Origin of the sequence: Donghicola mangrovi (assembly GCF_013377535.1) — a bacterium.
In the GTDB taxonomy this organism is placed as follows: domain Bacteria; phylum Pseudomonadota; class Alphaproteobacteria; order Rhodobacterales; family Rhodobacteraceae; genus Donghicola; species Donghicola mangrovi.
Genome location: NZ_JABCJE010000006.1, coordinates 56,966 through 114,636 on the forward strand (window position 1 = coordinate 56,966; position 57,671 = coordinate 114,636).

Annotated in this window: 45 protein-coding genes and 1 pseudogene (2 of these 46 running past the window's edge); 15 read left to right on the forward strand and 31 right to left on the reverse strand. The window is 60.2% G+C overall.

Annotation, left to right across the window (positions count from 1 at the left end; all coding sequences use genetic code 11):
• Window positions 1-28: the 5' portion of a DUF4087 domain-containing protein gene (locus tag HJ536_RS13360; RefSeq protein ID WP_177158091.1), read on the reverse strand. The gene continues 1,109 nt to the left of window position 1, outside the view; only the first 28 of its 1,137 coding nucleotides appear in the window; it begins with the start codon at window positions 26-28; the stop codon falls past the left edge of the window.
• A 662-nt stretch (window positions 29-690) separates the two neighbouring features.
• Here HJ536_RS13360 and HJ536_RS13365 point away from each other — a divergent pair.
• Entirely contained in the window at window positions 691-1,221 is a 531-nt protein-coding gene (locus HJ536_RS13365; RefSeq protein ID WP_177158092.1) for an RICIN domain-containing protein, read from the forward strand.
• 54 nt (window positions 1,222-1,275) lie between these two features.
• Here the strand turns inward: HJ536_RS13365 and HJ536_RS13370 are convergent, their stop codons facing one another.
• Window positions 1,276-2,205 (reverse strand): DMT family transporter, encoded by a 930-nt coding sequence (locus HJ536_RS13370; RefSeq protein WP_177158093.1) that lies wholly within the window; start codon window positions 2,203-2,205, stop codon window positions 1,276-1,278.
• A gap of 94 nt (window positions 2,206-2,299) precedes the next feature.
• Between HJ536_RS13370 and HJ536_RS13375 the strand changes: the two genes are divergently transcribed.
• A complete protein-coding gene (locus HJ536_RS13375; RefSeq protein WP_177158094.1) occupies window positions 2,300-3,070 on the forward strand; it encodes an AraC family transcriptional regulator in 771 nt (256 codons plus the stop codon).
• A 51-nt stretch (window positions 3,071-3,121) separates the two neighbouring features.
• On the opposite strand, the gene HJ536_RS13380 is transcribed toward HJ536_RS13375, so the two are convergent.
• The 8 genes from HJ536_RS13380 to HJ536_RS13415 form a co-directional block, all read right to left on the reverse strand.
• A complete protein-coding gene (locus HJ536_RS13380) occupies window positions 3,122-3,598 on the reverse strand; it encodes a hypothetical protein (protein WP_177158095.1) in 477 nt (158 codons plus the stop codon).
• A gap of 112 nt (window positions 3,599-3,710) precedes the next feature.
• A complete protein-coding gene (locus HJ536_RS13385) occupies window positions 3,711-5,057 on the reverse strand; it encodes an FGGY-family carbohydrate kinase (RefSeq protein ID WP_177158096.1) in 1,347 nt (448 codons plus the stop codon).
• Window positions 5,054-5,368, reverse strand: coding sequence for an L-rhamnose mutarotase (gene rhaM / locus HJ536_RS13390; RefSeq protein WP_177158097.1), 315 nt, complete (start codon window positions 5,366-5,368; stop codon window positions 5,054-5,056). Before rhaM ends, HJ536_RS13385 begins: the two co-directional genes overlap by 4 nt.
• Window positions 5,368-6,363, reverse strand: a complete 996-nt coding sequence (locus tag HJ536_RS13395; protein ID WP_177158181.1) for an ABC transporter permease — start codon at window positions 6,361-6,363, stop codon at window positions 5,368-5,370. The genes rhaM and HJ536_RS13395 overlap by 1 nt, the downstream gene beginning before the upstream one ends.
• 2 nt (window positions 6,364-6,365) lie before the next feature.
• Complete coding sequence (locus tag HJ536_RS13400; RefSeq protein WP_177158098.1) at window positions 6,366-7,346, reverse strand: ABC transporter permease; 981 nt, start codon at window positions 7,344-7,346, stop codon at window positions 6,366-6,368.
• Window positions 7,343-8,872 carry a sugar ABC transporter ATP-binding protein gene (locus HJ536_RS13405; RefSeq protein ID WP_177158099.1) on the reverse strand — a complete coding sequence of 510 codons (1,530 nt, stop codon included), beginning with the start codon at window positions 8,870-8,872 and terminating at the stop codon, window positions 7,343-7,345. Before HJ536_RS13405 ends, HJ536_RS13400 begins: the two co-directional genes overlap by 4 nt.
• Before the next feature lie 75 nt (window positions 8,873-8,947).
• The gene (rhaS, locus tag HJ536_RS13410) at window positions 8,948-9,940 is read right to left on the reverse strand and encodes a rhamnose ABC transporter substrate-binding protein (RefSeq protein ID WP_177158100.1); all 993 of its coding nucleotides are present in this window, start codon (window positions 9,938-9,940) and stop codon (window positions 8,948-8,950) included.
• 50 nt (window positions 9,941-9,990) lie between these two features.
• Window positions 9,991-10,794, reverse strand: a complete 804-nt coding sequence (locus HJ536_RS13415; RefSeq protein WP_177158101.1) for a DeoR/GlpR family DNA-binding transcription regulator — start codon at window positions 10,792-10,794, stop codon at window positions 9,991-9,993.
• Window positions 10,795-10,984: 190 nt separating this feature from the next.
• Here HJ536_RS13415 and HJ536_RS13420 point away from each other — a divergent pair, with 190 nt between their 5' ends.
• From HJ536_RS13420 to HJ536_RS13430, 3 genes are all read left to right on the forward strand, one after another.
• Window positions 10,985-13,081 carry a bifunctional rhamnulose-1-phosphate aldolase/short-chain dehydrogenase gene (locus HJ536_RS13420; RefSeq protein ID WP_177158102.1) on the forward strand — a complete coding sequence of 699 codons (2,097 nt, stop codon included), beginning with the start codon at window positions 10,985-10,987 and terminating at the stop codon, window positions 13,079-13,081.
• Between the two features lie 53 nt (window positions 13,082-13,134).
• Window positions 13,135-14,409, forward strand: a complete 1,275-nt coding sequence (gene rhaI, locus HJ536_RS13425) for an L-rhamnose catabolism isomerase (protein WP_177158103.1) — start codon at window positions 13,135-13,137, stop codon at window positions 14,407-14,409.
• Between the two features lie 102 nt (window positions 14,410-14,511).
• On the forward strand, window positions 14,512-16,425 hold the full coding sequence (locus HJ536_RS13430; protein WP_177158104.1) for a calcium-binding protein: 1,914 nt from the start codon (window positions 14,512-14,514) through the stop codon (window positions 16,423-16,425).
• Window positions 16,426-16,464: 39 nt separating this feature from the next.
• On the opposite strand, the gene HJ536_RS13435 is transcribed toward HJ536_RS13430, so the two are convergent.
• Window positions 16,465-16,899 carry a c-type cytochrome gene (locus HJ536_RS13435; protein WP_177158105.1) on the reverse strand — a complete coding sequence of 145 codons (435 nt, stop codon included), beginning with the start codon at window positions 16,897-16,899 and terminating at the stop codon, window positions 16,465-16,467.
• A gap of 275 nt (window positions 16,900-17,174) precedes the next feature.
• Here HJ536_RS13435 and HJ536_RS13440 point away from each other — a divergent pair, with 275 nt between their 5' ends.
• On the forward strand, window positions 17,175-17,654 hold the full coding sequence (locus HJ536_RS13440) for an acyl-CoA thioesterase (RefSeq protein WP_177158182.1): 480 nt from the start codon (window positions 17,175-17,177) through the stop codon (window positions 17,652-17,654).
• Window positions 17,655-17,708: 54 nt separating this feature from the next.
• Here the strand turns inward: HJ536_RS13440 and HJ536_RS13445 are convergent, their stop codons facing one another.
• From HJ536_RS13445 to HJ536_RS13465, 5 genes are all read right to left on the reverse strand, one after another.
• On the reverse strand, window positions 17,709-19,952 hold the full coding sequence (locus HJ536_RS13445; RefSeq protein WP_177158106.1) for a xanthine dehydrogenase family protein molybdopterin-binding subunit: 2,244 nt from the start codon (window positions 19,950-19,952) through the stop codon (window positions 17,709-17,711).
• Window positions 19,949-20,401 carry a (2Fe-2S)-binding protein gene (locus HJ536_RS13450; protein ID WP_177158107.1) on the reverse strand — a complete coding sequence of 151 codons (453 nt, stop codon included), beginning with the start codon at window positions 20,399-20,401 and terminating at the stop codon, window positions 19,949-19,951. Before HJ536_RS13450 ends, HJ536_RS13445 begins: the two co-directional genes overlap by 4 nt.
• Before the next feature lie 120 nt (window positions 20,402-20,521).
• A complete protein-coding gene (locus HJ536_RS13455) occupies window positions 20,522-21,895 on the reverse strand; it encodes an alpha/beta fold hydrolase (RefSeq protein ID WP_177158108.1) in 1,374 nt (457 codons plus the stop codon).
• 214 nt (window positions 21,896-22,109) lie between these two features.
• Window positions 22,110-22,907, reverse strand: a complete 798-nt coding sequence (locus HJ536_RS13460) for a hypothetical protein (protein WP_177158109.1) — start codon at window positions 22,905-22,907, stop codon at window positions 22,110-22,112.
• A 49-nt stretch (window positions 22,908-22,956) separates the two neighbouring features.
• The gene (locus tag HJ536_RS13465; RefSeq protein ID WP_177158110.1) at window positions 22,957-24,030 is read right to left on the reverse strand and encodes a hypothetical protein; all 1,074 of its coding nucleotides are present in this window, start codon (window positions 24,028-24,030) and stop codon (window positions 22,957-22,959) included.
• A 578-nt stretch (window positions 24,031-24,608) separates the two neighbouring features.
• Between HJ536_RS13465 and HJ536_RS13470 the strand changes: the two genes are divergently transcribed.
• Complete coding sequence (locus tag HJ536_RS13470) at window positions 24,609-27,398, forward strand: bifunctional aconitate hydratase 2/2-methylisocitrate dehydratase (RefSeq protein WP_177158111.1); 2,790 nt, start codon at window positions 24,609-24,611, stop codon at window positions 27,396-27,398.
• A gap of 876 nt (window positions 27,399-28,274) precedes the next feature.
• Window positions 28,275-29,305: pseudogene (locus HJ536_RS13475) on the forward strand (IS256 family transposase).
• A gap of 482 nt (window positions 29,306-29,787) precedes the next feature.
• Here the strand turns inward: HJ536_RS13475 and HJ536_RS13480 are convergent.
• From HJ536_RS13480 to HJ536_RS13505, 6 genes are all read right to left on the reverse strand, one after another.
• Entirely contained in the window at window positions 29,788-30,630 is an 843-nt protein-coding gene (locus tag HJ536_RS13480; protein ID WP_177158112.1) for a type 1 periplasmic-binding domain-containing protein, read from the reverse strand.
• Between the two features lie 232 nt (window positions 30,631-30,862).
• The gene (locus HJ536_RS13485; protein ID WP_177158113.1) at window positions 30,863-31,150 is read right to left on the reverse strand and encodes a beta-propeller fold lactonase family protein; all 288 of its coding nucleotides are present in this window, start codon (window positions 31,148-31,150) and stop codon (window positions 30,863-30,865) included.
• A 714-nt stretch (window positions 31,151-31,864) separates the two neighbouring features.
• Complete coding sequence (locus HJ536_RS13490) at window positions 31,865-33,226, reverse strand: calcium-binding protein (RefSeq protein WP_177158114.1); 1,362 nt, start codon at window positions 33,224-33,226, stop codon at window positions 31,865-31,867.
• Between the two features lie 25 nt (window positions 33,227-33,251).
• Window positions 33,252-33,899: a calcium-binding protein gene (locus HJ536_RS13495; RefSeq protein WP_177158115.1), complete on the reverse strand. Its 648-nt coding sequence runs from the start codon at window positions 33,897-33,899 to the stop codon at window positions 33,252-33,254.
• Window positions 33,871-34,392: a hypothetical protein gene (locus HJ536_RS13500; protein WP_177158116.1), complete on the reverse strand. Its 522-nt coding sequence runs from the start codon at window positions 34,390-34,392 to the stop codon at window positions 33,871-33,873. Before HJ536_RS13500 ends, HJ536_RS13495 begins: the two co-directional genes overlap by 29 nt.
• A gap of 54 nt (window positions 34,393-34,446) precedes the next feature.
• Entirely contained in the window at window positions 34,447-36,003 is a 1,557-nt protein-coding gene (locus tag HJ536_RS13505; RefSeq protein ID WP_177158117.1) for a calcium-binding protein, read from the reverse strand.
• A 374-nt stretch (window positions 36,004-36,377) separates the two neighbouring features.
• Here HJ536_RS13505 and HJ536_RS13510 point away from each other — a divergent pair, with 374 nt between their 5' ends.
• Entirely contained in the window at window positions 36,378-39,224 is a 2,847-nt protein-coding gene (locus HJ536_RS13510; protein ID WP_177158118.1) for a calcium-binding protein, read from the forward strand.
• 53 nt (window positions 39,225-39,277) lie between these two features.
• Here the strand turns inward: HJ536_RS13510 and HJ536_RS13515 are convergent, their stop codons facing one another.
• Window positions 39,278-40,306: a LacI family DNA-binding transcriptional regulator gene (locus HJ536_RS13515; RefSeq protein ID WP_177158119.1), complete on the reverse strand. Its 1,029-nt coding sequence runs from the start codon at window positions 40,304-40,306 to the stop codon at window positions 39,278-39,280.
• A gap of 102 nt (window positions 40,307-40,408) precedes the next feature.
• Complete coding sequence (locus HJ536_RS13520; RefSeq protein ID WP_177158120.1) at window positions 40,409-40,606, reverse strand: hypothetical protein; 198 nt, start codon at window positions 40,604-40,606, stop codon at window positions 40,409-40,411.
• An 87-nt stretch (window positions 40,607-40,693) separates the two neighbouring features.
• Between HJ536_RS13520 and HJ536_RS13525 the strand changes: the two genes are divergently transcribed.
• The 6 genes from HJ536_RS13525 to HJ536_RS13550 all read left to right on the forward strand — a co-directional run bounded on the left by HJ536_RS13525 (window position 40,694) and on the right by HJ536_RS13550 (window position 46,757).
• Window positions 40,694-41,662 (forward strand): substrate-binding domain-containing protein, encoded by a 969-nt coding sequence (locus HJ536_RS13525; RefSeq protein ID WP_177158121.1) that lies wholly within the window; start codon window positions 40,694-40,696, stop codon window positions 41,660-41,662.
• 103 nt (window positions 41,663-41,765) lie between these two features.
• A complete protein-coding gene (locus HJ536_RS13530) occupies window positions 41,766-42,794 on the forward strand; it encodes an ABC transporter permease (protein ID WP_177158122.1) in 1,029 nt (342 codons plus the stop codon).
• A gap of 8 nt (window positions 42,795-42,802) precedes the next feature.
• Window positions 42,803-43,621: an ATP-binding cassette domain-containing protein gene (locus HJ536_RS13535; RefSeq protein WP_177158123.1), complete on the forward strand. Its 819-nt coding sequence runs from the start codon at window positions 42,803-42,805 to the stop codon at window positions 43,619-43,621.
• Between the two features lie 101 nt (window positions 43,622-43,722).
• Window positions 43,723-44,727 carry a Gfo/Idh/MocA family protein gene (locus HJ536_RS13540; RefSeq protein WP_177158124.1) on the forward strand — a complete coding sequence of 335 codons (1,005 nt, stop codon included), beginning with the start codon at window positions 43,723-43,725 and terminating at the stop codon, window positions 44,725-44,727.
• Entirely contained in the window at window positions 44,724-45,683 is a 960-nt protein-coding gene (locus tag HJ536_RS13545) for a sugar phosphate isomerase/epimerase family protein (RefSeq protein ID WP_177158125.1), read from the forward strand. Before HJ536_RS13540 ends, HJ536_RS13545 begins: the two co-directional genes overlap by 4 nt.
• A gap of 39 nt (window positions 45,684-45,722) precedes the next feature.
• Window positions 45,723-46,757, forward strand: coding sequence for a Gfo/Idh/MocA family protein (locus HJ536_RS13550; protein ID WP_177158126.1), 1,035 nt, complete (start codon window positions 45,723-45,725; stop codon window positions 46,755-46,757).
• A gap of 44 nt (window positions 46,758-46,801) precedes the next feature.
• On the opposite strand, the gene HJ536_RS13555 is transcribed toward HJ536_RS13550, so the two are convergent.
• From HJ536_RS13555 to HJ536_RS13585, 7 genes are all read right to left on the reverse strand, one after another.
• Window positions 46,802-50,899, reverse strand: a complete 4,098-nt coding sequence (locus HJ536_RS13555; RefSeq protein ID WP_177158127.1) for a Pls/PosA family non-ribosomal peptide synthetase — start codon at window positions 50,897-50,899, stop codon at window positions 46,802-46,804.
• Window positions 50,900-50,937: 38 nt separating this feature from the next.
• A complete protein-coding gene (ectB, locus tag HJ536_RS13560; protein ID WP_177158128.1) occupies window positions 50,938-52,215 on the reverse strand; it encodes a diaminobutyrate--2-oxoglutarate transaminase in 1,278 nt (425 codons plus the stop codon).
• A gap of 625 nt (window positions 52,216-52,840) precedes the next feature.
• Window positions 52,841-53,263, reverse strand: a complete 423-nt coding sequence (locus HJ536_RS13565) for a 4'-phosphopantetheinyl transferase family protein (protein ID WP_228028721.1) — start codon at window positions 53,261-53,263, stop codon at window positions 52,841-52,843.
• Window positions 53,264-53,721: 458 nt separating this feature from the next.
• On the reverse strand, window positions 53,722-54,747 hold the full coding sequence (locus HJ536_RS13570) for a GlxA family transcriptional regulator (protein ID WP_177158130.1): 1,026 nt from the start codon (window positions 54,745-54,747) through the stop codon (window positions 53,722-53,724).
• Between the two features lie 366 nt (window positions 54,748-55,113).
• Window positions 55,114-56,061: a LysR substrate-binding domain-containing protein gene (locus HJ536_RS13575; protein WP_177158131.1), complete on the reverse strand. Its 948-nt coding sequence runs from the start codon at window positions 56,059-56,061 to the stop codon at window positions 55,114-55,116.
• Between the two features lie 4 nt (window positions 56,062-56,065).
• The gene (locus HJ536_RS13580) at window positions 56,066-57,412 is read right to left on the reverse strand and encodes an NAD(P)/FAD-dependent oxidoreductase (RefSeq protein ID WP_177158132.1); all 1,347 of its coding nucleotides are present in this window, start codon (window positions 57,410-57,412) and stop codon (window positions 56,066-56,068) included.
• Between the two features lie 15 nt (window positions 57,413-57,427).
• Window positions 57,428-57,671, reverse strand: partial view of an aldehyde dehydrogenase gene (locus HJ536_RS13585; protein WP_177158133.1) — the 3' end only. The gene runs 1,265 nt beyond the window's last position; 244 of the gene's 1,509 nt are visible here — the last part of the coding sequence; its start codon lies off the right edge, out of view — the gene reads right to left on this strand; its stop codon occupies window positions 57,428-57,430.

The window sequence follows — 57,671 nt, forward strand, 5'->3', positions numbered from 1 at the left end:
CGAACCTAGCAAATCCTCCGTTTTTCATCCTGAAAAACTCCTGTGAAATATCCTGTAAACTGCTTTGTGCGGAAGCTGCTGTTCCGATGGTGAGGGCTGATGAAATCAAAAGGAATTTTGCGAGTGGATGCATTTGGAATTTGCTCTGGAAAATGTGTGGTACTTTTTATTACGTGCTAAATTTGGTGAAGACGTTGTGGTTTGCCTTTGGAATTCGGTTCGATAGGTATGTTGTTTCGTGTTGGTGGAAATAGGTTTTGGCGTTTCACTCATCATGGTTGGGAATGTTTTGTTGCACAACACTCTTTCGACCATCTTTGGGGTGCGTAAGGTTGGTCTATCTGGATCTCTATGAATGGCTCAGAGATACACCTATATTTCTGTCGGTTATTTGCGTATTTTTGATTTATTGGCTTAGTCGATCTGTATTGTCTTCAGGGGTGCCCTCGGCTTTGTAGGGAGGCTCGGATTGGCCTTGGTTTTTTGTCCTGAGGGCTGGATTTAATTCAGGATTTTCGTTCCGAATTCATGAATTAAATGGGTAATTCATATATTCAAGATATGTCATCCTTTTGTCATGATTTCTGCAAAACATTTCCCCTTGTTAAAAAATAAAACTGGCATCTAAATGCATTAGCGAATCCAGAAAAGTTCGCATTTACCAAGGTGACATTTATTAGAGGGTCTATAATGTCTTTTGTTTTCAAAGTGACTGCTGCCGCTGTTTTGCTTTCTGCGGCCCTGCCCGTGTGCGCAATGGCCGAAGGTTTCCCCGAAGGCTATTTCAAAATGACCACGATGTTCCGCGAAGGGAACAACGAATGCTACGAGGGCAACCAGCGCGCAGGCTCGATGAATGGCGCGGCTTTCATGGACAGCTGCCAGAACGTCAGCGGCCAGATCTGGAAGGCTACCCCCACCGGTGACGGCTACTACAAACTGACCACCCAGTTCCGCGAGCCCATGAACGAGTGCCTCGAAGGCAACCAGCGCGCCGGTTCGATGAACGGCGTCGCCTTTATGGACAGCTGCCAGAACGTGACCGGCCAGAAATGGAAGGCTACTCCGGCGGGCAACGGCTATTACAAGCTGACCACCCAATTCCGTGAGGGCGAGAACGAGTGCCTCGAGGGGAACCAGCGCGCAGGTTCGATGAACGGCGGTTCGTTCATGGACAGCTGCCAGAATGTGTCCGGTCAGCTCTGGAAATTCGTCCAGTAAACAGCGGACGGCGCGGGCCCTGATGTCAGGGCCCGACCATGCTGCCTGATGGCGTTATGAACACGGGGCAGGGGCTGGTTTTCGCGACAAAAACCACTCCTGCGCCTGCACGATGGTCATACCGATCAAGACCATGACCCCTCCGAGCAGGAATTCGGGCGTGATGGGTTCCCCCAGCAGCAACGCCCCGAAGGCGACACCGAAGACGGGTGTCATAAAGCTGAGCACCCCAAGCCGGGACGAGCGATAGACCTGCAGCAGCCCGAACCAAACCAGAAAGCTGATGCTGCACACGATCAGGGTTTGGAACGACAGGCTGGCCAGAACCATCGGGGTCGGTGTGATCCCCGCGCGGCCGGTGACAAAGCATACCCCCAGCGCCATCATCGCGGCGACGGACAACTGGGCAATCAGGGTTTGCGTGGGCGGCGCATCAGCCACGCGGGTTGTGCGGATCACGACCGTTGTCAGGCCCCAGCACAGCCCCGCCGCCAGCCCCAAAAGGTCTCCGATCACCATGCCCCGCGTGACGGAGGAGGCGGCACCAAGCTCGGGCAGCAGAAAGATCGCCGCCACGCCGCCAAATGCAACGGTGACTCCGACCCACTGGACCACCGACAGACGTTCATCGGGCTGCGCGATATGCAGGCCGATCGCCGCAAAGATCGGCGCCGTATAGAGGAAGACCGAGATATGGGAGGCCGTGGTGAACCGCAGGCCCTCGGCCACCAGTAAGAACTCTGACGCGAACAGTAGGCCAGCCAACAGGCCGGGCCCCAGAAAGATGCCGCGGTGCCAATTGTCCCGCCGCCACAAACGGCTGAAGCCCCAGACCAGCACCGCTGCGATGCCCGAGCGCACCCCGATCTGCATCAGGGGATCCACCGAACCGGCCACCACTTTCATCGAGGTCTGCTGTAGCCCCCAAATCATGCAGAGAATGACCATCACGCCGATCACTCTGGAATCAATAGGCTTTTTCATGAATGCACCTGTCATTGGCAAATTGGCCCTCTATCTATTCTGGCAAAATGGGCGCATATAGCGCGTATCCGCCAATCGATATCTGCAGGCAGTCATGACATCGCCCCACCTGCGCCAACCGCCCTTTCGCGACCGCTTGCCCGCGCCGGTTTTCTTTCGGCTCGAGAGCATGCCCGCGAACGGCTCCTATCCCCAGATGCGCCACCCGTGGGGCGAGTTCGTCTATTCCTATTCCGGCGTGACCGAACTGCGGACCGAGGACAAGCACCTGCTGGCGCCGCCTCATATGGGGTTCTGGATTCCCGAGGGGGCCTTGCAGTTGGGGTTCAACCGGCGCGAAGTGGTGCACATTTCGGTCTATATCAGCGCGGATTTGTGCGGGGATATGCCGGATCACACCTGTTCTTTGGTCGTGACGCCCTTGTTGCGGGCGATGCTGGACACCCTTAAAGAGCAGGTTTTCGACGGGTCGGACCGGCAGAGCCGTTTCCTGCGGGTGCTGGTGGATGAGTTGGCAAATTGCACCGTGACCGACAGCTTTGTGCCTGACAGCAGTGACCGGCAACTGGCCCGCATTCTGGATGTCCTGCGCGATAACCCTGCCGATCCGCGCAGCAACGCGGACCTGGCCAAAGCCTTTGGCCTGAGTGAGCGCACCCTCTTGCGGCGCTGCGAGCGGGATTTAGGGATGTCGCTGACGGAATGGCGGCAGCGCGAACGGGTGGTTCACGCGATTTCCCTGCTGCAACAGGGGCAGACGGTCGAAAGCGTGGCGCTGGATTTGGGCTACGGGACGGCGTCGGCCTTTATCGCGATGTTCCGGCGGATCACCGGCATTACGCCTGCGCGGTTCGTGGGGCGGTAGGTCAGCACCCTTTGGGGGACAGGGCAGGCTCTGAAGCCTGCCCCGAAGAATTTACTGGCCGAACAGTCCGCCGACCGCGCCTGCGACGCCGTTCATCACCTGAGTGGTCGGATCGTATGCATCAAGAGTGTCGATGACCCACTCTGCGCCCTGATCCCGCAAACAGCCGCGTGCGTTGCCACGGGCGACTTGCTTGGCTGCTTTCAACAGGACAAAGGCGCCACCAGCTGCGCTGCCTGCGACCAGCAGGCCGACGTCATATTCGTCTGCGCGGTCGATCATGCATCCGCTGCCAACCGAAAGTGCATTTACGACTTCGCTCGGAAGTTGTCCTGCAGCTTGATCAATGGCCCATTTCGCATCATCGCGAACATCCGCAAAGGCAGCCGAAGAGAGCACGCTCGCGGCGATCGCGGCGCAAAAGACATTTTTAAGCATCTGATTTTCCAAAATAAAAATGCGTGCCTTCGATGGAATCAATATCGCAAAGCACGCGCCTCCTTTGCTGCAATCTGCAGAATGCTTCAACGCAATAACGATTCCGTGATCGATGTTTCAGAAAATATTTCACGTCTGAGGTGAAAAATTATGCAAAACAGGAGCGCAAATATTTTGGGTTCTACGGCTGTCGGTTCGCGGACTACTGGCGAACTGCTTTGCGCCATTCATCAGCGTAAGACCTGAGGGCGTCGCCCTGTAGAGGTTGGCTGTGCGAACTCAGCTTCGGTGGATGCGATTTGCCCGCCAGCATGGCCGCGCCGACAGACGTGCCGGTCAGACTGGTGGCCACCTGCACGCCATGGGGCGACAGGGCAGCCAGCATGTCCAGATAGTCGGCGTTGCGGGCAAAGGGGCCTTCGACGATCACAGGGCCTTGGGCACCGGCCAGATCAAGGCATTCGCGTGTCATCAAGGCCAGATACCATGACAGGGCGACCAGACGGGGACCGCCCGTGGGTTCGGGGCCAATCCACGCTATTTGGCGGTTCTGGAAGGGGCCCGAGGAGGGCTCGACCGAAGGCAGCAGCAAGATGCCGTCCAGAACGGTGGCGCGGTCGGCATCGGTGGGGGCCGCGTGGACGGGCCGGATCAACTCGTATTCCCGCCCGCCCATGAAGCGTGCTGACGGCACGGGCTGCCCCAGCGCATTGGTGTTCACCAGCACGTCCCGGGCAGGGTCCAGATCACGGGGTTCTGTCCCGATGGCCATCGCCACGACCCAAGTGCCGGTCGAAACGACAGCAAAGGGGGCTTCTTGCCCTAGATAGGGGTAAAGCGAGGCATTACTGTCGTGTATTCCACAGGTTACGGGGATGGGGCGGGTAAACCCGATCTCGGCCGCGAGTGCGGATGTGACATGTCCCAGCACCGCATCCGACCGCATCGCGGGGGCCATGACGGTGCTCAAACCCAATGCCCCAACCAGCGGTGAAAAAGTCTGCTCGAACGGGTTCCAGAGGTCCGTATGACAGCCCAAAGAAGTCACGTCGGTCGCCAACGTGCCGGTCAGCAAGTAGCCCCAATACTGGGGATAGGTCACGAAATGGGCCAACCGATCGCGCAGCCCGTCTTGGGTTTCCAGCAGCCAATGCAGCTGCGCCCCAAGGTTCAGGCCCATGGGCAGACGCGGTGAACCGGTCGCGGCGAAATCGGGGCGCAAGGCGTTGTAATCGATGCTCAGGTCATCGGGGCCGGTATGCTCGTAGTCCAGCATCGGGCAGGCGAGGCCACCGGTTTCGTCCAGCAGTACGCCTGATGCCCCGTGGGTGGTCACCGAAATCGCGTCGATCCCGTGGGTCTGGTGAAGCTCCCGAAGGGCGGCGCGAAAGAACGCCCAATGCCCCTCCAGATCGAAATGGGGATAGGGCGGGCCGGGCAGGACTTTGTTCGGGCGCGTGACCACGGCCACTTCGGACATCGTGGTGCTGTCGACCAAGGCCAGCTTGGCGTTGGTCTTGCCCACGTCGATGACGGCAATGTGGCTCATGGCAGGTGAAACACCGTTTCCAAGGGGATTGCGACCGGCTCATTATCGGGGTGGGTTTCCATGATGTCAGCCATGTGGGCCCACCATTTTTGCATCACCGGATGCGAGGGCAAGTCAGCCATCCCGTGATCTTCGCGCCGCCACAGGACCCCGAACAGGACCCGCGTTTCGGCGTCATAGTGGATGGAATAATCGGCAACGCCAGCATCCTTGAGCAGGGTCACCAGCTCTGGCCAGATCTCGTCATGGCGGCGGCGGTATTCGTCCAACTGCCCCTCATTCAGGGTCATGCGAAAGGCATACTTCTCCATCACTTGGCCCCTTTCAGCTTGGCGAACAGGCGCGGCAGGGCGATCACACCGATCAGCAGCGCGCCGATAAAGATCGACATTACGATCCCCGGCACGTTCAAAAGCCCCAGCCCGAACGTCACCAGCCCCATGACAAACGCCGCGATCACAACGCCCGGAATGGTGCCAGACCCGCCAAGGATATTGACCCCGCCAAGGACAACCATGGTCACCACCTCCAGTTCCATCCCCGAGGCGATAGAGGGCCGCGTGGACCCGAGACGCGAGGTCAGGCAGACGGCAGCGATCCCGCTCATCAATCCGGTCAGCATGAACAGGGTCAGCTTCACGCGGCCCACCCGGATGCCCGAGAACATCGCGGCGGTCGCATTATTCCCCACCGCATAGACGGCGCGGCCAAAGTTGGTTTTGTGCAGGATAACCCCGTAAACAACGGCCAATACGGCAAAGATCACCAGTTCGACCGAGATCACCCAGAACGCATAGCCTTGCCCGAATACCGCAAACCCCTCTGGGTAGCCGCGGAAGGCTCCGTCCCCCAGCACGATATAGCTGATGCCGCGAAACAGGCTCATGGTGCCGATGGTCACAACGATCGAAGGCAGGTTGAACCGCGTCACAAGCACGCCGTTGAACACTCCGCACAAAAGACCCGTCACCAGCCCCGCCAGCACGATCATCGGCGTGCCAAAGCCCGCCTGCATCACCATCCCCATAACTGTCGAGGCCAGCGCGATGATCGACGCGACCGACAGATCGATCTCTCCGGCGATGATCAGCAGGGCCATGGCAAAGGCAATCATGGCCTTTTCGGTAAAGTTGAAGGTCGCGTCGCTCAGGTTCCAGGCGTCCAGAAAATAGGGCGAGGCAAAGCTGTTCAGGATGAAAATCCCGACGGCAACCAGCAGCAGCAGGGCCTCCCAACTGCGCAGGATGCGCTGGGTCGGGGTGGTCAGGCGGTCGGGGATGACGCGTGTTTTGATGTGATCAACCATGGTCATTGTGCGTGCTCTGCGGATTTCAGGATGACGCGGCCTTTGGTGCGGTCCGCGCGGGCGTTAAAGACGACGGCGATGATGATGGCCGCGCCGCTGATCGCCAGTTGCCAGAAGGGCGAGATATCGACGACCGGCAGGGCATTCTTGATCACCCCAAGGAACAGCGCGCCAAGGACCGCGCCCCCTACGGTGCCAATGCCCCCCGCGATGCTGATCCCGCCGATGACGCAGGCGGCAACCACGTCCAGTTCGAACCCGCCGGCGATGTCCACGTATGCCACCGCATAGCGCGCGACCCACAGGTAACCGGCCAGACCGGCCAGAGTGCCGCTGATCACGAACGCGCGGAACTGCGCTTTGCCCACGTTGATGCCCGTGTAAACCGCCGCATGGGGGTTGCCGCCCACCGCATAGAAGCTGCGGCCAAGGGTGGTGCGCGACATGACCACGGCCATGACGGCGATCACGATGATGGCCATCCAGCTCAGGACCGGCAGACCCAGCAGCGACGCGCGGGGAAAGGCCGTGAAGGCGGGGCTCATCTCGTGGGCGTTGACCCATTTTCCGTCTGAAATCAGAAAGATAATACCGCGATAAATGGTCATCGTGCCAAGGGTCACCACGATCGGCGGGATGTCCAGTTTCCAGACCATGAGGCCGTTCAAAGTGCCCATCAGCGCCCCCATCGCCAGTGCGATCAGCAAGATCACGGGGATCGGCAAGCCGGGGACAGCGACGTTCAGCATAGCGCAGACCATGCCGGTCAGCGCCAGATTGGCCGCAACCGACAGGTCGATGCAGCGGGTCAAAATGACCACCATCTGCCCCAGCGCCAGAATAATCAGGGGACTGGTGTCGTTGAACACGGCGGCCAGATTGGCTGGGGTGACGAAACCGGCAAAACGGGTCGAGATCAGCACCAAAAGCGCAAGGATCGCGCCCACCAGAATGCTCTCGCGGGATTTCAGAAGGGCGTTCATGCGGCGGCCTCCGAGGTGATGCCTGCGGCGTGGCGGACAAGGGTTTCGGGGCTCAGGTCGTCGCCCTCGAGTTCGGCGACGATGCGGCCTTCGCGCATGACGATGACGCGGTCGGACATGCCAAGGATCTCGGGGATTTCCGAGCTAACCATGATCACCGACAGGCCTTGGGCCGCGAGTTCGGACATGAAGTCATGCACGGCGGCCTTGGAGCCGATGTCGATGCCTTTGGTCGGTTCGTCCAGAATGATGACCTTGGGCTGGGTCGCGAGCCATTTCGCGATCACAACCTTCTGCTGGTTTCCGCCGGAAAGGGACCCCACCGGCACGTCCAAGGACGCCGCCCGCAGGTCCAGCCGCTGGGTGTATTCGCGGGCCAGTTTGAATTCCTCGGCCATTTGCAGGAAGCCATTTTTCGAGGTTTTGCCCAAGGACGGAAGCGTTACGTTCTGGAAGATCGGCATGGCGGTGATGGCGCCCTGCTTGCCGCGATCCTCGGGGACATAGACGATGCCAGCCTCAATCGCCTCGGCGGGCGAGCGGATGATCTTGATGTCATCGCCCATCTTGCACACGCCCTTGGAGGGGCGGGTGATCCCGATCAGGGACTGCATGAATTCGGACCGGCCAGCGCCGACCAGACCGTAAAAGCCCAGAATTTCGCCGCGCCGCAGGGTGAACCCGATGCTGTCAAATTCCGTGGGGTGGCTGTAGCCGACGACTTGCAAGACGGGATTGCCGAGAACCGCCCTTCGTTTGGGGAAAATCTGATCAACCGAGCGGCCGACCATCATCTGCACCAGCTCGCCTTCGGTCACGTCGGCCATCAGGCCATCCCCAACGAACTGCCCATCGCGGAAGACGGTATAGCGGTCGGCGATGCGGAATATCTCGTCGAACTTGTGGCTGATGAAGAGGATCGCTTTGCCCTGCGCTTTCAGGGTGTCGACCAGCTCATACAGCTCTTCGATTTCCTTGTGGGACAGGGCGGCGGTGGGCTCGTCCATGATCACCACGCGGGCGTCGATGGAAAGCGCGCGGGAAATCGCAACCAGATGTTTGGACGCAATCCCCAGATCGCGCAGACGCACATCCGGGTCGATCTTGGCGTCGATGCTGTCCAGAATTTCGGTGGCACGGCGGCGCATCTCGGCCTTGTCGATCAGGCCGAAACGGGTGCGGGGGGCGTGCCCGATAAAGATATTCTCGGCCACGGACAATTCGTCAAACAGCACGGTTTCCTGATGGATCGCGGTAATGCCCGCGTCACCTGCGGCCTGCGCGGTGGGAAAGCGGACGGGCAGCCCATCCAGCAGAATTTGCCCTTCGTCGGGTTGATAAATGCCGGTCAGGGTTTTGACGATGGTGGATTTGCCCGCGCCATTTTCGCCAATCAGGGCGGTCACTTGCCCCGGATAGAGCGCAAGCTGCACCCCGTCCAGCGCACGCACGCCGGGAAACTGTTTTACAATGCCATCCAGCCGCAGCACGGGCTGCGTTGGATCGGCCAAGCCGGTTCGGGCCATGGTCCGCCCCATAACTATCTGGTTAAAATAAAGAAGGCGGCGCAGGGCAGTCCTACGCCGCCGCAATGCAGTCTATCAGAAGATCGACTTGAACTGCTCGATATTGCTGCTGTCGTAGACAAACGGGTCCGCCATCGCGCCCGAGTTCGTCTCGTCGAGGGTCAGGTCGCCCATGCGGCCCATGGGGATGGTCGCGCCGGGTTCGGCTTTGGCTTTGTCGGTGGCCAGATTGTAGGCGATCATCGCGGCCGAGTAACCCAGATCAATGGGGTTCCAGATGGCAAACGACTTCGACGCGCCGCTTTCGATCGCGCCCGCCATTTCCGAGGGCAGACCCAGACCGGTCACGTTGACCTGACCGATTTTCCCTGCGTCCGCAACGGCTTGGGCGGCGGCCACGATGCCAACGCTGGTCGGCGCAATGATCGCGTCCAGATCGGGGTAGGTCTGCATCAGGCCCTGCGCCTCGCGATAGGATTTGTCCGCAAGGTCATCGCCATACACTGTGCCGACCACGTTGATGCCGGGGTAGTTCGGCAGCACCTTGGTCATCTCTTCGATCCAGATATTCTGGTTGGTCGAGGTGGTGGTCGCCGACAGAACCGCTACGTCACCGCCGTCGGGCAGGTGGTCTGCGGCCAGTTTGACGATCATGTTGCCGATCAGCGCGTTCGAGCTGGGGTTCAGGTGCGCCTGACGGCCATCCTCTGCCACGCCCGAGTCCCAGCTGATCACGGTAATGCCGCGCTGCATGGCTTTCTTCAGGGTGGGGACCAGCGCGTCGGTGTCGTTCGCGGAGACCGCAATCGCATCCACGTTCTGCGCGATGAGCGAGTTGATCACCTCGATCTGGCCTTCAGCGGTGGTTTCGGTGGGGCCGGTGTAGATGATCTCTACGTCACCCAGTTCTTTGGCGGCCTCTTCGGCGCCCTTTGCGGCGGCCTCGAAAAAGCCGATCCCCAGTGCTTTGACCACCAGAGCGATCCGCACGTCCTCGGCGGCGGCTGCGTTGGCAAACAGGCCGGTCGCGATGGCGACGGTGGTCATCAATCCAGTCAGTTTCTTCATTCTATCCTCCCTGAAAGAAACCTATGGGCACCAGTGGATCTCCCCTCCGGTCAGGTGCCCGTACTCTCTTGCTTCGTGGCAGAGACACTGGCCACGATCAGTTTGACGTCGGCGGCCTCCAGCATGGCGGCGGCCTTGTCGCTGATCCCGTCATCGGTGATCAGCGTGTCGATCCGGTTCAGCCCGCACAGGACCAGACTGGAGCGGTTCTCGAATTTCGTGCTGTCGACCAGAACGACCAACTCGTCGGCCTGCCCAATAAGTTTCTGTTCCGCCTGAATAAGAAGCGGGTCCGCCTCCATCAGCCCCAAGGGACCCACGCCCTGAGCGCCCATGAACATCCGGCGGGCGTAGAAGTTGCGGGTCACATCGTTGTCAAAGGGCGACAGGATGATGTTCTGCTCGCGGTAGATGGTGCCGCCCGACAGCATGATCGTGCATTTGCTGTTCTTCAGCAGATGCTCGGCAATCGGAAAGCTGTTGGTAAACACCTGTAGCCGGCGGCTGGCCAGCGGGTGCACCATCTGAAATGTCGTCGTGCCGCCGTTGATGATGATGGGCTCTCCATCCTCGCACATGGCGACGGCTGCTCGGGCAATTGCTTGCTTTTGAGCGGTATTGATTGATTGGTTGACCGAGAACGGTCGCCCCGCCAGTCCGGGCAGTTGGTTCGGGGTCAGGCTTTCGGCCCCGCCCCGCACGCGGCGCAGCTTTTTCTGGACGTGAAGGGCAGCAATATCACGGCGAATGGTGGCCTCGGACGCACCCGTCAGGGCGCACAGATCGACCACCGTCACGACGGGGCGGTCCTGTACGGCCGACAAAATGATCCTATGGCGCTCTTTCTCGTGCATTCGTGTCCTCCCGATGCAAGGGAAACTGCGCGGGGAATCAATCAATGTCAATCATAAATTGTCAAAATAATCATTATGCAGGTGCAGAATGATCAATACTGATCGTTTGTGATTGACATTGTGACGCGCCCTGTGCAGCCTCACGATGAAAATTTTTGCGACACTACCCTATTTTCGGGAGGAAAAACCAATGAATACGCCCTCTTCGCGGCTTCAATCGCAATGGGACGATTCCAAAGCTGCGGATATGTCCGAGCCGGAAAAGCTTCTTTATCGCTCGAACTTGCTTGGTTCTGACAAAAGGATCACTAATTACGGGGGCGGCAACACCAGTGCCAAGGTCATCCAGCCCGATCCACTGACCGGCGAGGAGGCCGAAGTTCTGTGGGTCAAAGGCTCTGGCGGTGACGTTGGTTCGATCAAGATGGACGGGTTCGCGACCCTCTACATGGACAAGCTGCGGGCGCTGAAGGGCAAATATCGCGGGGTAGAGTTCGAGGACGAGATGGTCGGCTACCTGCCCCATTGCACCTTTAATCTTAACCCGCGGGCGGCTTCGATCGACACGCCGCTGCACGCCTATGTGCCGCGCAAGCACGTCGACCACATGCATCCTGATGCGATTATCGCGATTGCAGCCTCCAAGAATTCGCGCGAGCTGACCGCAGAGATTTTTGGCGACGATATCGGTTGGCTGCCGTGGAAAAAGCCCGGCTACGAGCTGGGTCTTTGGCTAGAGAAGTTCTGTCTGGAGAACCCTGATGCGAAGGGCGTTGTTCTGGAAAGCCACGGTCTGTTCACGTGGGCTGACGATGCGAAGGCTTGCTATGAGCTGACGCTGGAAATCATCAACAAAGCCATTGGTTTCTTTAAGGAAAAGACCGCCGGTATGCCCGCGTTCGGCGGTCCCGTGCATGAAAGCCTGCCTGCGGATGAACGCCGTGCAGTGGCTGCGCGCCTGATGCCCGCGATCCGCGGCATGGTCTCGGGCCAACAGCATATGGTGGGCAACTTTGACGACAGCGATGCGGTGCTGGAGTTCGTGAATGCCGCGAATATGCGCCCCTTGGCGGCGCTGGGAACGTCCTGCCCTGACCACTTCCTGCGCACCAAAATCTGTCCGCTGGTCGTGGATTTCGACCCCGCGCAGAACAACATCGACGCGGTTCTTGAGGGCCTGCCCGCGCAGGTGGCAGCCTATCGCGACGGGTATGCCGCCTACTATGTCCGCTGCAAGCATGACAACTCGCCCGCGCTGCGCGACCCCAACGCGGTGGTCTATTTGGTGCCCGGCGTCGGCATGATCACCTTTGCCAAAGACCGCGCCACGGCCCGCATTTCCGGCGAGTTCTACGTGAACGCGATCAACGTGATGCGCGGCGCGTCGGCGGTGTCGGAATACTGCGGCCTGCCCGAACAAGAGGCGTTCGACATCGAATACTGGCTCCTCGAAGAGGCCAAATTGCAGCGCATGCCCAAGCCGAAATCGCTGGCGGGCCGCGTGGCGCTGGTCACCGGCGGTGCGGGTGGCATCGGGGCGGCGACAGCAGCGCGCTACCTGTCCGAAGGCGCGTGCGTCATGCTCGCCGACATTGACGAAGCCGCGCTTGCCAGCACCTATGACAGCCTGACCGCGACCTTCGGCAAAGATGTCGTGCGCACCGTGCAGATGAACGTCACCGACGAGGCTGCGGTTCAGGCCGCCTATGCCTACACTTCGGTGGAGTTCGGCGGCGTGGATATTCTGGTGTCGAACGCGGGCATCGCATCGAGTGCGCCGGTGGAGGAAACCAGCCTCGACCTGTGGAACAAGAACATGTCGATCCTGTCTACGGGCTATTTCCTTGTCAGCCGAGAGGCATTCAAGGTTATGCGCACACAGGGGATTGGCGGCTCGGTGGTCTTTGTGGCCTCGAAAAACGGGCTGGCGGCGTCGCCCAATGCCAGCGCCTATTGCACCGCCAAGGCGTCGGAGATTCATCTGGCCCGCTGTCTGGCGTTGGAAGGCGCTGAGGTTGGTATCCGCGTCAACGTGGTAAACCCCGATGCGGTTCTGCGCGGCTCGAAAATCTGGGAAGGCGAGTGGCTGAACCAGCGCGCCAGCACCTACGGCACCGACAAAGAGGGGCTAGAGGAGATGTACCGCAATCGCAGCATGCTCAAGCGCAACGTGCTGCCCGAGGATATCGCCGAAGCGGCCTATTTCTTTGCCTCGGAACAGTCGGCAAAGTCGACCGGCAACATCATTAACGTGGATGCTGGCAACGTGCAGGCCTTCACCCGCTAAGCGCGCCCGCCGCGTGCCCATCCGGCGCGCGGCCACTTCTGGGAGGAATTTTCATGTTTAATTCATCTGTGATCGAGGCCGAGAACGCCAAACGCGAAGCGGACCTGCGCAGCGATTACGACGCGCTTGGCGATCATCTGGCCCGCCGCGGCATCGACATCGCCGCCATAAAGGATCGCGCCAAATCATTCGGCGTCGCGGTTCCCAGCTGGGGCACGGGCACGGGCGGCACGCGCTTTGCCCGCTTCCCCGGTTCGGGCGAGCCACGTCACATCTTTGACAAGCTGGACGACTGCGGCGTCATCCACGGCCTGACCCAAGCGACCCCCACCGTGTCCCTGCACATTCCGTGGGACAAAGCCGACCCTTCCGACATGCTGGCCAAAGCCGAGGAGAACGGGCTGGGGTTCGACGCCATGAACTCCAACACCTTTCAGGATCAGGAAGATCAGGCGCACAGCTATAAATACGGCTCGCTAAGCCACACCGATGCGGCTACGCGCAGCCAAGCGGTCGAGCATAACATCGAGTGCATCGAGATCGGTGATAAGCTGGGGTCCAAAGCGCTGACCGTCTGGATCGGAGACGGTTCGAACTTCCCCGGTCAGACCCATATGGGCCGCCAGTTCGACCGCTATATGGAGTCGATGAAGGCGATCTATGGCCATCTCCCTGACGATTGGCGCATCTTCTCGGAGCATAAAATCTACGAGCCTGCGTTCTATTCGACCGTCGTGCAGGATTGGGGCACAAGCTATATTATCGCTTCGGAACTGGGGGACAAGGCGCAGTGTCTCGTGGACCTTGGCCACCACGCGCCCAATGTGAACATCGAGATGATCGTCAGCCGCCTGATCCGTCAGGGCAAGCTGGGGGGCTTCCATTTTAACGACTCCAAGTACGGGGACGATGATCTGGATAGCGGGACGATTGATCCTTACCGCCTGTTCCTCGTGTTCAACGAGTTGGTGGACGCCGAAGGGACCGATGGCCTGAACCTGTCGCACATGATCGACCAGAGCCACAACGTGACCGACCCGATCGAGAGCCTGATGATCTCGGCTTGTGAAATCCAGCGGGCGTTTTTGCAGGCGTCACTGGTGGATCGCACGGCGTTGACCGGATATCAGGACGGCAACGATGCGCTGATGGCCAGCGCCACGTTGCGCCGCGCCTTCCGTACGGATGTGGAGCCCATTCTGGCGATGGCGCGTCTGGAAACAGGCGGCGCGATTGATCCCGTGGCGACCTTCCGTGCCAGTGGTTATCGTGCTCAAGTCGCCGAAATCCGTCCCAAAGTCAGCGGCGCGGGCGGCGGGATCGTCTGACATCTTATGCCCAATCGGCTGGCCCCTAAACGGGCCAGCCAGTCAGAAAGCCTGACTTGCAAATCAGTGGGAACCTGGCCCTAGGAGACCGATCAGACCTGAATGTCGTGGGCGTATGCGCCATCGCTGCCCCGTTCTGAAAGTATGATCATCTTGGTGCCATTTACGGTGACCCTGCCCGAAGAACGGGTGAATACCTATCTCCTCGGTTCCCAGAATTTTTCGTCAGTGACGGCCCTTGATAACGGGGGTTGGGTCGTGACGTGGTACGAGCAGCTCAGCAGTGACCCGAGGGTGACCAAGGGGCTGATTTCCCAAATACATGACAGCACAGGGACTCCGGCTGCGGCGGAGACCATTCTGGAGTATGCCGTCGATGTCGAAGTGACCGCAGGCCATGCGGTCGCGGCGTTGCCCAATGGCGGGTGGACCGCTGTTTACTATGATGGCGACGTGAAGCAGATGGTTTTTGCGAAGGGCTACCAGCTGTTTGGCGAGGTCCGGACGGTGAACACAGATCCGGCTTCTGTGTCCTTTGGGGTGCCATCCGTGACCGTGCTGGCTGACGGGGGCTGGGTGGTTGCATGGGGCGCGGATCGTGGCGGCGATCAGGGGCTTGATATCTATCAGCGCCAATTCGGGTCAGACGGCGTTCCGGTCGGCGATGCCGAGAAGGTTAACGCAAGTGCAAACTACTACGAGGTCGATCCGGTTTTGACGGCATTGCCGGATGGCGGGTGGATCATTGCGTGGGCCTCGGGTGGGGATGCGGCCTTCCAACGTTATGATGCCTCGGGCGCCCGTGTGGGGGATCAGGTTCAGGCAAACTCGGACGATTGGTTCAGCCATAGCGATCTGGATGTGACATCGCTGGTTTATGGCGGGTGGGTCGTTACTTGGACCTCGAACGGGTCGAAATCCTATATGGGGACGGACCAGATTTACCAGCAGCGCTATGATGCCGATGGTGAAGCGGTTGGCGGAACGCTCCGCGTGAACGGCGCCAAGAGCCTGTTTTCGCAGGATGATTCCACTGTCGTGGCGTTGCAGGATGGAGGGTGGCTGGTCCTTTGGACAGCCGAAACCGGGTCCAGCGTTCAGGGCGATCTGATGGCTCGCCGCTTTGCGATCGATGGGACTGCGCTGGGAGACAGCTTTGCTGTGAATACCCCGCGGTCCGAGAGCCTTGATCCTTGGGAAGGGGATTTCAGCTGGCTCGGGGACGCCGCACAGTTGGATGGCGGTGAGATCGTTCTGACCTTCACCCGAGAGACCGCCGATACATCGGGTCCCGAGGTTTACCAAACCATTCTGCGCCCCACTCCCGTGACCTATGGCGAGGAAACTGCCGAGTCCCGCGTTGGCGGCGAAGGCAACGAGATCCTTTTTCTGAAGGGCGGGAATGACTGGTACGATGGGTCCCTCGGTGGGGATGATTATGTCGACGGCGGGATCGGAAATGACTCGATCTATGCGGGTGCGGGCAATGACACGCTGCTCGGTGGCGCGGGGAACGACTATATCTACAGCGCCGGTGGTGCCGATCTGGTTCGGTTAGGATCGGGTCACGACATTTTCCGTTCGGGCGGAGGCGGGCATGATACGGTTTATGGCCAGTCGGGCAACGACGAACTGGATGGCAATGCTGGCAATGACAAGCTGATTGGCGGGACGGGGCAGGACACATTGTTTGGTCGCGCCGGGAATGACTCCCTGGTCGGTGGGCGCGGGGCCGATGCGCTTTATGGCAACGAGGGTCGGGATACGATCAGCGCCGGGTCAGGGGATGACCTTCTGTCTGGCGGGGCCGGGAATGATCTGCTGAAGGGGGGCCGCGATGCGGATACCTTTGTTTTCGAGGCTGCCTCAGGTGTAAGCGATGTCTCGGACCTGACATTCGCGGTGGAAACCGTCAATGGAGCAGACAGCCTGCGCATCACGGCCAATGGCGGGTCAGTTTTGCTGCTCGGAATTATCGACGACAATCCCAGCCACGGTCATCTGGAATTCGTCTAGGGGGTATCGGGGCGGGCCAAGGTCGCCCGCCCCAACCCGTTATTCGCGATAGGTCGAGTGGCACGCCTTGCAGGTGGCCCCCATCTGGCCCATCACCGGACCCAGATCGGCGTCGGTCTGAACGGTGCCTGCCAGATTGGCGGCGGTGCTTTCCAGATCGCCTGCCAGCTTGGTGAAGTCATCGAATTGCTCCCAGATCAGGGGCAAGGCTTCGGACTTGGGATCGGTTGCCGGTGTCTCGAACGAGTCAGGCACCAGAGCGGCCTGCGCGGCAATCTCGGTCAGGGCGGCATTTACGGCAGCGGCGTCAAAGGCGGTCTCGCCCTTGGCCATTTTGCCGATCAGTTTCATCTGGCTGCCGATGGTTTTCATGACCTCCATACGGGCCATGACGTTCTTGTCCTGAACCCCGCCATGAGACAGGGCCGCAGTGCCCATCGCGATCAACGTCAGCGTCACAAATGTCTTTTTCATCTCTCCACCCTATTTGTCGTTCGTCCGGTTTCCTGAGGATATAGTGCGATCAGCGCGGTGCGGCCATGAACCATTTGGTGGCAGGTTTTCGGCGGGCGGCGCGATGCAGGCCCCTTGTGAAAGGGAGGCTATGAAATCGGCCATTCTCTGAAAAGAGCGGGCCCTAGGCCGCCGCATCCCATTAAACGCCTTCAAATCAGTGGCATGACCGCCTATTCCTGAGGCAACCCTTTGCGCAACCAAAGCGAATTGCTTGAAAAGTGACTGATATGGACATGGATCCCCGCAAGCTCGAGATGACCGTTTTGATGACCCCCGATATGGCCAACTTTTCCGGCAAGGTGCACGGGGGCGCGCTGCTGAACCTGCTTGATCGGGTGGCGTTTTCCTGTGCCTCGCGGTTTTCGCACCGGTATGCGGTGACGCTGTCGGTGGATCAGGTGACCTTCAAAGAGCCGATCAATGTGGGCGAGTTGGTGACCTTTCGCGCCAGTGTGAACCTTGCGGGCCGTACCTCGATGGAGATCGGCATCAGGGTCGAGGCGCAGGATATCCGGTCAGGCAAATCGCGGCACACGAACTCTTGCTACTTTACCATGGTGGCGGTCGATGATGACGGCAAACCCGCCGAGGTGCCTGAGCTGTCGATCCTGACTGATCTGGAGGCCAAGCGCCATCGCGCCGCCGAAACCCGCCGCCGCCTGCGCCGTCAGTTCCAGGACGAGATGAAGAAGGCGGCCGCTGGAGAAATCTGAACCGGCCACCCCGCGCGGTGGAAAAAGGGCGACCCTATGGCCGCCCTTTCGCTGTTAACTGTCGAAGGTCATGCGGGACAGGGGCATCCGGCGCACGGGCTTGCCCGTCAGGGCTGCAACGGCGTTCGCCACGGCGGGCGGAACGGCGGGCAGCGGGGGTTCCCCGACACCGCCCATCGCAGCGCCGCTTTCGATGATACCCACGTGAACCTCGGGCATCTGGTCGGGCGGCAGGATGCTGTACATGTCATAGTTCCGCGCTTCGGGCAGGCCGTCGGTCCAGACGGCCTCTTCCAGCAGAACTTGGCTCAGACCCAAGGCCACGGCCCCCCGGATTTGCTGTTTGACCAGCGCGGGGTTCACGATGGCGCCGGGGTCCAGCACCTCCCAAACATGGTGAACGCGGACTTGGCCGTCCTGAATGGAAACCTCGGCAATCGCCGCCGCTTCGCTGCCAAAGGGCGAGGCCATGCCGATCCCGCGCGCGCGGGTCGAGCCGTCCTCGGCGGTGAAGGGCCCGCGTTGCCAGCCGCCGGACAGGGTGACGACTTCGTCCAGCAGTTTGGTCAGGCGCGGGTTGTCCCGCAGCAGGTGTTTGCGAACCTCTAGCGGGTCTTTGCCGCCAGCGTTGGCCAGTTCATCAAGGAACGTCTCGTAAAAGAAATCGTTCATCGAATTGCCGACCGACCGCCAATAGGCCAGCATCACGGGGTTCTGCACATAGACCTGCGCCACGCGGACGTTGGGCACGGCATAGGCTTTGCCGGTCAGCCCTTCGACAGCGGTGGGGTCGATCTTGTCGCCGCGGCCCCAGATGCCTTCGGTCGGGCCTTCGCAGACGCTGATCGCCTCGATGGCGTTGGGCATTCCGTCCGCATCCAGTGCGCCGCGGAAACGGACGGCCGCCATGGGGCGCACCGGATCGCGCAGGAACTCTTCTTCGCGGGTCCAGATGACTTTGACAGGGCGGCCCGTGCGGCGGGCCAGCTCGATCGCCTGAGGATAGGGGTTCGCCGACGGATACAGGAAGTGACGGCCAAAGAACCCGCCAAGCATCGGCGAGTGGATGTTGATCCGGTCCGGCGTCAGGCCGGTGATGCCCGCGATGACCCCTTGGAACTGTTCGGGCGCCTGATTGGGCATCCAAAGATCCAGCGAGCCATCCTCATTGAACCGCGCCAAGGTCGAGGGCGGTTCCAGCTGCGCATGGTGCAGGTACTGGCTGTTATAGGTGGCCGAAATCACGGTGTCCGCCTCGTCCAAGGTGCCGTTGGCGTCGCCTTTGATTTCGGCCTCGGTCTCGGGGCCGGTGGTGCTGGACAGCTCTTCGGCAAAGGCGTCAGAGCTGAAATCGGCGGGCATGGTGCGCCAGCCCTTGGGCAGAGTAACCATAGGCACCCATTCGACATCCAGCGCCTCGACCGCGGTTTTGGCGGTCCACCAGCGTTCGGCGACCACGGCGACAGCGCCTTCGATGATCTCGATCGCGCGGATGCCGGGGGTGGCTTTGACCTCGTCCAGATTGCGGATGGTTTGGGCCATCAGACCCAGACGGGGCGCGTGCTGGACAGCGGCATGAAGCATCCCGTCCACCTTGGCGTCGATGGAATAGACCGCGCGGCCGGTGGATTTGTCGTGGGCATCAAGGCGGGGTAGGGGCTGTTTGATCCAGCGGAACGTCGCGGGATCGCGCAGGGTTATGGTTTCGGGGTCAGGCACGGGCAGGTCGAACGCCGCCTCGGCCAGATCGCCATAGGGTATGCGCTGGCCGCTGGCCGTATGGATCACCACACCGGGTTCGGTGGTCAGTTCAGCGGCGGGAACGGACAGGCGCTGTGCCGCAGCCTCAATCAGCATCGCACGGCCCAAGGCCCCCAGCTTGCGCATGGTCGGATAGCTGGTGCGCACTGACATCGACCCGCCGGTGATCCGCATCTGACCTCCCACCACCAGATAGTCCGCGCCCGCCGGAGCATTCTCGACGACAAAGGTCGCGGGGTCGGCATCCAACTCCTCGCCCACGATCTGGGCCATGCCGGTAAAGATGCCTTGGCCGCCTTCGTTGAATGGGCTGAGGAGGCGGATCGTGCTATCGGGGCGGATTTCAAGGAAGGCCGGCACATTGGTCCCCGCCGCCATCGCGGCCTGAGCCCGCGCTTTGCCCGCAGGCATCCCGATGCCAATCACCATCGCGCCAGCACCGACCCCGAGCGCCCCGCGCAAGAATCCGCGGCGCGACAGGTTTACAGGGCGGCGCACCCATTCGCTGGGGTCAAAGGCGTGAACAAAATCCTTCATTTCGCGCCTCCTGCCAGATCGGTCATGGCTGCTTTGATGTCGTTATAGGTGCCGCAGCGGCACAGGTTGATCATCGCGTCGCGGATGTCATCTTCGGTCGGGTTGGGGTTTTCTTTGAGCAAAGATGTGGCCGCCATGACCTGACCGCTCTGGCAATAGCCGCATTGGGGAACTTGATGCTCGACCCATTTCTGTACGACCTTGGCACCGACGGGGTCGGTCTCGATCGCCTCAATCGTGGTGATCTCGGAGCCGTCCAGCATGTCGATCGTGGTCACGCAAGAGCGGGTCACGGACCCATCCACCAGCACGGAACACGCCCCGCACTGTGCCAGCCCGCAGCCGAATTTCGTGCCGGTCATCCCTAGATTATCGCGCAATACCCATAACAGAGGTGTGTCGCCCGGGGCGTCGATGTCGTGTGGCTGACCATTGATGGTGAGTTTCATGGGGGCTCCTGACAGATGATCGCACGGGCGCTCCGCGCGTAAATAAACATGTGTCAGTTAAGTATGTATCGCGCGGCCTCTCACCAGAGGCAGTTTCGTAATTGCGCCCATGAATGAAATTCATTGATGCAGGCTTAGGACATCTTGGGGTTCAAAAATCCCCGTGATCTGGCCCCAGCCTTTGATAATGTTCGCATCTGCAGAAGATTTTCCCAGCTTCTGCAAGACGGCGATGGTGTCGCAGTGGGGATCAGTCTCGCCCATCAGGATGCGCACTTTCCCCGCATCTGGGGGCAGCATCGCGGTCCAGTCGCTGCGCATCAGGGCGTGGTCTGTCGCGAGTCCCGCCATGCTCCGAGAGGCGGTCCAGATGACGTCCGCCAGCAGGGGCTCGTTTCGGGCGATGATGTCCAGATCCGATGGGCTGTCCGCATAGACTTTGCCGAAGCTGCTGCGGAACTTTTCCGGCAGATCAATCGCGCGGGTCAGCAGGTCCATCACTGCCATGATCGCTTTGTTCGAACGGCAGGCCAATTTGATCGTCTCGTACATGAACGGAGGCAATTGGCTCTGGGGCGAGGTGATGTGGGTCGGAGACACCAGCAAGGCCGAGCGGTGGTCGGGGGAATGCTTCAGCAGCTTGAGGGCCGCGAAAACCCCGATGGTATGAGAGACGACGGGCACGGTCGTGAAATTGAAGGCGCGGACAAATTCGGCCACGTCTCGGGCAAAGAGGTCGGTGATCTCGATCGCTTCGCCCTTGGGCAGTTGAGAGCCCAGAAATCCCGGACGCACCGGCATCAGAAAGCGCAGGTTCTGCCCGTAGAAATCCTGCGCTTGGGCAGGCATCGGGTAGAAGGGCAGAAAGGTCGAGTGCATGAGCAGGATCGGCTGACCACCCGGCGGACCCACGTCCATCACATGCAGATCCCGTCCGCTGCTCATGGTCAGGTGATGCACGCGCCCCAAAGCGCCATAAAGGCGCTGCACGACCTCGTCCGAGGTGCGGTTGATCACGGCGCTCTGGCTTTGGCGCAGGGTGATCGACATGGCGACCAAGGCCGACATAATGTTGATCAGGTCTGCCTGTCGGGACATCCTGCTTTTGGCGAGCAGGGATTTGGCTTGTGACCGGCGGGTTTCGTAGGTCGCGCCGGTGTCCGCGCTGATTTCGCGCAAGGTCAGGTTGGTCAGCAAGGCCTTTAGCAGTGCCAGTTCGGCGGGGGTCAGGGCTTTGCCAAAGCGTTTGGTGAACACGTCATCCAGCTGCTCATCGGTGACATAGCCGATCATCTCGGCCTCGGGCGGGGCCACGTGGAACCGGCCCGACTGATCCAGATAGAGGCCTTGGACGGCGGCATTCGACAGCCACTGGTCAAGGGCCGCGCCGGTCAATCGACGCTCTTCGGGCAAAATGGACAAAATGCGCGACATCCCCTCGTGCGAGAGGTGCGGATCAAAGGGGGCCTCGTCAAAAGGGTCAGGTCGCGTCATTCACAGACCAGCCAATCATTCGGTATACTCCGCAGCAACGGCTTCGGCGGGAAATGGTCCCTGAAATGAATGTGAAGCAGTTGCAGGAATCTATAGCCAGACGTTTCGTTCAAGTAAGATACCGGAAAGCCTGCATTGCGCGGGGACGCTCATTCGGTCAGCACACGCCAAAACAAAATTGGGGACGAGGAGTGGGCTCGCCCCCGGGAAACAGTCACTCTTTACTCAGGTAAAGCAAGCCGCTGGCCTCAACGGCGCCTTTGGTGCAGGGGGTGACGACCACCTCCCATGGGAAGCTTCGGGAATTGCGGGTCAGTTCGGGGATGGTCCAGCATTGGCCGTCTGGGCTGCTGACGGTGCCGTCATTTCCGTATTTGGACCATTTCCAGCGTTTGCTCTGGCTGTTGCAGCGCTCGATGACCAGTTGGGCAGGTTTGCCCATGCCCGGCGCCTCGAGGCCAAAGCAGAGCTCGGGGTGTTTATCGACCCCGATTGCCCCATTGGAACCGACCGAGAAGATATAGTCATCTGGGTTGGGGCAATTGCGCAGAGCGGGCGTGGCACCGGGGGCAAGGGGGCCTTCGACGCCGATGCAGCTTTGGCTCGCGCCGCCATAGCCGGGGGTGAGGGAATAGCCGGCAGGTTGCTGCGCCATCAGGGCCTTGGTTTTGGCGGCCGAGTAGGCGGTCGCGCAAATCCGTGTGCCGGGGGCGGTCCAGCAGGCCCCTTCGCGGCGCAAGGTGCCCAAGGGCGCGCCGCCGTGGCTGACCCCTTTGCCGCCGTTCCAGGATGCAAGGGCGGTGTTCTTGCCCTCGACCGCGACGTCCGCGAAATAGTCTTCGTTCTGGATGCGGAACGAGCCGCCTTGGCTGGCGAAGAACTGGCACTGACCTTTGATATAGGTGCTGCCTCGCACGGTCAGTTCGCAGTCAACCGGCTTGCCGCCCGCATGGGCCGCAGCCGCCGACATCAGGCCCGCCACAACGGCCAGAGAAAATACAAGTTTGATCATCTGAAAAATCCAAAGGTTCGGGCCGCCAAGTCGCTGGCGGCCCTTGCGCTTAGCGCGCTGCGCAAACGGTGGCGCGGGCGTTCGACCAGCAGCCGTTCTTACCCAAGCGGAACCCTTCGCCAAGCGGGGCTTGGGCGTGGGTCGCGCCCCTTTCGGCGTTCCAGTGGCCACCGGCAGTCCCGTCACCAAAGGGGCTGATCTCTGCAAAGAAGTCGCCCAAGTAGTTCTCGCGGTCGGTGTTGATCCAGAAGGTGCCATCGGTGTCCATCCAGATCGGACAGTTGGCGGGCATGTTCACATATTGCACACCGTCCACGATCAGCTTGCAGCTGCCATAGATCACCTTGGGGCCTTTGGATGCGGCGGGGGCGGGCTTGGGTTTCGGAGCGCCCATGCCCGCACATTGCAGCATCTGGTCGATGGCTGCGGACGATCCGCTCAGGGTGTAGCGCAGAACGGGGTTGTCAAAGCCAAGGTCGATCTGGTTGCCAGATTTCATGGCCTGAATCAGGGGCATGTCCACATAGCTGAAGATGGTATCGGATTCAGAGTCCCAGCTGAGCGGGAATTGCTGTCCGTTGACCGACACGAAGGTCGTTGCCCCGATGCCACCTGTGTAGCTTGAAATTAAGCGGATTTTCCCGTCCCAAAGCTCCAATCGCAGGAGGTTGCCGAAAAATTCGGGTTTGGAGTTGTCCCAGAGTTCAGCTTCGCAAATGCCACGTCCGCCCGAAAACTGCCATCTGCCCTGCGGAGCTGCGTAGGCCGGAGCCGGGGCGGGGGGCGGCGCGACAGTTTGCAAGGGCGAGGGTTCGAACCAGTCGCCGGTACACTGGATGACCAGATCGCGCACGTGATCGGCGGCACCGGCCACGCTGTCGCGCGGGTTTCTCAGGCACCAGTCGTAGTGCATCTGGTACACGTCGTGGACACCGCGATCCCAGTCCAGACAGCGCGGGTTCATCTGGATGGCTTGGGTGACCGTACGGCGCAGATAGCCTGCGTATTGGTCACAGAACGCGGGATCGGTGGTGTTGCTCTGGGCTTGGGCGGCCTGAGCCCCGAGGAAAACAGAAACAGTGCCTAGGCAGGCAAACACAATATTCTTTACGCTAATGCGCATCACATAGGCCCTTCTGAAATGGGACATGGAAAATGCCATGCCTCCGCCGGTGCTCCGGACTTCGGGAAATTCTATAGTTACCAATCGCGCGCTGACCTGTGCCATATCGGGCTGAGTGCAATGCGCATGACCCCAGCCGAACAGGGCGCAGGGCGTCTGTCCAGTACGGTCTTTCGCAATATCGTGATGATACAAGTGACCCAGCGTCAGATGAGCAATTCCGCATCACCCAACTGGGGGAGGGTGCCCGTTCTGGCGGCACTCAGGCCGTCCCGCATCGCCGGATCTTCTTTCCTTGAGTCCATGCACAGTCGCGACTCTGCTCCGGCGAGAAAACGGGCAGGGCGTGCCAAGGCCCCGTTTTGCGGCGCGACATATCGACCATTGGCCCGTTTCGAGGCGAAATCTGCGGGTTTTTCTCGACTCCGGGCCTGCTGGGACATATTGCCGTTACCGAGCCTCTTGCCTCAAAAACGCACTTGGTATACATCCGCATACAATCAGCTTGCCGCCGCTCGCCAAATTGTTCTTGCCGCTCGGCTTTCAAGCTGCCCCACCACTGAACCGCAGGGATCGCCATGAGCTTGTACACTGCCTATCTTGAAGAAATCGAAACCCGCAAAGGCGAAGGCCTGCACCCCAAGCCGATCGATGACGGCGCGCTGGTCGCCGAACTGATCGCGCAGATCGAGGACGCAGGCAACGAGCACCGCGCAGACTCGCTGAACTTCTTCATCTACAACACCCTGCCCGGCACCACGAGCGCCGCAGGCGTCAAGGCTGCTTTCCTCAAGAAGATCATTCTGGGTGAAGCCGTTGTTGCAGAAATCTGCCCCGAATTCGCGTTCGAGCAGCTGTCGCACATGAAGGGCGGCCCCTCGATCGAAGTTCTGCTGGACCTGTCGCTGGGTGCGGACGCAGACATCGCGGCCCAAGCTGCCGACGTTCTGAAGACCCAGGTTTTCCTGTACGAAGCTGACATGGACCGTCTGGCCGCTGCCTACAAAGATGGCAACGCGATCGCCAAGGACATTCTGGAAAGCTACGCGAAGGCCGAATTCTTCACCAAGCTTCCCGAAGTTGAAGAAGAAGTCAAAGTCGTGACCTACATCGCCGCCGAAGGCGATATCTCGACCGACCTTCTGTCGCCCGGCAACCAGGCGCACTCGCGTTCGGACCGCGAACTGCACGGCAAGTGCATGATCAGCCCCGAAGCGCAGAAAGAAATTCAGGACCTGCAGGCGCAGCACCCTGACAAGCGCGTCATGCTGATCGCTGAAAAAGGCACCATGGGTGTGGGCTCGTCGCGTATGTCGGGCGTGAACAACGTGGCGCTGTGGACCGGTAAAAAAGCCAGCCCCTATGTTCCCTTCGTGAACATCGCGCCCGTTGTGGCAGGCACCAACGGCATTTCGCCGATCTTCCTGACCACTGTTGGCGTGACCGGCGGCATCGGTCTGGACCTGAAGAACTGGGTCAAGAAAACCGACGAAGACGGCAAAGTCATCCTGAACAACGATGGCAACCCCGTGCTGGAGCAGAAGTACTCGGTCGCGACCGGTACCGTTCTGACCATCAACACCAAAGAGAAAAAGCTGCTGAACGAAGCCGGCGAAGAGCTGGTCAGCGTTGCTTCGGCCTTCACCCCCCAGAAGGTGGAGTTCATGAAGGCGGGCGGTTCCTACGCCATCGTCTTCGGCAAGAAGCTGCAGACGTTCGCGGCCGAGACCCTTGGTGTTGCGGCAACCCCCGTCTTTGCACCTTCGAAAGAAGTCAGCATCGAAGGTCAGGGCCTGACCGCTGTTGAGAAAATCTTCAACGCAAACGCTGTTGGCGTCGAAAAGGGCAAAGTCCTGCACGCAGGCTCGGACGTCCGCGTCAAAGTGAACATCGTTGGCTCGCAGGACACCACCGGCCTGATGACCAGCCAAGAGCTGGAAGCCATGGCGGCGACCACCATTTCGCCGAACGTTGACGGCGCGTACCAGTCGGGCTGCCACACTGCATCGGTTTGGGACAAGAAGGCTCAGGCCAACATCCCCCGTCTGATGAAGTTCATGAACGACTTCGGTCTGATCACCGCGCGCGACCCCAAGGGCGAATACCACGCGATGACCGACGTGATCCACAAAGTGCTGAACGACATCACCGTCAGCGACTGGGACATCATCATCGGCGGCGACAGCCACACCCGTATGTCCAAAGGCGTTGCCTTCGGTGCGGACTCGGGCACTGTTGCTCTGGCGCTGGCAACCGGCGAAGCCACCATGCCGATCCCTGAATCGGTCAAGGTGACCTTCAAAGGCAAAATGGCCGACCACATGGACTTCCGTGACGTGGTGCACGCAACCCAGGCGCAGATGCTGCAGCAGTGCGGCGACAACGTTTTCCAGGGCCGCATCATCGAAGTGCACATCGGCACCCTGCTGGCGGACCAAGCGTTCACCTTCACCGACTGGACCGCAGAAATGAAGGCGAAAGCCTCGATCTGTATCTCCAACGACGAAACCCTGATCGGTTCGCTGGAACTGGCCAAAGGCCGCATCCAGATCATGATCGACAAGGGCATGGACAACGCGGCTCAGACCCTGCAGGGCCTGATCGACAAAGCAGACGCGCGTATCGCGGAAATCCGTTCGGGTGCGAAGCCCGCGCTGACCCCCGATGACAACGCCAAGTACTTTGCCGAAGTCGTGGTCGATCTGGACCAGATCGTCGAGCCCATGATCGCCGACCCCGATGTCAACAACGCCGATCCGTCGCGTCGTTACACCCACGACACCATCCGCCCCGTGTCCTACTACGGCGCGGAAAAGAAGGTCGATCTGGGCTTTGTGGGCTCGTGCATGGTACACAAGGGCGACATCAAGATCGTCGCTCAGATGCTGAAAAACCTCGAAGAAGCCAACGGCAAGGTCGAGTTCAAGGCACCGCTGGTTGTGGCCGCACCGACCTACAACATCATCGACGAGCTGAAGGCCGAAGGCGACTGGGACATCCTGCAGAAGTACTCGGGCTTCGAGTTCAACGATCTGGCGCCCAAGAACACCGCTCGCACCGAGTACGAGAACATCCTGTATCTCGAGCGTCCCGGCTGTAACCTCTGCATGGGCAACCAGGAAAAGGCAGAAAAGGGTGACACCGTTCTGGCGACCTCGACCCGCCTGTTCCAGGGCCGCGTCGTAGAAGACAGCGCCGAGAAGAAGGGTGAATCGCTGCTGGCCTCGACCCCCGTGGTCGTCCTGTCGGCCATTCTGGGCCGTACCCCCAGCACCGAGGAATACAAAGCCGCCGTCAAAGGCATCAACCTGACCAAGTTCGCACCGCCGCTTCAGGCCCCAGCGACCGCGCGTTCGGTTCACTTCTGATCGCCTGACCGGTTAACGAAATGAATTGGCCGCCCCGAGAGATCAGGGCGGCCTTTTTTGTGGTCACAGGATGAAGTGCAGATTTGGATAGGTCTTTTTAATCCAAGCGGTTATGGACTTTCGTCAGTCTCGTTTCGAATATCTCCTTATGCGCGTGGTGAGCCAAGCATTAGCGCGTTGTTGTGTCGAAGCGCCGCCAAGCAGAGAATTCCGTACCGCGATCAAAGGTGATAGAAAGGCGCACACCGGCAGGTAAGGGCGCCAGCAGACAATCCGCGTCTATGACGAAGGCCACGCATACCGTGCCCAAACGAGTGGACACAAAGGTAAAGTCCGACGCCCAAAGCTGGTTGGGACTGTCCGCCAAGAACTGACGGTTTACCTTGTCGACCGCTCAATTTTACAGCGAGCAATGTCTTTACTATCTCGCCGCAAAACATGCCGGATATTTCCCGCGCTTCAGAGCTTGTAGTTCTCCTTCCGGAGCGATTCGATCTTAAATCATTAAGGATGCGTTGGACTTTGCTCGGACCGCGGCCCGGGATGGGTCACGAAAAAATAGCGCGTCGTTCATATTACGTGGTCGGAGCAATCTACAGAATTTCAAACATCGGCTCGGCCCCGAAAAATCCACGATGTTCTTGAATAAAAGCGTTACAGGCCGAACCTTGCGAAACGGGCGCTCAACTTCCCGCTGCCCGGCAGGCCAAGGTGACGTCCACGGACGTGGTGTAGCTTCAGGTGGCGAGACCCAATCTGATCCAAGGACGACACCCGCCTCTCGGGACCATGCTGCGCATGGCCCTGCCGGCCATTGTATGACCAACCCGTGATGAACTTCGCTCACTTGTCGAACATAGTGGCGATGCAGATTTACTGCGCGAGATGATTGGCTTTGCAGCCGAACGGCTGATGGAGCTGGAGGTTGGCGCCAAGACTGGTCCAGACTACGGCGAGAAGAGCAGCGAGAGGCTGGCCCAACGCAATCACTGCCCGGCAGGCGCATCCGCAGGATGCTGCCGAGAGGGGGCGGTACCGCTATCTCCAAGAGCCAGGTCAGCCGCCTGTGCTAAGAGATTGATGACCGTGTCGACACCATTCTGACGCGGCCGATCGAAGGCGAGTGGCCTTACCTTTGGATCGACGCAACATATCTCAAGGCGCGTCAGGGCGGGCGCATCATCAGCGTCGCCGTCACCATCGCGGTGGGGGTGAACACCGATGGCCGCCGTGAAGTTTTGGGAATGTCTATCGGGGCTTCCGAGGCGGAACCCTTCTGGACCGAGTTTCTGCGCGATCTTGTGCGGCGTGGCCTGACCGGTGTCCAATTGGTCATTTCCGATGCTCATGAGGGCATCAAGGCGGCCACCGCCCGCGTTCTGGCGACAACATGGCTACGCTGCCGGGTCCATTGCCATCGCAATGCCCTAGCCCATGCGGGCAAGAGCAGTCGGCGGGTGGTCGCGGTCTTCATTGCAACGGCCTTCGCTCAGCCAGATCATGCTGCCGCAAAAGCGCAGTGGCGTCAGGTGGCGGATCAGATGCGTCCGAAACTGCCAAAGCTGGCGACCCTCATGGACGGCGCCGAGGAGGATGTGCTGGCCTACATGACCTTTCCCCAGCAGCATCGAACGAAGCTGCACTCCACCAACCCGATTGAGCGCCTAAACGGCGAGATCAAGCGCCGCCCGGACGTGGTCAGGATCTTTCCGAATGAGGCTTCGATCCGCCGCCTCGTCGGCGCAATCCTGATGGAACAGACCGAAGAATGGACCGTGCAGCGCGGCCGCTATCTGACACTGGAAACGTTGGCACCGATCTGCGTGGTTCAGGGAATCGATCCCCCAGATCGATTTCTAATCCTAAGCACTGTCATCGTCAGCTTGCCTGTAGCGCAGCGCGACTGATCAGCTCGGCCCGCCAGTGAGCACGAGGCCCGCACTGAGCTACACCATTTCCTAGGACATCATCCAAGCCAATGTCTGCTTTCGCCGAAAATGAGCCATGGAAAAATACGCTGATGCCTACTTCAGGATTTCATGGGCTAGATACAACTCGCGGACATCCCGTTCCAATTCTTTGATCCGGGCTACTTTGCTTTCTAAGTTCCATAACAGACCATTTTCTGAGCGTTTTTCCCTTCGGTAAAGTTGGGGTGGTTCAACGATCACTCATTCCCAATACGCAAAAGCAACCTTAACCTCAGCTGAGCATCCACACATGGGTCATTGCACAACGCCACACAACTAGCTCAGTTGCATTGAAATTCCGGCCGATCACTTCCCAGAGTGTCGAGTGTGTTTGTCTGATGCTCAAACCCGTCCAGCGGGGCTACCGCAATGACTGCTTCTGATGTGGCGAGCGCGAGCGGCATGCGCAGTTGACCGCTTCAGTCCCGGAAATTCATTGGAGCGCCCTTGGAACCGTCCAGCCGCAACCGATCAGACACCAAGTAGCTGCGCAGGGCAGTGGGGTCGGTGTGACCGGATTTCGCGGCCCCTAAAATCAGTGATTTTACTCCAATCCAGACATTCCAATCCGCTGCGGTAATCTTCCTTCCGTAGGTCCGATCAAATCTTGAGGACACTTGCGTGGCGCCATCCCGCTCTAGCGCCCAATGCCAAGAGGTCGGACTTAAACCGACCGATCCGATCACGGGACGGGGATCTTGGGTGGCGTAGGGAATGTACCGTCCGAACTCGCCGCGTGTGTCCGCAACGAAAATCACTTCGTATCGCGCATTACCGGTCAGTAGTCGGATATTGTTCTCTTGTCGCCGTGCGGGGTTGCGATCCAACGTAAATGTACGCCGTGCTGTGATCTGGAGACCCATGCGCTCAGCCGAGGTGGTAAAGGCATCTGCCCAAAGGATATCTCCGGGATGCTCTCCCTCTAGGATCAGGGCGCGGGGCCAATTCATGAACCGCAGGTATTGGGTCAATGTGTCGGCCTGCATACGCAAAGAGGGAACGCTCTGCAGCAGTTGGGGAAAGCATGCGTGCCGCAAGTCGTCAGGGGGAGCCGTGGCGTTGACATGAAGCGCGCGATCACTGACCGCCTCGGCCAGTGTTGCGACCTGCGGGGCGGGCAAGTCCAGGACGATCAGGTGTGTGCCCGCGTCAATCATCATCTCTGCCGTTCGAAGTAACGCAGCCGCAGACGTCCGCCTTGCGTCGAGCGTCACCGGAATCCCGAGCGTGTCGGTCACGGTCGCCAGATCCGTCATCGCCATTTGCGCTGCTTCGATCGTCTCGGTCGCAGGCGGGGCGACCAGTCGCGCGTAGCCCCAATCTTGAGTATAGCGCCCGTCGTTATCAAGGCCCAGAAAGCCGATCCTTAAATCGCCAGCCTAGCAGGGCAGGGGGACCAAGAAAATCAGCAGACACAGGGTGCGGATCAATGATCGACCCTCACGGAATGGGGCGTGCGGCCAACGGGAATGGACCGTAGGGGCCGCAGGTTATTCATATCGATAATTGTAATGTCGTCGGACAGGCCGTTCGCAACGCAGGCCAGCGTTTCGTCTGGGACAACTCCACGCCCCATGCACGACTTCCGACAAGAACATAGGCGCGCACGTCTCGGATGGCCACATCCACTACTGCCACATGGTTGGCGCGTCCCAAAGAGATCAGCGCTGTCGCGCCATCGGTGGTCAGGGCCATGCCCACGGGCGTAACATCCACAGGCCGAAAACCGGGTGGCAAGAATGACAGCACCTCTTTGACTTCGCAGGTACGGGCGTCGATCACATGAACCTCGGAGGAGAGCTCGTCCGATCCCCACAGTTCCGCGCCGTTGGGGGTTACGATGAACCGGCGAGGGCGTGTGCCGACAAAATTAACCCATAATCAATGTTATGACAAATTATGGAAAAGAAGCTTTGAGAACCGCTTCGATATCCTGTTCAACTTTTTTTAAAGAACCAATCTCTTCGATCGTAATACAACACAAGCGCGTTATCTCCGGCTTTAAAATCCAATTCTCTCAACCCTTTCGGCTGCTTTAGACACAACATCGCGTCTCTCAGCGCACGCCCATCCAATATATCATTCAGCCGCCGCAGGCTTGCTGGATCAAGGGCCTTTGCGACGTGAGGTAAAAGCACAGCCTTAGCGGAGCCGCCATCAATGCCGCAGACCGAGGCAAGCACATGGCTCAGAGCCGTTAAGCAGCCTCGCCTGACTGGCCGAGTTTGAAGTCAGCAAATTGTTAGCCGTCGATCCAATGGAGCAACGGCCTCGGGCGCTTGGGACAGTTAGCCCAATGGGCTAAGCGGGCGCTTCGTGTTATAGTATTTACTCAAATTCTCAATGAGGACCTTGGATTTCTCGAACGTATAGAGGACTTCGTCGTTCAGGATTTCAATGCGCATTCGGGCGCCAAAACTGCTCGCCGCAGCCATCCCTTCACGGCCTGCGCAAACCCCGACACGGTTGTATCTGCGCGAGAGCCTGTGACGCGGGTTAATGCAGGATCACGTCGTGCAGGCCCTCATAGGTCATGCCGCGCAGTTCCAGAATGTTGCCTTTGCCAAAGTCCAAGATCAGATCGTCCCCGTCTTGGTGGGCATATTGGGCCAGATCACGTGGTCTCTCGACGTTATACCAGTAGGCCTCTGTCAGACGTAGCTTATCCTCGGCGCTGAAATCGGTGATCACGTCGTGGCCCACACTGTAGCGGAATTCATCGGCCCCGCTGCCGCCGGTTAACTGGTCGTCACCGGCATCTCCTACCAGAATGTCCGCGCCCTTGCCGCCTCGGATGATGTCGTTGTCCTGGCCGCCAAAGAGCGTGTCATTGCCGCCATCGCCCGACAGGGTGTCCGATCCGTTGGAGCCCCAGATCTTGTCGGCTCCGCCCCCACCAAACACAAGGTCATCGCCCCAGACAACGTCGATCTTGTCCAGCCCGCCATTGCCATAAACGGTGTCATTCCCGAACACATCGGAGATAAAGTCGTTACCTCCGCCGCCCTTTATCAGATCGTGTCCGGCCCCACCGGCCAGACTGTCACTTCCTGATCCACCAAGGATTTTGTCGTTCCCGTCATCGCCGGCCAGATTGTCCCTGCCGCCACCGCCATTGATCGTGTCGTTGCCTTTGCCGCCGCGTATATCATCGTTGCCGGCCTCGCCGAACAGCAGGTCATCGCCGGCATTGCCATTAATTGCGTCGTTGCCGTCTTTCCCGTGAATGGTGTCACGCGCGCCTTGGCCCGTCAGATAGTCATTTTCAGCGGTGCCTCTGATCAGGTCGCCTTGGGCGGTCGGGTCCTGAATTTGCGTGGCATAGACGAAGTCGCCAATATCCCCGAGCGCGATATAAGATCCGGTGGCCGGCAGATACGGAGAATAAACCCCCAGAAATTCGTCGTATTCCTGAACCTGGTAAAAGCCGTCCAAGGAATTGGTCAGGGCTGGGTTATACTCGGTCAGGTCAATCAGTACCGTGCTCCGATAGCCTTCGGGCGCCCCGATATCGACCTCGAATTCCAGATAGATTGCCTCGAGATCAAAGATATAACCGTTAGTCCATTCGACCGTCGCCAGCGCCATCGGGTCGTGGGAGAGGTCCTGCTGAACGCTATTGATGACGAGATTTTCAAAGAAATCGCCGGTGCTGACAGAGGCAGGCAGGCCCAGATCCGCATGGGTGGCTAGAAATCCAAAATCCAGCAGGCCAGCCGTGGATCTGTTCGGCACAAAGGTAAGGGCCTCAACGCGATCTGGCAGCGTAACCGTAGCCGCGTAGCTTTCATAGGCGATCAAGCTGCCCGAAAGGTCCCATGTGCCGACAAACAAGTTGAAATTGTATTCCCAAATCATTCTGATTTCTCTTTGAAATTGGCGGCTATTGAAGCAACGCGTCGTTAAGGCCGCTAAAGGTCATATTCCTGAATTCCAGAACGTCGCCATCGCCAAAGTCGAAGACCAGCGTTTTTCCGTCCTGATAGGAGTAGCCGTACAAGGCCGATAGGGGGATCTGGTCCATGTCGGCGAACTCCGGTATTTGCAGATGCCATTGATCCTGCGGGCCGAAGTCCCAGATCACGTCATGGCCAGAGGTATAGATAAAGACATCATGCCCCTTGCCGCCGCGCAGATGGTCGTTTCCTGCACCGCCGTTCAAAGCGTCATTGCCGTTGCCGCCGGATAGCGTGTCATTCCCCGCATCGCCGGACAGAAAATCATTGCTGCCCTGCCCCTTGATCCGGTCGCGCCCGTCCCCGCCCCAGATGGTGTCTGCGCCTTTGCCGCCGAATGCGCGGTCGTTCCCTTGGTTCAGGATGATCTCGTCACGGCCCAGATCACCGTAGGCGCTGTCATTGCCAGCACCCGCAATGATGGTATCGTCGCCAGACCCGCCCCGCAAAAAATCTGTGCCGCCTTGCCCTTCGACCCAGTCGTTCCCGCCGCCGCCATAGACGGAGTTATCGCCCGCGTCCCCCGCTAGCCAGTCCTCTCCGGCGTCACCGCGCAACGTAGTCGATGCTGCCATCGGTGAAGTCCACGGGATCTACTGCCAGAATGTTCAGGTCATAAACCCAAGGCAAATCACCGCTCAGGGCAATCATGGCGGTATGGCGATTACCGTCGTCAATTTGCGGAGTGTATTCGAATTCCAGCACTTTGGTGTGGCCGAATGTGCCATCCCCGAAGTCGATGGACAAATCCGCCATGTAAAGAGGCCCCACGATCGTGATCTCTTGGCCGCCCGGATGCCCCCACCTTGATCCATCACCGCCGACTTTCGGGTCCATGAAGAAAAGGTCTGATAGAACCTCGTAAGCACCCGCACTGGCGGAATACTGCGATAAAATCCCGATGTCCGGATAGCTTGACGTCTCGGAAGTGGCGGGTGCGGGGGAAACAGATATCGTCACGGGCTCGGCATCGGGGTGCACCGTCATTTTGGTGTAACCGCCGCCGACATTATTTCCGTACTTGTCCCAACTGCCCAGAGTGACCTCGAAAGTGGTGTAGTAATACATGATGCGCACCCCCCGCGGGACAATCGTAAAACAGGAAAACCAGGAAACGGGTCGCTACTCGGCCCAAGACAGTTCAAGATTGGGCATGGCTCTGATGTCGTCGATCGAGGTGTCCAGCAGCACCAACGTATGATCGCCCTGAGCGGGTGTGCCGTCGCTGTTGCGGGCGTAGAAAACAAAAACCAGATCGTCCTCGACCTCGACGGCATATCGCAGAAGGGTGCGCACGGATTTGGCTGGCGAATACAGGAACAAATCCTGCGCCAGAACCAGTGTATCGTTCGCTTTCAGATCAACGATGACGTCCTGTCCGCCTGTATAAACAAAGACATCCGCGCCCTTGCCGCCGATCAGGGTGTCATTGCCCGCGTAAAGGTTCCATTCATCATAGTCGGCGCGGTCGCGATGCTCTCCGATCAGGATATCGTTGCCCGATCCGCCCAACAGGATGTCGTCGCCCTTGCCGCCGTACAGCTTGTCATTGCCTGATCCGCCCTTGAGCGTGTCATGCCCGTCCCCCGCCGACAGGGTGTCGCGCCCGGTCCCGCCGGTCAGGGTGTCCCGACCTGTGCCACCCTGAAGAATGTCGTTCCCGCTGTTGCCGAACAGATTGAGAGCCCCGTCTTCACCAGAAAGGATATCATTGCCCGAGCCGCCTTTGGCCAAGCCGCTAACCTTCAGGGACAGAACGTCATTGCCAGCCTGACCGTACATCGTGTCCGCAAATCCGGCGCTGATCAGGGTATCGTTCCCTTTGCCGCCGTTAAAGTAATTGCGCCCTTCGCCGCCGTGCAGATAGTCATCCCCGTCCGCACCATAGAGGCTGTCATAGTCATCGCCCCCCAGCAAACGGTCATTCCCTGCGCCGCCATAGAGTTCGTCCCGACCCGCGGAACCGGCCAGGGTGTCATCGCCTGCGTCGCCATAAATGTCGTCATCCCCGGAACGGCCATCAAGGGTGTCGTTCCCCTCCAGCCCCCGCATTTCATCGGCTTCGGAGGAGCCTTTATGCGCATCATCTCCGACGGTTCCGGTATAAGTTCCGTATTGGAGGAGAACGGTCGGAATATCGATGTTATAAAATGACCACGTGCCCCAATTCCCGCCGAGAATTTCCGGACTTAGGATCAGATTGGGAAACTGGCCAATGGGGTCGGCCGAGGCCAGCAGAGCATCAAAATCGCCACTGCTGTCGAGCACCAGAAACGCCGTGTGAACAAGACCATCGTCTGTTCCGGTGGAATATGTAAATTCCAGCGCCTTTGCCCACGTGTAGTCAGGCTCGTTCGTTCCCACCGAGAAGAGGTTCATTGCGATAGAGCGGAAATCCTGCTCGATATCGTCGATGACGTAGGTATTTCCCTTGCCGGAAATGCTCACCTGATAGTTGAAATAGTCGCTGTAGCGCTCTGGATCGATTGCCGCCTCCATATCGGCAAACGTCCCGAAGGGCAGATACGTATGATCTGTATTCACCAGTTCTGTGACATCAAGATTTTGCCAACCGGTAGACTTGGTGCCGACGGTCAGGATTGCTTCACCGCTTTCGATGAAATTGCCCGATTGGTCGAACGTTTTGGTAATCAGGCGGTAATCGGTAAAGTAACGCATTTTGAAAATTTCCAATTTCACCCAAACGCGGGTCAATCTACGATACGATCCCTACTTTTGGTTAATGTGCAATGAGGATTCTTCATACCTTCGACTAATGGAAATGCGGCGGCTGGGGGCGTGGCCTCCAAGCAGGGTTGTCGCCGAGATAACCGCGCCGACGTTGCTGTTTCAGCTTTCGCGCACCCTGGAAATGAGTTCGATCTGCGACAATCGCATCAGGGTAGAGAAACTGCGGCCTTAAGCCCGAAATAGATACCAAAGATATCATTTGGTAAGCTTAAATGACATGACTGCGGCCAGACTTATGGATAATTCTGCCACAATTAGAGTCAAGAACGCACGCACGTGTGTGTTAGTTAACGAGAGCGATCATGGTATCATCTTTAACGAGTATTAACGGTTCGGACGTCAACGAAACGCTTAACGGTAGCGCTGGGGATGATCTTATCTCCACGACCTATGCCAACCCGACGATCTACGCGGGCGAAGGCAATGACACCGTTTCTGCGTCGGTCAACAGTGATACCGCCTCCTCGATCTATATCGAAGGTGGTGATGGCAATGATCAGTTGAGTGCCACGCAGATTCAGGTTTTCACACCCGTCTTGATGCCCATGCCCGGCTTCGACCCGCTCGACCCGTTGGGCGGTGTTGGCGGTCCCGGTATGATGCTAGTTCCCAAGCCTGCGATAACACCGTCTGATGTCACAATAATCGGCGGCGCAGGCGAGGACACTATCGCCGTCAAGTCATTCAACTACGGTACGCTGTCCATCGAGGCGGGCGACGATAATGACACCGTCTATATCTCTGGCGTCACGGTGGATGCCTCGGTCGATCTGGGGACCGGCGATGATACCGTGACCCTGACGGGTGCGACGGCGACCTCGATCACCTCAGGTGCGGGCAGTGACACCATTGTTCTGGACAGCTGGGGTCTGATCCCCTCGCAAACGCCGGTGGTTACCGATTTCACCGCAGGGACCGGCGGCGATGTGCTCGATTTTAGCCACATCATCACCTATTTGCAGGCGGACTACGGCCTTGCAGTCGATGGCAACCCCTACGAAGACGGGTTTATCACGGCCGAGCAGGATGGCGCGGACGTGGTGTTCTATCTGGATGCGGATGCCAGCGGCACCGGCTATTCGGCGACGAAGCTGATCACCCTGCAGGGCGTTACACTGACCAAGCTGACCACCGCGAACTTTGCGGATGGTCTGGGGAACTATGCAGTCGCGAACGCAGCGCCCGAAGTCGGTACCGAGATCAAAGACATCGAGGTTGCCGAGGACACCGCAATCAATGTGACCCTCGACAAAGGCATCTTTACCGATGCCGACAACGATCCGCTGACCCTGAAGCTGACCCTCGAGGATGGGACCGCCGCCCCCGCGTGGCTGTCCTATAGCGCCGCTACCCATGCGATCGTGGGCACTCCGCCTGCGAACTTCACCGGCACTCTCAGCCTCAAGCTGACAGCTTCGGATGCCGCCGAGAGCGCAAGCCAGACTTTCGACCTGACGGTAACCAACGTGAATGACACCCCCACCGGCGGCGTGACCATCCGTGGCACCGCGATCGAGGATGGCACGCTCACCGCCGATGTCTCTGCTCTGAAGGATGCAGACGGTCTGGGGACCCTCTCCTACAGCTGGCTGCGGGACGGCGTTGCAATCAGCGGCGCGACGGCCGCGACCTATACCCTTGGGGATGCGGATGTGGGCGCGGCGATCAAGGTGCAGGTCACCTACACCGACGGGCATGGTGCGCGCGAGGCTGTCACCAGCGCGGCCACGAGCACAGTCACCAACGTGAACGATGCCCCCACGGGCGGCATTTCGATCAATGGCACCTTCAAGGAAAACGCGACCCTGACCATGGATATGTCCGTGCTCAAGGATGCGGATGGTCTGGGGAAATCCTATACTCTTCAGTGGTTTGCGAATGACGTCGCGATCTCTGGTGCTACGGCAGCGGCCTATACCCTGACGCGTCAGGATGTTGGTAAAACGCTGAGCGTGAAAATGATCTACATGGATCAGCACGGCACGCTGGAAACAGTCGTTGGCACCTCGACCGAGGTCGTGATCAGCGCGAACCACGCGCCCGAAGGCGAAGTTGTTATCACCGGAACGGCCTCGGTCGGGAATGTTTTGACCGCGGACACCACTGACCTGTCGGATGCCGACGGTTTGGGCACACTCAGCTATGTATGGCTGCGAAATGATCAGGTGATCGAGGGGGAAAAAGGCGCGACCTTTACTCTGACTGAATCTGACAGTGCGGCAGAGATCAAAGTGCAGGTCAGCTATGTCGATGACCAAGGCACTTCCGAAACCGTCACCAGCGCAGCGACCGAGGTTGAACTCTACACCCCTAAGCCGCCGCTTCCTGAAGAGCCGACCGATCCGGTCGTGCCACAGCCTTCGTCACCGACCTTCAGCCTGACCTTTGGTGCTGACACACTGCGGTCCGGCGCAGGCAACGACAGCGTTTTTGCTGGCGCTGGGTCGGATACCGTTTTCGGCGGGTTTGGCAATGACACCATCCGTGGGGGCCTCGGCAATGACCTCGTCCAAGGGAACAGAGGCGGCGACCTTCTGTACGGCGGCCACGGTGGTGACACTTTGCTCGCCGGCCAAGGGGACGACAAAGTGTTCGGGGGGCTCGGGAATGACACCGTCTTGGGCGGCTTCGGAGATGACACAGTCCGCGGCGGTACAGGGAATGACTTCGTGTCTGGTGGCGCCGGTCTGGACACGATCTGGGGTGGTGGTGGCGCAGATACCATCAACGGGGGTCGCCATGCCGATATAATGCATGGTGGCGATGACGCCGATATGATGTTCGGAAACCTTGGCGATGACACCATTTACGGTGCAGATGGTGCCGATACCATAGTCGGGGGGGGCGGGAATGACCTCCTTGCTGGGGGAGAAGGTGCTGACACTTTCCTCTTCTCGCGCCTTGGTGCTGGGGAAGACACCGTTTTCGATTTCACCGCCGACGACACGCTTGTGTTCTCGGGAACTTGGCAGACGTCCGGATACGTCAGCGAAGCGGCCTTCCTTGAGCGGTATGCCCACGAGGCTTATGGCGGCGTGATCATCGAACTGGAGCGCGGAAATTCTGTATTCCTCAGTGGACTGAGCAGCGTTTCCGACTTGGCCGGACATGTACTGCTCTCAGAGAGTTCGGACGACATCTTCGGATGAAACAGGGGGCGGCTTTCGAGCCGCCCTTTTTCTTTTTCGGGTCCGGTAAGGGTTCAAACATTCTCCGACGTATGAATCTCGACCGAGATATTGACCCGTTGCGCCCCGGCCTCTGGCCCTGCCTTTTTCGCTTTGACCAAGGTTTCAATGATCTCTTGGGCAAAGAGGTCAATCGGATAGGACAGGGTCATCGTGATCAGCCCGTCGATCAGGCCGTTGCGGGTGGCCTCGAACAGTTCATAGGCGACGCAGACGAAATCCTTGTCCAGTTTGCGTTCACGCAGGGCGGCCAGCGCGCCGGTGATGCCCCCGCCGGACACGAACAGGCCGCACATATCGGGATGCTCGGCGAACAGCTTTTCGGTCATCTCGCGGGCAACGGCGGCGGATTCAAAGGTTGATAACGGCTCCAGCAAGGTAAATGCCGCGTCGTGTTCGCGCAGATAGGACCGGAAACCACTCTCGTTGATTTCCTGGTTCCGGTAGCGGTGGTTCCCGACCAGAATGCCGATCTTGCCCGGCTTGCGGCAGGTCTTGTGAAAGGCCCACGCGGCCATGCGACCCTTCTTCCAGTTGTCGTGGCCCACATAGCCGACATTCCCCCGTGCGGATAAAGGCCCGATCAGCGCGCAGCACGGAACACCCCTGTCCAAGGCCGTCGTGATTGCGTCTGAGACCAGCGGATGCTCGGCCGCGACGACCCCGAGGGAGTGGTTCCGCTCTGCCAAGGCGGCGAATCTGCGGGCCACGTTGTCGGGGGACAGGTCGTCCAGATACTCCAGATCCAGCTCGATATTGGCACTCGGAAATTGCCCGGCGGCGCGGATCAGGGCGTTCCCGAGGTCGCGGTAGAACACCCGATGCCCCTGTTGCAGAAGCACCCCGAGACGGTGCGTTTCGCGCTGTTGCATGATCGAATTCTGGATCGTGCCAAGGCCGTAAAACCCAATCTCTTCAGCCGCTTGCAGGACGGTGTCACGAGTGACCGCTTTGACCGCGGCGGCGTTATTGATCACCCTGTTCACGGTCGAAACAGAGACCCCAGCGGCCTGCGCCAGATCGCGAATGGTTGGTCGTGACATCTTTGAACTCCGCTGTGTCATTGTGTCTCAATTTTGAATGCTTTTGGCACGCTTTGAGACGAAATGCGTCGATCCATTCTAGGGCAGTTGATTGGCTTTGTGTCAATCTGGCAGGTTCATCACACCGCAGAGGCCAAGGTGCTCTGCCACATCGACGAGTTTGGGAGGCTTGGTCGCATGTCCAGTGTCGTGATTGAAATGGTGCACCGCAGCGACCGTCTGCAGCCAACCGGACATCCGGTGCCGAAGGTCACGACCTAGGGCCAAGCCCACCCAATTCCCGCGAAAAAGCAAAATCATCCGCCTGCACCCCCAGAGGAGAAGGGTTGCAGGGCAACGGATCCTATTGCCGGTCCGCCGGCCGAACATCTCTGGGAGGAGAACGAAATGAAATTGACCAACACCCTCAAGGCGACCGCCGCAGCCGCAGTTCTGGCCCTGTCCAGCGCCCCCGCATTCGCGGCCGACATCGCTGTGATCGCAGGCTCGATCGAGGACGGTTTCTTCAACCTGATCAAAAAGGGCGTCGATGATGCGACCCTCGTGGTTCAGGCGAACGGCGGCAGCGTGAACTACCTGCGCACCCAGAACTACGACAACTTCGGCCCCGATCTGGTGGCGCTGATCAACCAAGCCGTTGCGCAGGGCGTTGACGGCATCGCGATCCCCGTCTGGGTCCCCGAAGCGCAGGTTCCCGCGCTGCAGGCCGCAGCCGACAAAGGCATCACCATCATGATGTACAACTCGGGCCAGAACGTGAAAGAAGACGTCCACGGCGTGAACTACTTTGGTTCGGATGAGTTCGTGGCGGGTCAGGCAGGCGGCGCCTACATGGCGAAAAACGGCGCCAAGAAGATCCTGTGCCACATCCAGATCCCGGGCGCGATCAACCTCGAGACCCGCTGTGAAGGCGTGAAAGACGGCGCAGAGGCCAACGGTGCCGAAGTGACCATCCTGCGCGTTCCCGCCAACCTTGATGGCGACATCACCGGCACCGCCGAAGCGATCAAGTCCGAACTGGTGGGCGACCAGTCCATCGACGCGGTGATCACTCTGGCTGCTTGGGCGTCGGATGCGGCGACCAACGCTGTGGCACAGATCAATGCTGTGGACCGCGTCAAGGTCGGCACCTTTGACATGAACCCCGCCGTTCTGGACCGCATCAAAGCGGGCACCCAGACCATGGCGATCGACCAGCAGCCTTACCTGCAGGGTTTCCTCGCAACCTCGATGCTGGCAGCGCATCTGGACTTCGGCACCGAACTGGCGACCGACCCCGTGCTGACCGGCCCTGCGATTGTTGATGCCTCGAACGTGGATACCGCGATCGAAGGCGTGAAGCTTGGCGCGCGTTAATCCGCGACGATCCTGAACACAACGCCCGGTCGGACCCTCCGGCCGGGCTCATTGTCCGGACAGGACGTGCCTGCCTCTGACGCGGGCCAACAAGAGGTTAACCATGAGTTCTGACATCAACCCCGCATCGTCCGGTATCAGCGGCGCCCTGACTGGTCTGTTCCGTCGCCCCGAAGTGGGTGCATTTATGGGAATGGTTCTGGTCTTTGCTTTCTTTTCCTATTTCGGGGCAGACCGTAATTTTCTGACGCCTTTCGGCACATCCAGCTGGGTGAACGCCGCTTCGACCATTGGCATTATCGCCATTCCGATCGGGTTCCTGATGATCGCAGGCGAGCTGGACATCTCTATCGGCGCGGTTGTTCCCGCGGCCAAGATGACCATGGCCATTGTTTGCGGATTTTACGGACAGTCCATTTTCGTTGGCCTTCTGGCCACCTTTGCCATCGCAGGCATGATCGGCTGGATCAACGGCACCATCGTTGTCCGCACCAAGGTGCCTTCGCTGATCGTCACGCTGGCCACGCTGTTTTCTGTCAGCGGCCTGACTCTGTTCCTGTCGCTGATGCTGACGGACACCACCAGCCAGGCGCTGACCTCGCCCGATTGGGCCAAGGCGCTGTTCGGCAGCTACCATTTCTGGGGTTTCCAGTCCTCGGTGTTCTGGTGGCTGGGTCTGAGCGCGGTGCTCTACTATGTGCTGCACCTGTCCCCTTGGGGGAACTGGATCTTCGCGCTGGGGGGCGACAAAGAAAGCGCCCGCAACGCAGGTATCCCCATCGACCGTCTGAAAATCGGCCTGTTCATGCTGGCTTCGATGGCGGCGGCTCTGTCGGGCGTGTGTGAAACCGTTCTGTCGAACTCGGCGACCACCACCACCAACTTTGCGCTGATCTTCAACACCATCATCGCGGTGGTTGTGGGCGGCGTGCTGCTGACCGGCGGCTTTGGCACCGTGGCGGGCGTGTTCTTTGGCACTGCGACGCTGGCGATTGTCCAGCAGGGCATCGGCTACACCCCTTTTGACCGCAACCTGTCGTCCCTGATCATCGGGGTCATGCTGCTGATCGCGGTTCTGATGAATGACAGCTTCCGCATCATGGCAACCAACTGGTCTAGCAAGAAAAAGTAGGTCCGGTCATGAGCAAAGCAGTTCTGGAACTACGGAACGTTAACAAATCCTTTGGTCCGATCGACGTATTGCACGACATTTCCCTAAAGGTCCGCGCTGGCGAGGTGCTGTGCCTTCTGGGGGACAACGGCGCCGGGAAATCGACCCTGATCAAGACCTTGGCCGGTGTGCATAAGCCGACCTCGGGGCAGATGCTGATGGATGGCGAACCCGTCACGTTCGAGCGTCCCCGCGACGCAGCCGACCGCGGCATCGCCACCGTGCACCAGTTCGGCGGGACCTTTCCGCTGATGAGCGTGGGCCGCAGCTTCTTTGTCGGGATGGAGCCGACCAAAGGCATCGGCCCGTTCAAGGTCTTTGACCGCGACAAGGCCAACGCCGTTGCTGTGCGCGCCGTGCAGGAATTCGGGATCACCCGTATCACCGACGGCGACCGCCTGATCGGCGGCCTGTCGGGCGGCGAGCGTCAGTCACTGGCCATCGCACGGGCCCTGCATTTCGGCGCGCGGGTGCTGATCCTCGATGAACCCACTGCGGCGCTGGGGGTCAAGCAGGCCAGTCACGTTCTGCGCGTGGTGATGGAGGCCCGCAAGCGCGGCATCGCTGTGATCTTCATCACCCATCAGGTGACACATGCGATGGCGGTCGGTGACCACTTTGCGGTTCTGATCCGCGGGGCCTTGGCCGCCGAGTTCGCTCGGGGCGAGAAATCCCGCGAGGAGATCACCGACCTGATGGCGGGCGGAGAGGCGCTCGCCAATCTTGGGGCCGACGTCGAGGCTTATATGGCCAGCCACGCCGGACACCCGCCGCCGCCACAGCATTAACCCTCCCCAGAAGCCGGACCCCCATCTTCCTGGTCCGGCACATCCCGGTGGGCCCTGATCCGTCAGGGCCCACTACCCCACCCTTTCTGCGGAGAACTGGAATGACCGTCCGGATTGCAGTGATCGGAGCAGGCCTGATGGGCGCCGATCACGCCAAAATTGTTGCCCAAGAAATGCCCGGCGCGACCTTGCAAGTGGTCTGCGACATGGATCAGAACCGCGCCCGCCGCGTGGCCGACGCCCATGGCGCCGCCGATGTCGCCACCGACCCTGCCGCCACTGTGGCCCGCGCCGATGTGGACGCGGTGATTGTGGCCAGCCCCGATTTCACCCACGCCCCCCTGTCGATCGCCTGCATCACCGCGGGCAAGCGGGTGCTGTGCGAAAAGCCTCTGTCCCAATCCTCGGCCGAGTGCATTCAGGTGATGAAGGCCGAGATGGCCGCAGGCCAGCGCCACGTCCAACTGGGGTTCATGCGCCGCTATGACAGCGCCTATGGGCAGATGAAGCGCGCCTTGGCCGATGGCACCCTTGGTCGTCCGCTGATGATGCACAACTTCCACCGAAACGTGGAAACCCCCGCCGCCGATTTCACCGGCGCGATGGCGATCACCAACTCCGCCCCCCATGAATTTGACGTGGTCCGCCATGTGCTTCGGACCGAATACACCGCGATTTCCGCCTTTCAGCCGCGCCGGTCCGATGCCCTTGTGGCCCCGGTCATGATGGTGCTCGAAACCGCAGACGGGCAGCTGGTGAACATCGAGGTGAACAACAACGCCGCCTATGGCTATGACGTGCGGGCCGAACTGGTGGGCGAAGCTGCGAGCATCGCCATGAACCACGTCGCCTACACTCGGCTGGATCGCAACATGGCCAGCGCCGTCGGCTACGAGGCCGATTGGCGCGGCCGTTACTACGATGCCTACCGTCAGCAAAACCGCGCCTTCTTGCGCTGGGTTCAGACGGGGGACTTCCCTGCGGATGGGTCCTCATGTTGGGACGGATACGCCGCCGCTGTCGTGGCCGAGGCGGGCGTGCGCGCCCTGAAGAGCGGCCAGAAAACCTCTGTCACCATGATCGACAAACCGGAGTTCTACGCATGAAACTGGGCTTTGTATCCGACAGCCTTGGCGCGATGCCGCTGACTGAAATGCTGGACCATGCACTGCGCCTTGGCGTTTCGGGGGTCGAGGTGAACACCGGCGGCTGGTCCACCGCCCCCCATCTGGATGTGGACGCGCTGCTGGCCAGCGCCGACCAACGCCGCGCGTTCCAGCAGGAATTCGACGCGCGGGGCCTGCAGATCATCAGCCTGAACGCCAACGGCAACCCCTTGCACCCCACCGATCCCACCCAAGCGGACTGCCTGCGCAAGACCATCCGACTGGCGGGCGAGTTGGGGCTGGACACCGTTTGCACCATGTCCGGTCTGCCCGAAGGCCAAGCCGGTGACCAGATGCCGAACTGGGTCGTGGCCTCTTGGCCCCCTGAAACCCAGACCATCCTGCGCTACCAGTGGGAGGAGCGGCTCTACCCCTTCTGGACTGAGATGAAGGCCCTGTCCCAATCCGCTGGCGTCACCAAAATCGCGCTGGAACTGCACGGGAACCAATGCGTCTACAACGCCCCGTCCCTGCTGAAACTGCGGGCCGAGATTGGCGATCTGATCGGCGCGAACCTTGATCCGTCGCACCTGCACTGGATGGGGGCCGATCCTTTGGTCGTGGCAGAGGAATTGGGCGCTGCCATTTACCACGTTCACGCCAAGGACACCCTGCTGAACACCCGCGTTCAGGCCATGACCGGCCTTCTGGAAAACGGCGGGCTGATGGATATTCCTGCGCGCAGCTGGTCCTACATCACCCTTGGTTTCGGCCACGGAGAGGAATGGTGGCGCCAGTTCTGCTATCGTCTGAAAATGGGCGGTTATGATGGCTGGCTCTCGATCGAGCACGAGGATGTGCTGCTTGGCAGCCTTGAGGGGCTCGAGAAATCTGTGGCCCTCTTGCAGGCCGTGATGCCTCGCGCGCCATCGGATTACAAACCGCAGGCAATTTGATCGGGCCGCATTAGGCCCTGATTTCAAGGAGGAATTTTGATGACCTTACGGATTGGATGCGTAGGCTACGGCACGGGGGGGCGGCATTTCCACACGCCCTTTATCGCGGCGGCCAAAGGGTGCGAACTGGCGGGCATCGTTGCCCGCGCCCCCGCCACCATTGAAGCCGTGCGCGAGGATTGGCCTGACACGCCCATCTTTCCCAGCCTGACCGCGATGATCGAGGCTGGCGTGTGCGACGCCGTCACCATCACCACCCCGCCGCAAACCCGCCGCGAGTTGGTGCTGGAGGCGATTGCGGCTGGCGTGCATGTGATTGCGGACAAACCCTTTGCCCCCTCGGCTGCAGAGGCCCGCGCTTTAGGCGAGGCCGCGGATCAGGCGGGAGTTACATTGGCCGTTTACCAGAACCGCCGGTTCGATGCGGACATGCAGACGCTTGCGAAACTGATCCGCGAAGATGCCCTTGGTCAGATCTGGCGGGTCCACAGCCGGATGGATTTCGACGACCCGGCCACGCTTGAGGCCGGACCAACCGGCGGCCTTCTGCGCGATCTTGGCAGCCATCTGGTGGACCAGATGATCTGGCTCCAAGGGGCCGTTCGCACGGTCGAGGCCCACATGGACTACGTGGACCTGCCCGAAGGCAAAACCGACGCGGGTTTCACGATCACCTTGTGCCATACGAGCGGCGCGCGCTCCCACATCAGTGCCAGCAAGCTGAACCACCTGCACTGCCGCGAATTGCGGGCCTATGGGACCAAGGGCAGCTATGTCGGCCAAAGTACCGATGTGCAGGCCCAGTTGATCTTTGCAGGCAAGCGACCCCTGAACGATCTGGCAGGCTGGGGATACGAACCCCAAAGCCATTGGGGCACGCTTCATGTGGCCTCGGGCGATCACGCGGTTCCTTCTGAACAGGGCCGCTACCACGACTATTACGAAGCCTTCGCCCGCTCGATCGCCGAGGGCACCCCGCCCCCAGTAACGGCCGAACAAGGCGCCTATACTCTGGCCGTTCTGGACGCCGCCAGAGAGAGCGCGACCACCGGTAAAACCGTCGAAATGGGCTGAGACATTTGGCGTTCAGGGGAAACCCGCCCCTGAACGCCGCTACTCTAAATGGCCATCTTTTGCTGCGGGATCGGCATTTCCAGAGCACTATTCGCAGCGATCCTAGGGCGCTCGGATAGGGACGCCTTGGCCTCCTGCGCCGGATTCCCGAACCACAGGGCACCGTCCGGCGTCTGCTCTGCCTTCATCACAAAGCTGTCCGCTTCGATCTTGGCGTCCTGCCCGACCCGCGCGCCGTAATGGACAAAGCTGTTCACCCCCAGCACGGCGCGATCACCTATCTCGATGGGGCCGGACTGGAACGCCCCATCCTCGAGCGAATGTCCCTGCAGCAGGACCCCTTGGTTAAAGGTCGCCAGATCCCCCACCCTGCACATGGTCTTTTCGATGATCATCAACCCGTTATCAAAGACATAGCGCCCGAACCGCACCCCGTGCATCCGCCAGAACAGCGCTTTGAACGGGGTGCCATTCAGCATCTGCAACTCGGTCGAGGCGCTGAGTTTCCAGTACCGCTCGTGGCTCCAGAAATAGCGGTCATAGACCGAGCAATACTGGGGGGTCATGCGTTTGAACCCCAGTACAAGCTTCTCGATCAGCACACCCCAGAGGAGGGCGGCAAGGATCATCGCCATCGACATCAGGGTCAGGCCCGATGCCGACCAAAGGCCCAGTTCAACGGTCATGAAATGCGCCAGCGTGGCCATCATCGCGATCCGGCCCCAGTGATGCAGCAGAAACAGCGCCATGCTGGCCAAGTTATAGCGGTTCTTCTGCCTGATCCGGTCCGTCCTGACGGTCGGGTCGTCATATCGGGCAAAGTCCCCCTTGCGCCCGTGATCGCGGGGAATGGCAAAGGAGGGCGATCCCAAAAGCCCCGTATTCTGCTGACGGGGGCCGTTCAGGGGCACGTGGACCTTGGTCGCCAACAGCACATTATCCCCCAGCGCCATCCCTGTGGGCGCAATGATCATATTCCCCAGAAAGGACTTCGCGCCAAAGACAACCTTGCCCAACCGGAACCGGCCCGCGCTGAATTCGGCATTGGACATGGTCAGGTTGTCAGAGACCATGGTGCCTTGGCCGAACTCGCACAGATAGGGGACGTCGTGCTTTTGCATCATGCCAAAGTTTGTGCCCGTGTTGAGCATCCCGTTGAACCGGTAGCCGACGGCCCGCAGGAACGGCACGACATAGCTGCTGTCCCCGAAAAGTGCGTTCAGGAACTGAGAGTTTGACGTACGTTGCACAATCCCCAGCGCCAGATGGGCGCGGCCATAGAGGGGATAGGTCCGGTCCGGCGACAGAAACAGGTAGGCCAGTCGTGGCACGATACCCGTATTGGCCAAGAGCAGCAGCACACCCGCCAGAAACAGCGCAGCGGTGCCCATCAGAATGCCCGGCAGCGCGTGCCATGTGGATTCCGCCAGCAGGCTCGCGGGCGCTCCGGCAGAGGGAACGTGGCTCTCGGCGGCATAGAGGAAATGCATCGCGACGATTGAGGCCGGCCCGACCACCAGCGTTGCCATCCCCAGACTGAGCAGCCCGTGGATCACGCGTCGAGCGCCAGACACGGGGCCGTTTGCCAGCGTCTGGAACCGTTCCGTGCAGGGCTCTGCCGGAGAGCCGACATAGCGCATCCCCTCGGCCAATTCCTGACCGTCGTAGACCGCCGAGGCATGGCCAAGTTCCGTCCCTGCCCCGATGCGGGTGTTGATCCCCAGAACGCTGCCATCCCCGACAAAGGCACCTGCCTCGATCCGCACAAAACCGGTCCGGATGTACCCGTCCTCGGCCACGTAGCCAGAGGCAAAGACTCCGCGACCGATCACGGCGTTCTCTCCGACCTCGAACAGATCGGTGACGACAGGCGGCGCGCATTGCACCAGCGCGGACCACGCGATTTTCGCCCCGAGGAGCCGCAGGTAAAGGGTATATAGCGGCGTCCCCGGTGCCATGGCCAAGGGCGACAGGCGGGTCAGAGTCTTGACCGTCCAGAACTGGCAATAGTCCAGCGACCACAGCTTGATTTCGGTTGGCTGCCACCGGCCGATCAGGGCCCACTTGATCACCACGGGCGCCAGCGAAAAGAACGCGAATGTCCCGATCGACGCGACCGCCGCATGGGCATAGGCCGTCAGCATCGTTTCCGCGCGGAAGGTCCAGCTGATCGAATGAAGGGTCGTCCATGTCCCCGCATAGAGATAGGCAAAACTCGCCAGCACTTGATAAAGGCCCGTCCCCCAATAGGCCAAGAGGTTGGGGGCCTGGGCCTTGGTGGTCCGGCGATAGGGCGCGGCAGAGGCCCCATCGGTCCCCAGATGCCCCGCAAAGGCGCGGATGTTCGGGTTGCGATACAGATCCTTTAGCGAAAACCCTGCATACCCCAGCTTTGACCGGATTTCGGCGGCAAAGCGGGCCATGATCAGGGAATTTCCCCCCAGTCCGGCAAAGAAATCCGCTGTCACTGAAACCTTCTCCTGCCCAATGATCCCAGCCAGAATATTCGCCAGATCAGCTTCGAGGCGTGTTTCGGGGGCGGCATATTCCGCGTCCACTGCCCCGATCCGCCCGTGGGTCGGCGCGGGCAAGGCTTTGCGGTCGGCCTTGTCACTGGGCAGCATGGGGATGGCGTCCAGCGGTTCGTAAAATGCCGGCACCATAAAGGGCGGCAGGCTCTGGCGCAGGGTGGCGGCGATGTCCGCCGCGCTGGCCGTTCCAGTGAAATAGGCGACCAGTTCGGGGGCCTCGGACCCCTCGGGGGTGTGGGTGTTCACAACGGCCTGTCGGACCCCTTCGATCTGCATAATGACCGATTCAATCTCGGCCAATTCAATGCGATAGCCGCGGATTTTCACCTGCGTGTCGATGCGCCCCATATAGATGATCTGCCCGTCATCGGCGATCCGCCCCAGATCGCCGGTCCGGTAAATCCGCCCCGAGGGATTGTACTGCAGCCCGATCCGGTCGCGCACAAACGCCTTGGCGGTCAGGTCATCGCGGCCTAGATAGCCGCGCGACAGGCCGATCCCGCCGATGCAGATTTCCCCGACCGCGCCTTGGGGCAAGGGCTCACCCGTCTCGGCGTCCAGGATCACCACGCTATAGGTCGGCAGCGGACGCCCAATGGTGACAGGTTGGTCCGGTTGAGGCCAAGCGATGGTGGCGGTGACGGTGATCTCGGTCGGGCCATAGGCGTTCAGGATCGCGCGGGTCGGGCTGTGCCAGCGGGCAACGATATCGGCGGGACACGCCTCGCCCGAGACGATGACCAGCCGCAAATCGGGCAACCCCGCATCCAACGTAGCCAGAAGCGTCGGCACGCAGCACATGGCGGTGATGCGTTGCTCGGCCAAGAAGGCGTGCAAATCCTCGCCCACCAAGGAGGCCCCGGACTGGTTCGGCACCAAAGACGCACCCGCCAGCAGCGGAACCCAGATTTCCTCGACCGAGAAGTCGAAGGCCAGCGTGAGACCCTGATAGACGCGATCCTCGGGCGTGTAGCCATAGGTTTCGGCGGCCACGCGCACGAAGTTCACGATCATTGCGTGGTCGATGGGGACACCTTTGGGTCGGCCAGTGCTGCCCGAGGTATAGATCGCGTAGGCCAAATCGCTGACCTCAGGAAGCGTGGGCGGGCGATGGGCGGGCATCTGCGCGATCTCGGGTTCGTCGGTATCGAGGGCGATCACAGGCAGGTCTGCGGCGCGCGCCATACAGCGGAATGCCGACTGGGTCAGGATCGCACTGACGCCCGCATCCCCCGCGATATAGGCGATGCGATCCGCCGGAAAGACGGGGTCCAGCGGCACATAGGCCGCGTTGATCTTGAGCACCGCGAGCATGGCGATATAGCTTTCGGCGCAGCGGTCAAAGAGCAGGGCGATCACGTCGCCCGGTCCAAACCCCTGCGCCAGAAGGTAATGCGCCAGCCGGTTCGCCCGCGCATCAAGGTCGGCAAAGGTGATGTCACCCTCGGCGGTTCGCACGGCGACATTGTCGGGAGCGGCATCGACCCGCGCCTCGAACAGGTGATGCAGCCGCTCGCCGTGGTGCCAGCGTGGGGTGTCGACCCCGCCTGACTTCAGGACAAACGGAGGGGGAGCGCCCGTTTCGGGCGACAGCAAAATCTGGCCATCCATAGCTGGAAGTTCCTGTATTTTGGGGACTGGATCGCGCCTCAGGCGGCGCGAATGCTGCGCCGCTGGTCCGCCCGTTCAAAGGCGTGACGCAGGATTTCGAGCCCCTCGTCCAGCTGCGCGTCAGAAATGGTGAGCGGGGCAAAGACCTTGATAACTTCGTCCCGTGGGCCAGCCCGTTCGATGATCAGCCCGGCGTCATAGGCCAGACGGGTCACAAGCGCCGCATGATCCGGATCCGAGCACACAAGCCCCTGCATCATCCCGCGCCCCCGCAAGCCAATGATATCCATCGGGAAATCGCCCGCGATGTGGCTCAGATGATTTCGAACGCGGTGGCCAAGCGCCTTGATCCGGCCAGAGAAAGCTTCGGTTTGCCAGTAATGGTCCAGCGTGACGCGACCGGTCACAAAGGCGGTATTGTTGCCTCGGAAGGTGCCATTGTGCTGACCAGGCAGCCAGTGATCCAGCCCCTCGGCGATCATCACGACGGAGAGGGGCAGGCCGTAACCTGACAAGGATTTCGACAGGGTCACAATGTCGGGCCGAATGCCCGCAACCTCAAAGGAAAAGAAATCCCCTGTGCGTCCGCAACCCGCCTGAATGTCGTCCACGATCATGATAATCCCGTGGGTTTTGCACAGATCGGACAGGCGGCGCAGCCACGCGGGACGGGCCGCATTCAGGCCGCCCTCGCCTTGCAAACATTCCAGAATGATGGCGGCAGGCAGGTCAAACCCAGATGACGGATCAGTCAGTAGGGCTTCGAAATAGTCCAACGTATCAATGCCCGGACCCATGTAGCCATCGAACGGCAGCAACGCCGTGCCGGTAAATCCGACCCCTGCCCCTCTGCGATGATACCCGTTCCCCGTGGCCCCCAGCGCCCCGAGGCTCATGCCGTGAAAGCCGTTGGTAAAGCTGGCGATGGTTTGACGCCCGGTGATTTTGCGCGCCAGTTTCATGGCGGCTTCAACGGCATTCGTGCCGGTGGGGCCAGTGAACTGCAGGCGATACTGCATCTGGCGCGGCGTCAGGATCACGTCCCTGAACGTCCGAAGGAACTCCGCCTTGGCCTCGGTGTGCAGATCAAGGCTCATGCAAGGGGCATCGGACGCGATGTAGTCCATCAAAGCGGCCTTGAGCACCGGATTGTTGTGTCCGTAGTTCAGCGCCCCCGCGCCAGCCAGAAAATCAAGATATCGCTTGCCTTTGTCATCCCACAGTTCAGCCCCGCGCGCCCGTACAAAGGTGGCGGGAAAGCAGCGGCAATAGGATGCGACTGCAGACTCCATTTCGGAAAAGATCGAACCGTCCATTACTAGGCACCTCGTAAAACAAAATAGCAAAAACTTATAAAAAGTGAGTGGGTAATGGTCACCGCATGAGTGGCGCGGCATGGCCAATGACTACGCCATTGTTTCCATAAAATAAACTGTAGGAGGCTGTTTTTAGGTGCTGCTGCATGGATCCGGTTCGTCCGTGGCGCAGGGCATTCAAAGGCAGAGTAACGGGTGTGACGGCATCGGAAATATTGCAAACTTATGGGTGTTGTTGCATCTAAACTCAAGCCGAATGGCGAAATACAGCGAACTGCGCTGCAGCATCGACAAGGAAGTCTCGAAGCCGGTTTCTTGTCTCGGTTTCGTGGATTTCTGAGTGTAAGGCCGATGGCGTTTGCTGTCTGCCCCCAGGCAGTTTTCTACTGTCTCGAAGGCGAAAATGATGCTCGCTTGAAGTGGTTAAGTGAAAGCAGGCCAACCATTGGGGCAGAGCATGGGATCGGCGATCAATTGCCAAAGGGTATCGGTGCTGGCCGCTTCCGCTTCGGGTTTGAAAACAATCGGGCCTCCGGATTCCTGTTGAGCCTGCAGGGATTCGGTCCGTGTACAACGCGTTTGAGAGATGTCGTGAAGCAGCACTAGTTCGCGTTAAACTGGTACGTTAGCAGGACGAGTGCCACTCGACTCTGGCATATTGGGATTTGATCGCAAGGCCGCACACAAAGCCAGGAGCGATCTCGCGGACATCGAAACGCCAGCGCGGCGCAGCGTGGCATCGCCATTCATTCCCCCTGCAATCGAACGACAAACCACGCGGGTCTAGCCCAAGCCCGATGCCGACCCCCTTTAGCAGGGCTTCCTTCAACACCCAGAGCTTTTGCAGGTACTCCAACCTTTGGTGCTCCGGCAAGTTCAGGGAGACCCCTTCTTCCTCTGATGACAGAAAGAATGAGGCCGCAGGCGTCAGATGGGGCAAATCTTCGGGGCCGGACAAGTCGACTCCGATCTTTCCATCTGCGGAGCAAGCCGCCGCCACATAGCCCTGCGTATGACTGATCGACACGAAAGTCCCGTCGGTCGTCATCGGGCGCCCTCTGGGAGAGTGGCGAACTTGCGTATTTGGCCCGATCAAGGAGCGCAGTTGCTTTGTGGCCCCCAAGGACAACTGACTTTGTGTGCCCCGAAGAAGGGCCGTGAGGACATGGGAAGTCATCTCTAGGGCTTTGTTTTCGGGAGGTTGGACTAAATGCGGGTGTTGGTGAAATCGGTCACAGCATTTTCGTGCTGCGGTCGTTCGTCAAGCTCTGCGGGTTTGAGCGAGCGATTTAACCGCGTGATGGACGTTGTGAACTCGTCTGATGGAGAAGGTGAAGTTTACGTGAAAAATTCTGGCTGCTTCATGGTCCAGAGTTTGCGAAGCCGTTTACCTTAGCGAGTAAGGGAAGAAAAATTCTCTCGGTGCTGCCAGCGTCAAGGGAATTTTTGTCTATAAGTCAGGCGCCGTGATAACACGCATCAGCTGCCTCTCCTCAGGTCAGTATACTACCCCCTGCTTCGCTCGCCCCTTACGCGGCGGTTGAACTTGGTCGGGGCGACGCCGAAGCGGGCTTTGAAGCTTTTGGAAAAATGCGCGACAGAGCTGAAGCCACACGCCAGTGCGATATCCAATAGGCCCATGTTGGTGGTGGATAGCAGGTTGCGCCCTCGGTCCAATCGCAGGCCCCGGTAATAGTCGCTGGGGGTGACGCCGAGGACCGAGACGAACATCCGCTCCACGTGGCGGCGCGAAAACCCTGCGGCGCGGGACAGGTCGTCGAGCAGAAGGGGGTCTTCGATGTTTTCGCTCATTAGGTTGGCGACGCGCAGCAGGCCGGGATTGCGCGAGCGGATCAGGACCGACAGGGAACTGCGCTGCTCGGTTTCGATCCCGACCATGACTTTGCGCAGACACATGTCCGACACCATGGCAGCGAATTCGGTGCCGTGATCCTCGGCGATGAGGGAGAGCATCATGTCGGTGGCCGCTGCGCCGCCGCCGCAGGTCATCACCGGCCCCGAGATTTCGAAAAGGTTGGGTGACGGGCTAAGAAGGGGGTAATCCTCGATGAAACCGGGCTGGTTCTCCCAGTGCAGGGTGAAGCGGCGGTCGGTCAGAAGGCCCGCCTCGGCTAGGGCGACGGCTCCGGTGCAGACGCCGCCCACGGCTCCGCCGAAACGGGCGTGGCGCGACATGGTCGAGACGACTTTGGACACGGCGGCGGCCTTGGGCGGATTACCCGCGCAGACAAAGGCACGGGTCATACGGTCCATCTGCTCGATCTGGCCATCGACGCACACCGCAATCCCCGAAGAGCTGGCGACCGGCGCGCCGGTTTCGGACATCAGCTTCCATTTATACAGCGGCTGCTGCGCCAGTTGGTTCGCAATTCGCAAGGGGTCCACCGCCGAACTGAACGCCAGCAGGGTAAAACCGGGCACAAGAATAAAGGCATAGGCACGGGTCGGCTGGCCCTCGGGCAAGGGGTAAAAGGCCGCGCCGGCGGGCACGATGGGATCGGTGCCTGTCATGCCGTTGGTACTCCGTCTATGGCATTGCCCTCCTATCCAAGCGCAGGTGTCGAAAGGCGGTCAAGCTGGATTGCGACCGCTCCGATAGGCAGACCGGCATGTGGGAAATGATAGCGGTCCGCATCATCTTCTCCTGTGTTGGGCCCTGCCCCAACGGCCCCCGTTGGTGAACATGCGGTGTGGTTCGCCGGATCGGCGTGGTCTGGTGTGAAAACCGTTGTGTTTTCCCGGTTCAGTAGGGCCTGCGGGATTTTTATTGCGCGTTTTGCTCTACGGAATTGAAGCAGTATCGCCGGCGTCGCGGCCCCGCAGCAAACCAGAAATTCGTCCTGTTGGGCATTAGAAAAACTGCGGCAATAGTCGCGTTTACTGCCCTTCGCCCCCCAAAGACCCCAGCAAATGCGAGACAAATCCAGCAACAGCGGGACGGCGCATGGAGTCCTTGCGATAGTTCAGGAAATTCCCGCGCCCCACGGTGATGGTCGCCGGATGGGCATAGACCAAGGACCCATCAGCGATGTAGCGGGCGATCATATGGTGCCACCCCAGCATGATCCCCTCGCCGTCCAGTGCGGCGTCGATCAGTAGGCCGACCTTGTTGGTGTTCAGGCCCAAAGGGGCCTTGTCCCAGACGGCGCCTTGGGCGCGGAACCACTCGGCCCACCCCAAGGGCTGCCAGCCGATCGCGTCCGCGTTCCAGTGGCTGTCGTGCAGGTTCAGCAGGTCCGCACCGTTCAGGCTGCTGGCGCTGTCAAAGGGGCCGTGCTGCGCCAGATAGTCGGGACTGCAAACGGGCTGCGCGACCTCGGGGAACAGAAAGTGCAGTTCCTCTCCGACCTCGCAGCGTTCGTTGCCGCAGATGATGGCCACGTCGACTTGGGCATAGTTCCGCAGGGTGTCATCGGAATCCGAGGCCAGCACCACAAAGCCGACATCGGGATTGGCGGCGCGGAAGCTGCGGATCAAGGGGGCCAGCCAGAACCGCGCCATGCCGTCTGTGGCCGAGATGGTGACGGTCTGGGGCTCGTCCTCGGCGGTGATGGCGGCGACGCCTGCGGTGATCCGGTCCAGACCGGCGGTGACGGATTCCTGCAGCGCCTTGCCCGCGTCCGTCAATTCCAGCGCGTTGTGTTTGCGGAGGAACAGCTGGGTTTCCAGCGCCGTTTCCAGCAAGCGGATCTGCTGGCTGACCGCGCCTTGGGTGACGTTCAGCTCTTTGGCGGCCAGAGTGAAGCTCAAGTGTTTGGCCGCCACTTCGAAGGTGGCGAACGATCCCAAGGAGGGCAGATGGCGGCGTCGGATGATAGGCGGCATAGGGTCACTCGCGGCGGGATTGCCACTCTTTGAACCGAAGATAGGCGTTTGCGCCGATCGTGTCGAATGGATGCGGCGGCAGGCGGGCGGGTTCCTCTTCGGCAGCGAAATAGCGGGTGATGTCGCTGGTCTGGCCGCAAGCCAGTTCCGCCGCGCCGATCCCCGACAAGGTGCCGCGCACGGTCCCAAGGCCGTTCTGCACGCAGGCCGCAAACAGGCCCGGCTCTAGTTCGCGCATCACCGAAGCGCCGTTCTTGGACAGGCACAGGTGGCCCGACCAGCCAAAGGCGAACTTCACCGATTTCAGCAAGGGGAAGCGGTCCTCAAACTTCTTGCGCATGATGCGGGACACGCGGGCCAGATCGCTGGGGCTGGTGGTCATCTCGGGGCGGTAGTAGCCGCCCTGACGGACGATGATGCGGTTGCCGCCCTCGGCGGGGCCGATGCGGCGAACGGTTGTGCCCATAGGGTCGGCAGGGGTGATACCCCAGCTTTCCGCCCCGCCAAGGGCGCGCATCTGACTGTCGGTCAATTCATCGGTCATGCAGGCGTTCAGCATGATGTGCATGAGCCGCCCCTTGGCAAAGCCGAAGCTTTCCAGATGACCGTTGTTCGCCATGATAACCCGCTGCGCCTGTAAGGTGCCGCGATCGGTGGTCAGCTGCCAGCCGCCCGCGACGCTTTCGATCCGCGTCACGCCAGAGCGTTCGAAAATCCGCACGCCGCTGCGCTCGACGCCCCGTGCCAGCCCTTGGGCATAGCCCGCCGGTTGGATCAGCGCCGTGCCGGGGGTGTAAAGGCCCCCGAGGTAATAATCGCTGCCCGTCAGATCGCGCATGGCCTGCGCATCCAGCATTTCATAGTCTTCGCCCAAGGCGGCCAGATGGCCCGCATAGGCCCTATTGGCGGACATACCCACGTCAGAGGCCGCCCCGTTCACCTTGCCGATGCGCTGGAACATGCCAGAGGTCATACCGAATTCGGCCACAGCTTCGGCGGCATAGTCGATGGCCTGACGGTTCAGACGGGTCAGCAGGCGATCGCGCGCCTCGCCACCCCCTTCGTAGCCAGAGGCGGTCAGTTCGTGGGGCAGATCAATCATGAAACCCGAGTTGCGGCCCGTGCCCCCCTCGCCCACCTGAGCGGCATCCAGCACCACAACGTCCAGCGCTGGATCGATCTGTTTCAGTTTGCGCGCAGCGGACAGGCCCGCATAGCCCGCCCCAATGATGGCAACGTCACACCCCGTCTGGCCCTGAAACACGGCGCGCGGCGCGGCGGGGGGCAGGATCGCTGCCCACCCTGCGGGGCCAGTAAAGCGCGGCTGGCGTTTGGCGTCGTGTCGGCTCATCGGGGTGTCTCGCTGTTAATCGGCGCAGGCGTCGGAGGTGTCGGTCAGGTCCAGCCAGATCGTCTTGAGCTGGGTGTACTGGTCATGGGCGTGGATCGAGTTGTCCCGCCCCCCGAAGCCCGACTGCTTGTACCCGCCAAAGGGCGTGGTGATGTCCCCCTCGCCAAAGCTGTTAACCGTCACGGTGCCCGCCCGCAGCGCCCGCGCCCCGCGCAGGGCCCGTTTGCCATTGGCGGTAAAGATCGACGCGGCCAGCCCG

What these genes read in the sequence shown, in the direction of transcription:
- HJ536_RS13365 (WP_177158092.1), top strand. Translation starts at nt 691, where the DNA reads ATGTCTTTTGTTTTCAAAGTGACTGCTGCCGCTGTTTTGCTTTCTGCG.
- HJ536_RS13370 (WP_177158093.1), bottom strand. Translation starts at nt 2,205, where the DNA reads ATGAAAAAGCCTATTGATTCCAGAGTGATCGGCGTGATGGTCATTCTC.
- HJ536_RS13375 (WP_177158094.1), top strand. Translation starts at nt 2,300, where the DNA reads ATGACATCGCCCCACCTGCGCCAACCGCCCTTTCGCGACCGCTTGCCC.
- HJ536_RS13385 (WP_177158096.1), bottom strand. Translation starts at nt 5,057, where the DNA reads ATGAGCCACATTGCCGTCATCGACGTGGGCAAGACCAACGCCAAGCTG.
- rhaM (WP_177158097.1), bottom strand. Translation starts at nt 5,368, where the DNA reads ATGGAGAAGTATGCCTTTCGCATGACCCTGAATGAGGGGCAGTTGGAC.
- HJ536_RS13395 (WP_177158181.1), bottom strand. Translation starts at nt 6,363, where the DNA reads ATGGTTGATCACATCAAAACACGCGTCATCCCCGACCGCCTGACCACC.
- HJ536_RS13400 (WP_177158098.1), bottom strand. Translation starts at nt 7,346, where the DNA reads ATGAACGCCCTTCTGAAATCCCGCGAGAGCATTCTGGTGGGCGCGATC.
- HJ536_RS13405 (WP_177158099.1), bottom strand. Translation starts at nt 8,872, where the DNA reads ATGGCCCGAACCGGCTTGGCCGATCCAACGCAGCCCGTGCTGCGGCTG.
- rhaS (WP_177158100.1), bottom strand. Translation starts at nt 9,940, where the DNA reads ATGAAGAAACTGACTGGATTGATGACCACCGTCGCCATCGCGACCGGC.
- HJ536_RS13415 (WP_177158101.1), bottom strand. Translation starts at nt 10,794, where the DNA reads ATGCACGAGAAAGAGCGCCATAGGATCATTTTGTCGGCCGTACAGGAC.
- HJ536_RS13420 (WP_177158102.1), top strand. Translation starts at nt 10,985, where the DNA reads ATGAATACGCCCTCTTCGCGGCTTCAATCGCAATGGGACGATTCCAAA.
- rhaI (WP_177158103.1), top strand. Translation starts at nt 13,135, where the DNA reads ATGTTTAATTCATCTGTGATCGAGGCCGAGAACGCCAAACGCGAAGCG.
- HJ536_RS13430 (WP_177158104.1), top strand. Translation starts at nt 14,512, where the DNA reads ATGTCGTGGGCGTATGCGCCATCGCTGCCCCGTTCTGAAAGTATGATC.
- HJ536_RS13435 (WP_177158105.1), bottom strand. Translation starts at nt 16,899, where the DNA reads ATGAAAAAGACATTTGTGACGCTGACGTTGATCGCGATGGGCACTGCG.
- HJ536_RS13440 (WP_177158182.1), top strand. Translation starts at nt 17,175, where the DNA reads ATGGATCCCCGCAAGCTCGAGATGACCGTTTTGATGACCCCCGATATG.
- HJ536_RS13445 (WP_177158106.1), bottom strand. Translation starts at nt 19,952, where the DNA reads ATGAAGGATTTTGTTCACGCCTTTGACCCCAGCGAATGGGTGCGCCGC.
- HJ536_RS13450 (WP_177158107.1), bottom strand. Translation starts at nt 20,401, where the DNA reads ATGAAACTCACCATCAATGGTCAGCCACACGACATCGACGCCCCGGGC.
- HJ536_RS13455 (WP_177158108.1), bottom strand. Translation starts at nt 21,895, where the DNA reads ATGACGCGACCTGACCCTTTTGACGAGGCCCCCTTTGATCCGCACCTC.
- HJ536_RS13460 (WP_177158109.1), bottom strand. Translation starts at nt 22,907, where the DNA reads ATGATCAAACTTGTATTTTCTCTGGCCGTTGTGGCGGGCCTGATGTCG.
- HJ536_RS13465 (WP_177158110.1), bottom strand. Translation starts at nt 24,030, where the DNA reads ATGCGCATTAGCGTAAAGAATATTGTGTTTGCCTGCCTAGGCACTGTT.
- HJ536_RS13470 (WP_177158111.1), top strand. Translation starts at nt 24,609, where the DNA reads ATGAGCTTGTACACTGCCTATCTTGAAGAAATCGAAACCCGCAAAGGC.
- HJ536_RS13480 (WP_177158112.1), bottom strand. Translation starts at nt 30,630, where the DNA reads ATGGCGATGACGGATCTGGCGACCGTGACCGACACGCTCGGGATTCCG.
- HJ536_RS13490 (WP_177158114.1), bottom strand. Translation starts at nt 33,226, where the DNA reads ATGATTTGGGAATACAATTTCAACTTGTTTGTCGGCACATGGGACCTT.
- HJ536_RS13495 (WP_177158115.1), bottom strand. Translation starts at nt 33,899, where the DNA reads ATGGCAGCATCGACTACGTTGCGCGGTGACGCCGGAGAGGACTGGCTA.
- HJ536_RS13500 (WP_177158116.1), bottom strand. Translation starts at nt 34,392, where the DNA reads ATGTATTACTACACCACTTTCGAGGTCACTCTGGGCAGTTGGGACAAG.
- HJ536_RS13505 (WP_177158117.1), bottom strand. Translation starts at nt 36,003, where the DNA reads ATGCGTTACTTTACCGATTACCGCCTGATTACCAAAACGTTCGACCAA.
- HJ536_RS13510 (WP_177158118.1), top strand. Translation starts at nt 36,378, where the DNA reads ATGGTATCATCTTTAACGAGTATTAACGGTTCGGACGTCAACGAAACG.
- HJ536_RS13515 (WP_177158119.1), bottom strand. Translation starts at nt 40,306, where the DNA reads ATGTCACGACCAACCATTCGCGATCTGGCGCAGGCCGCTGGGGTCTCT.
- HJ536_RS13520 (WP_177158120.1), bottom strand. Translation starts at nt 40,606, where the DNA reads ATGATTTTGCTTTTTCGCGGGAATTGGGTGGGCTTGGCCCTAGGTCGT.
- HJ536_RS13525 (WP_177158121.1), top strand. Translation starts at nt 40,694, where the DNA reads ATGAAATTGACCAACACCCTCAAGGCGACCGCCGCAGCCGCAGTTCTG.
- HJ536_RS13530 (WP_177158122.1), top strand. Translation starts at nt 41,766, where the DNA reads ATGAGTTCTGACATCAACCCCGCATCGTCCGGTATCAGCGGCGCCCTG.
- HJ536_RS13535 (WP_177158123.1), top strand. Translation starts at nt 42,803, where the DNA reads ATGAGCAAAGCAGTTCTGGAACTACGGAACGTTAACAAATCCTTTGGT.
- HJ536_RS13540 (WP_177158124.1), top strand. Translation starts at nt 43,723, where the DNA reads ATGACCGTCCGGATTGCAGTGATCGGAGCAGGCCTGATGGGCGCCGAT.
- HJ536_RS13545 (WP_177158125.1), top strand. Translation starts at nt 44,724, where the DNA reads ATGAAACTGGGCTTTGTATCCGACAGCCTTGGCGCGATGCCGCTGACT.
- HJ536_RS13550 (WP_177158126.1), top strand. Translation starts at nt 45,723, where the DNA reads ATGACCTTACGGATTGGATGCGTAGGCTACGGCACGGGGGGGCGGCAT.
- HJ536_RS13555 (WP_177158127.1), bottom strand. Translation starts at nt 50,899, where the DNA reads ATGGATGGCCAGATTTTGCTGTCGCCCGAAACGGGCGCTCCCCCTCCG.
- ectB (WP_177158128.1), bottom strand. Translation starts at nt 52,215, where the DNA reads ATGGACGGTTCGATCTTTTCCGAAATGGAGTCTGCAGTCGCATCCTAT.
- HJ536_RS13565 (WP_228028721.1), bottom strand. Translation starts at nt 53,263, where the DNA reads ATGACGACCGACGGGACTTTCGTGTCGATCAGTCATACGCAGGGCTAT.
- HJ536_RS13570 (WP_177158130.1), bottom strand. Translation starts at nt 54,747, where the DNA reads ATGACAGGCACCGATCCCATCGTGCCCGCCGGCGCGGCCTTTTACCCC.
- HJ536_RS13575 (WP_177158131.1), bottom strand. Translation starts at nt 56,061, where the DNA reads ATGCCGCCTATCATCCGACGCCGCCATCTGCCCTCCTTGGGATCGTTC.
- HJ536_RS13580 (WP_177158132.1), bottom strand. Translation starts at nt 57,412, where the DNA reads ATGAGCCGACACGACGCCAAACGCCAGCCGCGCTTTACTGGCCCCGCA.